This window comes from Enterobacter cloacae complex sp. SHL009 (assembly GCF_049237205.1).
GTDB classification, from domain to species: domain Bacteria; phylum Pseudomonadota; class Gammaproteobacteria; order Enterobacterales; family Enterobacteriaceae; genus Enterobacter; species Enterobacter cloacae_M.
In genome coordinates this window covers 1-56807 of sequence record NZ_JBMKIW010000012.1, presented here as the reverse complement: position 1 = coordinate 56807, position 56807 = coordinate 1, and the positions used below count along the sequence as shown (strand labels likewise).

At 49.3% G+C, this 56807-nt stretch carries 53 protein-coding genes and 6 pseudogenes (1 of these 59 running past the window's edge); 27 read left to right on the top strand and 32 right to left on the bottom strand.

The genetic code is table 11. From position 1 onward, the window contains the following. The 5 genes and pseudogenes from relB to ACOTZC_RS21040 form a co-directional block, all read right to left on the bottom strand. Positions 1 to 211, bottom strand: the 5' portion of a protein-coding gene (relB, locus tag ACOTZC_RS21060; RefSeq protein ID WP_182947005.1) for a type II toxin-antitoxin system antitoxin RelB. Its footprint begins 29 nt before the window's first position; 211 of the gene's 240 nt are visible here — the first part of the coding sequence; its start codon is at positions 209 to 211; its stop codon lies off the left edge, out of view. 163 nt (positions 212 to 374) lie between these two features. Next, positions 375 to 509: pseudogene (locus ACOTZC_RS21055) on the bottom strand (arsenical resistance protein ArsH); the annotation flags it as partial. A gap of 79 nt (positions 510 to 588) precedes the next feature. Then, positions 589 to 993 carry an H-NS family nucleoid-associated regulatory protein gene (locus ACOTZC_RS21050; RefSeq protein WP_182947058.1) on the bottom strand — a complete coding sequence of 135 codons (405 nt, stop codon included), beginning with the start codon at positions 991 to 993 and terminating at the stop codon, positions 589 to 591. Between the two features lie 572 nt (positions 994 to 1565). Further along, complete coding sequence (locus ACOTZC_RS21045; RefSeq protein WP_182947006.1) at positions 1566 to 1793, bottom strand: hypothetical protein; 228 nt, start codon at positions 1791 to 1793, stop codon at positions 1566 to 1568. 300 nt (positions 1794 to 2093) lie between these two features. Further along, positions 2094 to 2312 carry a cold shock domain-containing protein gene (locus tag ACOTZC_RS21040; protein WP_012543040.1) on the bottom strand — a complete coding sequence of 73 codons (219 nt, stop codon included), beginning with the start codon at positions 2310 to 2312 and terminating at the stop codon, positions 2094 to 2096. A gap of 278 nt (positions 2313 to 2590) precedes the next feature. On the opposite strand from ACOTZC_RS21040, the gene cspF reads away from it, so the two are divergent. The 3 genes from cspF (at position 2591) to ACOTZC_RS21025 (ending at position 11787) form a co-directional block, all read left to right on the top strand. Then, complete coding sequence (gene cspF / locus ACOTZC_RS21035; RefSeq protein WP_001446195.1) at positions 2591 to 2803, top strand: cold shock-like protein CspF; 213 nt, start codon at positions 2591 to 2593, stop codon at positions 2801 to 2803. Positions 2804 to 2878: 75 nt separating this feature from the next. Then, positions 2879 to 3049, top strand: a complete 171-nt coding sequence (locus tag ACOTZC_RS21030; RefSeq protein ID WP_305955329.1) for a YnfU family zinc-binding protein — start codon at positions 2879 to 2881, stop codon at positions 3047 to 3049. A 155-nt stretch (positions 3050 to 3204) separates the two neighbouring features. Beyond that, on the top strand, positions 3205 to 11787 hold the full coding sequence (locus ACOTZC_RS21025) for a GH36-type glycosyl hydrolase domain-containing protein (RefSeq protein WP_421635995.1): 8583 nt from the start codon (positions 3205 to 3207) through the stop codon (positions 11785 to 11787). Between the two features lie 19 nt (positions 11788 to 11806). On the opposite strand, the gene ACOTZC_RS21020 is transcribed toward ACOTZC_RS21025, so the two are convergent. Then, the gene (locus ACOTZC_RS21020; RefSeq protein WP_004132711.1) at positions 11807 to 12040 is read right to left on the bottom strand and encodes a hypothetical protein; all 234 of its coding nucleotides are present in this window, start codon (positions 12038 to 12040) and stop codon (positions 11807 to 11809) included. Positions 12041 to 12133: 93 nt separating this feature from the next. On the opposite strand from ACOTZC_RS21020, the gene ACOTZC_RS21015 reads away from it, so the two are divergent. The 4 genes from ACOTZC_RS21015 (at position 12134) to ACOTZC_RS21000 (ending at position 14717) form a co-directional block, all read left to right on the top strand. After that, positions 12134 to 12370: a YnfU family zinc-binding protein gene (locus tag ACOTZC_RS21015; RefSeq protein ID WP_218189857.1), complete on the top strand. Its 237-nt coding sequence runs from the start codon at positions 12134 to 12136 to the stop codon at positions 12368 to 12370. 79 nt (positions 12371 to 12449) lie between these two features. Continuing rightward, on the top strand, positions 12450 to 12722 hold the full coding sequence (locus ACOTZC_RS21010; RefSeq protein ID WP_182947008.1) for a hypothetical protein: 273 nt from the start codon (positions 12450 to 12452) through the stop codon (positions 12720 to 12722). A gap of 201 nt (positions 12723 to 12923) precedes the next feature. After that, entirely contained in the window at positions 12924 to 13832 is a 909-nt protein-coding gene (gene lpxP / locus ACOTZC_RS21005; RefSeq protein WP_038886207.1) for a kdo(2)-lipid IV(A) palmitoleoyltransferase, read from the top strand. Positions 13833 to 14240: 408 nt separating this feature from the next. After that, on the top strand, positions 14241 to 14717 hold the full coding sequence (locus tag ACOTZC_RS21000; protein ID WP_248163004.1) for a GNAT family N-acetyltransferase: 477 nt from the start codon (positions 14241 to 14243) through the stop codon (positions 14715 to 14717). Positions 14718 to 15010: 293 nt separating this feature from the next. Here ACOTZC_RS21000 and ACOTZC_RS20995 read toward each other — a convergent pair whose 3' ends face one another. From ACOTZC_RS20995 to ACOTZC_RS20985, 3 genes and pseudogenes are all read right to left on the bottom strand, one after another. Continuing rightward, positions 15011 to 15229 carry a hypothetical protein gene (locus tag ACOTZC_RS20995; protein WP_042718081.1) on the bottom strand — a complete coding sequence of 73 codons (219 nt, stop codon included), beginning with the start codon at positions 15227 to 15229 and terminating at the stop codon, positions 15011 to 15013. Between the two features lie 143 nt (positions 15230 to 15372). Continuing rightward, positions 15373 to 15892: pseudogene (locus tag ACOTZC_RS20990) on the bottom strand (helix-turn-helix domain-containing protein); the annotation flags it as partial. A 79-nt stretch (positions 15893 to 15971) separates the two neighbouring features. Further along, complete coding sequence (locus ACOTZC_RS20985; protein ID WP_248163003.1) at positions 15972 to 16307, bottom strand: hypothetical protein; 336 nt, start codon at positions 16305 to 16307, stop codon at positions 15972 to 15974. Positions 16308 to 16674: 367 nt separating this feature from the next. On the opposite strand from ACOTZC_RS20985, the gene ACOTZC_RS20980 reads away from it, so the two are divergent. Continuing rightward, positions 16675 to 17388: a biotin--[acetyl-CoA-carboxylase] ligase gene (locus ACOTZC_RS20980; protein ID WP_182947012.1), complete on the top strand. Its 714-nt coding sequence runs from the start codon at positions 16675 to 16677 to the stop codon at positions 17386 to 17388. A gap of 61 nt (positions 17389 to 17449) precedes the next feature. Here ACOTZC_RS20980 and ACOTZC_RS20975 read toward each other — a convergent pair whose 3' ends face one another. Further along, the gene (locus ACOTZC_RS20975; RefSeq protein ID WP_421635994.1) at positions 17450 to 17833 is read right to left on the bottom strand and encodes a VOC family protein; all 384 of its coding nucleotides are present in this window, start codon (positions 17831 to 17833) and stop codon (positions 17450 to 17452) included. Between the two features lie 1328 nt (positions 17834 to 19161). Here ACOTZC_RS20975 and ecpR point away from each other — a divergent pair. The 6 genes from ecpR to ACOTZC_RS20945 all read left to right on the top strand — a co-directional run bounded on the left by ecpR (position 19162) and on the right by ACOTZC_RS20945 (position 25957). Further along, a complete protein-coding gene (ecpR, locus tag ACOTZC_RS20970; RefSeq protein ID WP_064786151.1) occupies positions 19162 to 19701 on the top strand; it encodes an ECP biosynthesis operon DNA-binding transcriptional regulator EcpR in 540 nt (179 codons plus the stop codon). A gap of 70 nt (positions 19702 to 19771) precedes the next feature. Then, positions 19772 to 20359: a common pilus major fimbrillin subunit EcpA gene (gene ecpA / locus ACOTZC_RS20965; RefSeq protein WP_049001997.1), complete on the top strand. Its 588-nt coding sequence runs from the start codon at positions 19772 to 19774 to the stop codon at positions 20357 to 20359. A 66-nt stretch (positions 20360 to 20425) separates the two neighbouring features. After that, a complete protein-coding gene (locus ACOTZC_RS20960; RefSeq protein ID WP_049001996.1) occupies positions 20426 to 21094 on the top strand; it encodes a hypothetical protein in 669 nt (222 codons plus the stop codon). A gap of 25 nt (positions 21095 to 21119) precedes the next feature. Further along, a complete protein-coding gene (locus ACOTZC_RS20955; RefSeq protein WP_421635993.1) occupies positions 21120 to 23645 on the top strand; it encodes a CS1-pili formation C-terminal domain-containing protein in 2526 nt (841 codons plus the stop codon). A 19-nt stretch (positions 23646 to 23664) separates the two neighbouring features. Continuing rightward, complete coding sequence (ecpD, locus tag ACOTZC_RS20950) at positions 23665 to 25278, top strand: fimbrial adhesin EcpD (protein ID WP_258525081.1); 1614 nt, start codon at positions 23665 to 23667, stop codon at positions 25276 to 25278. Next, entirely contained in the window at positions 25247 to 25957 is a 711-nt protein-coding gene (locus ACOTZC_RS20945) for a fimbria/pilus periplasmic chaperone (protein WP_248163001.1), read from the top strand. Before ecpD ends, ACOTZC_RS20945 begins: the two co-directional genes overlap by 32 nt. Positions 25958 to 26417: 460 nt before the next feature. Here ACOTZC_RS20945 and ACOTZC_RS20940 read toward each other — a convergent pair whose 3' ends face one another. After that, positions 26418 to 26825: a DUF4354 family protein gene (locus ACOTZC_RS20940; RefSeq protein ID WP_248163000.1), complete on the bottom strand. Its 408-nt coding sequence runs from the start codon at positions 26823 to 26825 to the stop codon at positions 26418 to 26420. A 968-nt stretch (positions 26826 to 27793) separates the two neighbouring features. Continuing rightward, the gene (locus ACOTZC_RS20935; RefSeq protein WP_421635992.1) at positions 27794 to 28249 is read right to left on the bottom strand and encodes an SgcJ/EcaC family oxidoreductase; all 456 of its coding nucleotides are present in this window, start codon (positions 28247 to 28249) and stop codon (positions 27794 to 27796) included. Positions 28250 to 28678: 429 nt separating this feature from the next. Here ACOTZC_RS20935 and ACOTZC_RS20930 point away from each other — a divergent pair, with 429 nt between their 5' ends. Next, positions 28679 to 28921 (top strand): hypothetical protein, encoded by a 243-nt coding sequence (locus ACOTZC_RS20930; protein ID WP_064786160.1) that lies wholly within the window; start codon positions 28679 to 28681, stop codon positions 28919 to 28921. Between the two features lie 173 nt (positions 28922 to 29094). Here the strand turns inward: ACOTZC_RS20930 and ACOTZC_RS20925 are convergent, their stop codons facing one another. The 5 genes and pseudogenes from ACOTZC_RS20925 to vapB all read right to left on the bottom strand — a co-directional run bounded on the left by ACOTZC_RS20925 (position 29095) and on the right by vapB (position 31775). Next, positions 29095 to 29289, bottom strand: a complete 195-nt coding sequence (locus tag ACOTZC_RS20925; protein ID WP_274621506.1) for a hypothetical protein — start codon at positions 29287 to 29289, stop codon at positions 29095 to 29097. Between the two features lie 129 nt (positions 29290 to 29418). Further along, a pseudogene (locus ACOTZC_RS20920) lies at positions 29419 to 29786 on the bottom strand (fimbria/pilus periplasmic chaperone); the annotation flags it as partial. Positions 29787 to 30295: 509 nt separating this feature from the next. After that, a complete protein-coding gene (locus tag ACOTZC_RS20915) occupies positions 30296 to 30547 on the bottom strand; it encodes a hypothetical protein (RefSeq protein ID WP_421635991.1) in 252 nt (83 codons plus the stop codon). Between the two features lie 825 nt (positions 30548 to 31372). Then, positions 31373 to 31548, bottom strand: a pseudogene (locus ACOTZC_RS20910) (VapC toxin family PIN domain ribonuclease); the annotation flags it as partial. Further along, positions 31545 to 31775 carry a type II toxin-antitoxin system VapB family antitoxin gene (vapB, locus tag ACOTZC_RS20905; RefSeq protein WP_248162998.1) on the bottom strand — a complete coding sequence of 77 codons (231 nt, stop codon included), beginning with the start codon at positions 31773 to 31775 and terminating at the stop codon, positions 31545 to 31547. The pseudogene ACOTZC_RS20910 and the gene vapB, both read right to left, overlap by 4 nt. A 576-nt stretch (positions 31776 to 32351) precedes the next feature. Between vapB and ACOTZC_RS20900 the strand changes: the two genes are divergently transcribed. Both ACOTZC_RS20900 and ACOTZC_RS20895 read left to right on the top strand, forming a co-directional pair. Further along, positions 32352 to 32612 carry a type II toxin-antitoxin system ParD family antitoxin gene (locus ACOTZC_RS20900; protein ID WP_421635990.1) on the top strand — a complete coding sequence of 87 codons (261 nt, stop codon included), beginning with the start codon at positions 32352 to 32354 and terminating at the stop codon, positions 32610 to 32612. Then, a pseudogene (locus ACOTZC_RS20895) lies at positions 32599 to 32896 on the top strand (type II toxin-antitoxin system RelE/ParE family toxin). The gene ACOTZC_RS20900 and the pseudogene ACOTZC_RS20895 overlap by 14 nt, the downstream one beginning before the upstream one ends. An 812-nt stretch (positions 32897 to 33708) precedes the next feature. Here the strand turns inward: ACOTZC_RS20895 and ACOTZC_RS20890 are convergent. Both ACOTZC_RS20890 and ACOTZC_RS20885 read right to left on the bottom strand, forming a co-directional pair. Continuing rightward, positions 33709 to 34953 carry a hypothetical protein gene (locus ACOTZC_RS20890; RefSeq protein ID WP_248162996.1) on the bottom strand — a complete coding sequence of 415 codons (1245 nt, stop codon included), beginning with the start codon at positions 34951 to 34953 and terminating at the stop codon, positions 33709 to 33711. Continuing rightward, positions 34946 to 35848: a hypothetical protein gene (locus ACOTZC_RS20885; protein WP_248162995.1), complete on the bottom strand. Its 903-nt coding sequence runs from the start codon at positions 35846 to 35848 to the stop codon at positions 34946 to 34948. The genes ACOTZC_RS20890 and ACOTZC_RS20885 overlap by 8 nt, the downstream gene beginning before the upstream one ends. A 522-nt stretch (positions 35849 to 36370) precedes the next feature. On the opposite strand from ACOTZC_RS20885, the gene ACOTZC_RS20880 reads away from it, so the two are divergent. The 7 genes from ACOTZC_RS20880 to ACOTZC_RS20850 all read left to right on the top strand — a co-directional run bounded on the left by ACOTZC_RS20880 (position 36371) and on the right by ACOTZC_RS20850 (position 41286). Beyond that, the gene (locus tag ACOTZC_RS20880) at positions 36371 to 36556 is read left to right on the top strand and encodes a hypothetical protein (RefSeq protein ID WP_248169829.1); all 186 of its coding nucleotides are present in this window, start codon (positions 36371 to 36373) and stop codon (positions 36554 to 36556) included. 442 nt (positions 36557 to 36998) lie between these two features. Beyond that, entirely contained in the window at positions 36999 to 37202 is a 204-nt protein-coding gene (locus ACOTZC_RS20875) for a host cell division inhibitor Icd-like protein (protein WP_072034156.1), read from the top strand. Next, positions 37199 to 37432, top strand: a complete 234-nt coding sequence (locus ACOTZC_RS20870; protein ID WP_248169828.1) for a hypothetical protein — start codon at positions 37199 to 37201, stop codon at positions 37430 to 37432. Before ACOTZC_RS20875 ends, ACOTZC_RS20870 begins: the two co-directional genes overlap by 4 nt. 5 nt (positions 37433 to 37437) lie before the next feature. After that, complete coding sequence (locus ACOTZC_RS20865; RefSeq protein WP_348568882.1) at positions 37438 to 38289, top strand: Replication protein repL; 852 nt, start codon at positions 37438 to 37440, stop codon at positions 38287 to 38289. Positions 38290 to 38947: 658 nt separating this feature from the next. After that, entirely contained in the window at positions 38948 to 39865 is a 918-nt protein-coding gene (locus ACOTZC_RS20860; RefSeq protein ID WP_050511221.1) for a RepB family plasmid replication initiator protein, read from the top strand. A 616-nt stretch (positions 39866 to 40481) separates the two neighbouring features. Continuing rightward, positions 40482 to 40751: a DUF1778 domain-containing protein gene (locus ACOTZC_RS20855; protein ID WP_064790902.1), complete on the top strand. Its 270-nt coding sequence runs from the start codon at positions 40482 to 40484 to the stop codon at positions 40749 to 40751. Positions 40752 to 40755: 4 nt separating this feature from the next. Then, positions 40756 to 41286, top strand: coding sequence for a GNAT family N-acetyltransferase (locus ACOTZC_RS20850; protein ID WP_325814515.1), 531 nt, complete (start codon positions 40756 to 40758; stop codon positions 41284 to 41286). Between the two features lie 253 nt (positions 41287 to 41539). On the opposite strand, the gene ACOTZC_RS20845 is transcribed toward ACOTZC_RS20850, so the two are convergent. The 6 genes from ACOTZC_RS20845 to ACOTZC_RS20820 form a co-directional block, all read right to left on the bottom strand. After that, entirely contained in the window at positions 41540 to 41743 is a 204-nt protein-coding gene (locus ACOTZC_RS20845; protein WP_049002001.1) for a plasmid partition protein ParG, read from the bottom strand. Between the two features lie 11 nt (positions 41744 to 41754). Beyond that, on the bottom strand, positions 41755 to 42378 hold the full coding sequence (gene parA, locus ACOTZC_RS20840; protein ID WP_032639997.1) for a ParA family partition ATPase: 624 nt from the start codon (positions 42376 to 42378) through the stop codon (positions 41755 to 41757). Between the two features lie 206 nt (positions 42379 to 42584). Next, positions 42585 to 42971, bottom strand: coding sequence for a plasmid partitioning/stability family protein (locus ACOTZC_RS20835; RefSeq protein WP_049001901.1), 387 nt, complete (start codon positions 42969 to 42971; stop codon positions 42585 to 42587). Between the two features lie 42 nt (positions 42972 to 43013). Continuing rightward, positions 43014 to 43973 carry a plasmid segregation protein ParM domain-containing protein gene (gene parM, locus ACOTZC_RS20830; RefSeq protein WP_047626439.1) on the bottom strand — a complete coding sequence of 320 codons (960 nt, stop codon included), beginning with the start codon at positions 43971 to 43973 and terminating at the stop codon, positions 43014 to 43016. A 1655-nt stretch (positions 43974 to 45628) separates the two neighbouring features. After that, positions 45629 to 45931, bottom strand: a complete 303-nt coding sequence (locus ACOTZC_RS20825; protein WP_047626395.1) for a HigA family addiction module antitoxin — start codon at positions 45929 to 45931, stop codon at positions 45629 to 45631. Beyond that, a complete protein-coding gene (locus ACOTZC_RS20820) occupies positions 45931 to 46212 on the bottom strand; it encodes a type II toxin-antitoxin system RelE/ParE family toxin (RefSeq protein WP_047626394.1) in 282 nt (93 codons plus the stop codon). Before ACOTZC_RS20820 ends, ACOTZC_RS20825 begins: the two co-directional genes overlap by 1 nt. A gap of 473 nt (positions 46213 to 46685) precedes the next feature. Between ACOTZC_RS20820 and ACOTZC_RS20815 the strand changes: the two genes are divergently transcribed. The 3 genes and pseudogenes from ACOTZC_RS20815 (at position 46686) to ACOTZC_RS20805 (ending at position 48834) form a co-directional block, all read left to right on the top strand. Next, a complete protein-coding gene (locus tag ACOTZC_RS20815; protein ID WP_348559417.1) occupies positions 46686 to 46826 on the top strand; it encodes a hypothetical protein in 141 nt (46 codons plus the stop codon). Between the two features lie 131 nt (positions 46827 to 46957). Continuing rightward, positions 46958 to 47923 (top strand): annotated as a pseudogene (locus tag ACOTZC_RS20810) (ArdC family protein). A gap of 479 nt (positions 47924 to 48402) precedes the next feature. Beyond that, complete coding sequence (locus ACOTZC_RS20805; protein WP_421635989.1) at positions 48403 to 48834, top strand: hypothetical protein; 432 nt, start codon at positions 48403 to 48405, stop codon at positions 48832 to 48834. A gap of 32 nt (positions 48835 to 48866) precedes the next feature. On the opposite strand, the gene ACOTZC_RS20800 is transcribed toward ACOTZC_RS20805, so the two are convergent. From ACOTZC_RS20800 to ACOTZC_RS20770, 7 genes are all read right to left on the bottom strand, one after another. After that, positions 48867 to 49394 carry a phospholipase D family protein gene (locus tag ACOTZC_RS20800; RefSeq protein ID WP_421635988.1) on the bottom strand — a complete coding sequence of 176 codons (528 nt, stop codon included), beginning with the start codon at positions 49392 to 49394 and terminating at the stop codon, positions 48867 to 48869. Then, positions 49387 to 50133: a MobC family replication-relaxation protein gene (mobC, locus tag ACOTZC_RS20795; RefSeq protein WP_421635987.1), complete on the bottom strand. Its 747-nt coding sequence runs from the start codon at positions 50131 to 50133 to the stop codon at positions 49387 to 49389. Before mobC ends, ACOTZC_RS20800 begins: the two co-directional genes overlap by 8 nt. Before the next feature lie 15 nt (positions 50134 to 50148). After that, positions 50149 to 52047: a type IV secretory system conjugative DNA transfer family protein gene (locus ACOTZC_RS20790; RefSeq protein WP_421635986.1), complete on the bottom strand. Its 1899-nt coding sequence runs from the start codon at positions 52045 to 52047 to the stop codon at positions 50149 to 50151. A 781-nt stretch (positions 52048 to 52828) separates the two neighbouring features. Continuing rightward, on the bottom strand, positions 52829 to 53227 hold the full coding sequence (locus ACOTZC_RS20785) for an H-NS family nucleoid-associated regulatory protein (protein ID WP_032640107.1): 399 nt from the start codon (positions 53225 to 53227) through the stop codon (positions 52829 to 52831). After that, positions 53224 to 55425, bottom strand: coding sequence for a DNA topoisomerase (locus ACOTZC_RS20780; protein WP_421635985.1), 2202 nt, complete (start codon positions 55423 to 55425; stop codon positions 53224 to 53226). The genes ACOTZC_RS20785 and ACOTZC_RS20780 overlap by 4 nt, the downstream gene beginning before the upstream one ends. After that, on the bottom strand, positions 55425 to 55727 hold the full coding sequence (locus ACOTZC_RS20775; protein WP_421635984.1) for a hypothetical protein: 303 nt from the start codon (positions 55725 to 55727) through the stop codon (positions 55425 to 55427). Before ACOTZC_RS20775 ends, ACOTZC_RS20780 begins: the two co-directional genes overlap by 1 nt. Next, on the bottom strand, positions 55728 to 56807 hold a 1080-nt coding region (locus ACOTZC_RS20770), incomplete at its 5' end, for a YadA-like family protein (protein ID WP_421635983.1).

Here is a 56807-nt window from a genome sequence, read left to right as displayed (position 1 = left end):
GCTTAGGATTGCGAAGACGCTCTTTCACTATCTCCACGAGCTCAGCATCCTCATCGCTCAGGAGTATCTGTTTGAACGGCAAACGTTCATTGTCAGCGATATATTCAAGCATGAGACGAAGCGCCTCAGAGGGAGTTACACCCATTTTTTCAAGCGCAGCGTAAGAACGCGCTTTAAGTTCATCGTCAATACGCAGATTTATGCTACCCATGTCCCTCACCTCTTGTAAATACAAATGTCATTACAAGTATCGCACTACTAAATGCTTAGGACAAGTCACGAAGGAAGTCAGAAAACGAGATATCAGAAAGGTGATCACAGCCAATAACGGACGTTGTTAAGCTCATGCAGTATGGATTCACGAAGAACATACATTATATATTGTCATGATTGAGTGGGGATAAAAGCTCCTGATGGCTCTCTTTTTGCTCGCTGTAACGATCTGCAAGATAACCGGTTTGTCTCTTAAGCAGCACTGTGATTTTAAACAGCTCCTCGGCTACATCGACAGAACTAAATGTTTCTCGACTATTATCTAAGGCAACTTGAGTCCTACACAAAAAAGAGCCGGGTTATACCCGGCTCTTTTTAGCTGATTTCGAAATCTTTTAATTCCCCACCTTCAGCAATAAGATTTGAGATCCGCTTCGGCATTCGCCCCTGACCTGACCATGTTTTTGACTCTCCAGTTTCGTCAGTATATCGATACTTCGCGGGGCGGGGGGAGCGCGTCCTTTTAGCCTTACCCGGAGAGCCAATAGCAGCTAAAAGTTCGGAGGGGTCGATACCCTCATCAAGCATCATCTGACGAAGTGTTTCCACTTTATCGCGGCGCTGACTTTCATTTGCAAGACGTAATGTCTCTTCTTCTCGTCGTTCTATAAGAATAATTTTAAACTTTTCCAGAACATCTTCCAGTACATCTAATGACATTTCACGAGTCTGAGAACGTAAGGTACGGATATTGTTTAACAGTGTAAGAGCATCTGACATAAAGAGACCTTTTAAAGTTTTTTCGTTGTTCAGCAAATACCAATGTCTACGGTTGCTCATCAACCCGATTTTTCTTACTGAGCATTTTAATCCGAATGGTACATATTGTTATTAACGAGGTTTAGACTACTGATATAAATCTCTTATCGCAAGACAAAACTAAGAAGAATGTGCAAGAACTAAATTCTAACTCCTACGAAATGTCCCTGCATTTTTGAAGGTACTTAAAACTATGATGCCAGGAGCCATCCGGAGAGCCTTTTTATACCCTCATAACTTATTGCTTCAGTCATACCTGATGAGCTTTAAATCAGCAGAGACATTTAGTGAATTAGCGCCGCCACTTAGCAAGGTTTTTCACAAATGGCAAGATGGTACGCAGGGGATAGACACCTGCATTTTTTCAGAGGATAGCGAATTACTCTATCTTTATAGAGGTGTTTCTAAAAAGTGTAATGTAAAAAAAGCCTGCTGTTAGCAGGCCATAAATGTTTTTAACTCATTTTTTGTTCGATTCTGATAAATAACGTAAGCATGCAATTAAACGTGAAGCAGAGAGCATAGCAAAAATGCTATAAATATTTCCTGGCCGCATAAAGTATCTCCTGTGACGTTAACTCCCTGTCAGTAGCCACATAAACAATGCGATGATCGCCAGTTAAGGAAGGAAAATCTGCAGACATAATCCGAAGATGCGTTTCTTCACCGTTTGGATATTCCTGCCTGATAGAGGATATACCTTCCAGAACGGTCATGACTTTACAGGATTCAGCATTAAAGAAAACAAGGACTTTAATCATATTCTATTACCCTGTTCTCTCGTGGGTGTTAACTGGCAGATGTCTTTAAGGTCAAAGCTATTACGTGGTGCTTTCGGAGATAGCCTCGCTAATTACGCACTTCTTATTTAACAAGCAGTTAGTTTGTGCTTTTAAAATTTTTATGCAGTAGTCCTGCACTCCATTACATCGGTCAGCGCACTCATAATTGTGAAAAATATGCTGATCAGATATTAAGAATAAACGACTTTCATCTGATTTAAGTTATGGATCTGTCTACTCAGGAATAATCCCTCATCGTTATCGCAGACCCACAATGATTTATTTATCGCAAAGTGTTACATTTGCAGCAGCAGGCCCTTTGTCTCCGCGGTGAATGGCGAATTCAACTTTCTGACCTTCAAATAAAGTTTTAAAGTTGTCGCCATTAAGTGCAGACAAATGGACAAAGATATCTTTGCTGCCATCAAGAGGAGAGATGAAGCCAAAACCTTTGTCTTCGTTAAACCATTTAACCAGGCCCATAATTCTAGAGGTCATACTGACTCCGTTATACATGATTGTATTGATAGTAAACGTATAAGATTAAACGTATGGACTCAAGAGAGGGGATATCAACGATAGCGCCTGGTAATGAGAACTGCCCGGAAAATTTCTAACTTTTATTAGTACATCGAACTGATGGGATTCATTAAGGCACAGGGAATCGATATAAGCAAATTATCTTTTAGCCGTCCAGAGGTCCAGTAAGGAAAATAAAAGTGGCTGAATGCCATTTTCAATGTATAGTATTTAAGTGTTTTCAATAAGGAATTGACTTGTCCCATAAAATGACAGGAATTGTCAAAAGCTTTGATATTCTTAGTGGTAAAGGCCTCATCATCCCATCTGATGGACGAAAAGACGTTCTGCTTCACATTTCAGCCGTTAACTCTCGCGAATCAGAATTACTCATCCCTGGAAGCCGCATAGAGTTTTGCCGGATAAACGGTCTCAGGGGGCCTGTGGCTGCGAACATTTATCTTTCCTGATTTTCAGTGTGTCAAAATAGATAGATTAAAACTTAACCACATGTGGTACGGTGAAGCTCATTCATTGAAAGGTTAATGGTTATGTCTGTTATCAATTACGCAATGAAATTCTTCAGCAGTGCGTCTACTGCCACTGCTGCCTGTCCTGTTTGTGGCTTAAAATCAGTACAACCGTTGTCAAAAATCCGGCTCAACCAGACCATGCTTTGCCCCGGATGTAAGGCTCTGTTTATCTCCCGACGCTAGCTCGACCAAAACCGCAGAACAGAGCTCATGTCCTATACTTATGTTAGATTCCGGCAGCTGTTAAATCCCTGATGCCTGACGCCCATCCTGAGAGAACGTTTCTGAACTGATTTCGCAACTGCTCCTGCGCGCTAACGTCGCATCAGAGCAATGCTATGAAAATGAACCCAAGAGCGTGGTTTAACCGCTCCCGTATTCTGATGAATGCTGCCGAAAACATAACGTTTTCGGCGAACGATCCTGCCGGTGAAAGCTCGCCGCGGTCAGAACTCTTTTCGACCGTCCAGATGGAACGCTACGGCCAGAAGCTGGCGCGGACTCATAAAGTATCACCGGATAAGCATCCTTATTATCTTCTGAAACGGCTTGGCGACAATGAGGCCGTCATTACACAAAACTGCTATGAGCTTAACGCGGGTAAAAAGACCAGTATCATGCCCGCCGGTGAATGGCTGCTGGACAATTATTATCTGATTGAGGAACAAATCCGCACTGTCCGCCAGCATCTGCCGAAAAGCTTTGGCAAAGGTCTTCCGTCGCTGGTATCGCCGCTGAATTGCCCACGAATTTATCATATTGCATCAGAGGCCATTGCTCACGGCGATGGCCGCTGGGATGCCGCCAGCCTGACCAGCTATCTCACTGCCTATCAACAGGTGACGCCGCTGACGCTGGGTGAAGTCTGGGCGTTACCGGGAATGCTGCGCCTGGCGCTGATTGAAAATCTTCGTCGTATCAGTATGGAAGTGATAAAAGCGCAGCAGGACAGAAACCTTGCTGATACGTGGATAACAAGGATTGTCGAATGCGCAGAGAGTGCGCCTGGTGATTTAATCATGGTGGTTGCCGATATGGCGCGCTCCCGACCTCCGTTAAACAGTGCGTTTGTCGCAGAGCTGGTGCGCCGCCTGCAGGGGCATGGCAACGCGCTGTCGTTACCTCTGACCTGGGTTGATCAGTGCCTTCGGGAACAGGGGATCACCACTGACGTTCTCATACATAGTTTCAATCAGCAGCTTGCCGCCAGCCAGCTGTCCGTCAGTAACAGCATCGCGGGCCTGCGTTTATTGAGTGAAACGGACTGGGCTGATTTCGCCGAAACGATAAGCGTTGTCGAACAGGCATTACGCAATGATCCTGCCGGCATCTATCCCCGGATGCACTTCAATACCCGGGATCATTACCGGCACGTAGTTGAGGTTCTGGCCAGAGACAGCGGTCTCAGCGAGCCTGAGGTTGCTGAGAAGGCGCTGGCGTTTTCAGAGGAAAAAGCGCCTGATACACCGGAACATCATGTTGGTTATTATCTTGCGGGCGAAGGTCGACAGGCGCTGGATATTCATCTCCTGGCAGACGCCTCAAGGCTCATACGCTTGCGGCACAGTTTCAACAGAATAACCCTGCTGTCATGGCTTGGAAGCCTGGCGTTGCTGACAACCGCAGCGACCGCAGCAATAATGCACGAAACCGCCATGCAGGGCGCAGACTGGCTATTGATCGCGGTGATATTACCTCTGATTATCGCATTAACTCAGTTAATGAGCGATTTGCTCAGTGATGCAACCACCCGTTTTCGCGTTCCTCGACCCTTGCCGGGGATGGATTTTTCAGCCGGTATTCCCGCTGACAGTGCCACCATGTTAGTCATTCCCTGCATGTTGACCAGCCACGAAAGTTTCAGCCAGCTCCTCACCAGTCTTGAAGTCTGCTGGTTGGGGAATGAAAACGAAAATCTCAGGTTCGCGCTGCTCACTGATTTTGCTGATTCTGAAAATGAACCCTCGCCGGAAAGTCACGCGCTGCTCAGACAGGCTATCGCCGATACGCAGGCGCTTAATCGCCGCTACCCCTCCGGCCGACCACGTTTTTATCTGTTACATCGCCAGCCTGAATGGAACCCCTCGGAAGGAGCGTGGATGGGCTATGAACGCAAGCGGGGAAAACTGGCGTTACTGAACAGCTGGTTGCGCCATCCCGGAACGCAATTCGTCAGCGTTGCAGAGATGCCTGCCCACCTTTTACCGGGTCACATAAAATACGTCATTACCCTGGACAGCGATACGGTGCTTCCGCGCGATACGGCACACAAACTCGTCGCGACGATGGCGCATCCGCTGAATACGCCTGAGTATGATCCGGTACGCCAGAGGGTTGTCAAAGGATTCGGTATTTTACAGCCCGGTCTTGCGGAGGAGATACCACGCAACGGTCAGGGGCGTTACGCAGCCCTGCGCAGCAGCGTACCGGGCAATAACCCTTATTCGATGATGTCTTCGGATATTTATCAGGATCTCTTTGGGGAAGGCTCGTTTGTGGGCAAAGGGATTTACGATGTTGATATTTTTATGCAGGCCACTACCAACATCTGCCCAGAAAATCTGGTACTCAGCCACGATCTGCTTGAAGGATGCTATGCACGTTCGGGTCTGCTGAGCGAGGTGTTACTGTACGAACAGTACCCTAATAATTATCTGTCGGATGTTGCACGACGTTCACGCTGGATCCGGGGTGACTGGCAACTGCTTAACTGGCTAAAACCACGCGTCAGAAAAGCCGATGGAACCCGGGTCAGGAATCCGCTGACCGCGCTTTCTTACTGGAAATTACTCGATAATCTACGTCGCAGTCTGGTCGCCCCCTCCTTACTGATATTGCTGTTCTTCGCTCTGCTTTGGGTACCCAATCCAGTTTACTGGCTGGGCATACTGTTGCTGATATGGCTGTTGCCAGCCATCCTCTGCATTAGCCACGACCTTCTGCATAAACCTCTGCGTCGCCGCGTGAAGCCGCATCTGTTACTGGTGGGGGCGGGCGCGCTAAAGCGCCTGTTAGGTATCAGCCTTAATTTTGCGATACTGCCGCACGAAGCCGGATATTCGCTGAAAGCGATCGCCGTGACGCTATGGCGACTGAGGATAAGCAGGCGTCACCTCAGCCAGTGGGTCAGCCACAGCCAGGACAGCAGTCAGGCCAGACCCACTGTTGCACGTTTTTATCAGGCGATGTGGCTGAACGTTGCCGGTGGCGTGGCGCTGACAATACTGACCCGACAATTTGCCCCACAGCTGCTGGGGATTGCGTTACCGATCGGTTTGGTATGGTGTGTGGCACCGCTGCTGATGAGCTGGCTGAGTCGCCAGCCCGTGCGTAAGGTTTTTTCGCCTAATCAGGAACAAAAACAGCTGTTACGCCAGACAAGCCGTGAAATCTGGGCTTTTTTTGAAACATTTGCCACAGCAAAAGAGAACTGGCTTCCGCCTGATAATTATCAGGAAATACCACAACCGACGGTGGCACACCGAACTTCGCCTACCAATATTGGTCTTTCACTTATGGCTAACCTGACGGCATGGGACTTTGGCTACCTGCCTGGCGGAGAGGTGCTCCGGCGCGTGTCGCTCACGCTCGACACGATGGATAAAATGGAGCACTACCGGGGCCATCTCTACAACTGGTATGACACCCGTACGCTGGTCCCCCTAAGCCCACGCTATATCTCCAGCGTCGACAGCGGCAACATGGCCGGGCATTTATTGACCCTGCGTGCAGGCCTGTCCGCCATGCGTCATCAGCCTGTTTTAAGCAACCAACAGATACTGGCAGGACTGAACGATACGCTGGATATTCTGGAAAAACAGTGGGGTAAGAACCCACCTGACAGCCTGAGACTGCTGCGCAAGCATTGCCTGAACGCGGTGTCGCTCTCTCCGCAGGCGCTTTTCAGCGAACTGAAAAGCATGCGCACCCAGTGCAACCATCTGACCAGCGCATGTCATCAGGGTTCTCCTCTTCAGATACGCTGGGCTGGACATCTGGAGCATCAACTGGTTCAGCTTTGCCATGAGTGGTCTCTGTTGCTTGGCTGGTTGCCTGCATCCTGGAATGAACAGACGCTGCCGACGCTGAGCGAGCTTGCCCGTCCGACATTAACCGGTACAGGAACGCCTCCGGCGTCAGTGGCGGAGCAGGCACGAATGCGACTCAATATTATCACCGAGCTGGAACAGCGGCTGGATGAGCATGCCCGGATGGATTTCGACTTTCTGTACAGTGAAGCAACCAGTCTGCTCAGCGTCGGTTATAACTGTGACACCAATATGCCTGACAAGAGCCACTACGATCTCCTGCCGTCTGAAATCCGCCTGACCAGTTTTCTTGCCATTGCGACTAATCAGCTGCCTCTTAAAAGCTGGTACGCGCTGGGTCGATTGTTTACCACGATTGATAATGAAACTGCCCTGATGTCATGGAGCGGATCCATGTTTGAATATCTGATGCCGAATCTGGTGATGCCCACCTGGCCCGGCAGCCTGCTCGATGAAATGAGTCAGTCGGCGGTTATGCGCCAGATTCACTGGGGGAAAGAACGCGGGGTACCATGGGGTGTTTCAGAGTCTGGCTATCATGCTTTTGATGTTCAGCATAATTATCAGTATCAGGCATTTGGCGTACCGGGGCTCGGTCTACGCAGGGGACTTGCCGATGACATGGTTGTTGCTCCTTACGCCACGCTGCTGGCGCTGATGGTTTCCCCACAGAGAGCCTGTGAGAACCTGTTCAGGCTGCAAAAAAATGGTGCACGCGGAGAATACGGTTTTTATGAAGCGCTGGACTATACCCCCTCACGTCTTGCAACCGGCCAGCTCTATGCGGTGGTACAGTCCTGGATGGCGCATCACCAGGGTATGGCATTTCAGGCGCTGGCTCATGTGTTGCTTGACGCCCCCATGACTGAACGCTTTATGTCCAGCACGGTATTCCGGTCAGCGAGTCTGCTGTTACAGGAGCGCGTGCCGGATGCGGTCGATCTGTACAGTCCGCGCCGTCATTTTGAATCTCATGAGGGCATGGTCAAACCCGTTCGCTATGAACCCCGTATTTTCTATAGCGTGGATACCCCCTCCCCGGATATCCAACTCCTGTCCAACGGCCATTATCATCTGATGTTGACCGCGGGTGGCGGTGGTTACAGTCGCTGGAATGATATTGCACTAACGCGCTGGCGCAGTGATACCACCCGTGATAACTGGGGAGCATTCTGCTACATCCGCGATACCCAGACGGGAGATGTGTGGAGCAATACCTGGCAACCAACAGGCTACACCAGCGGACAAGACGAGGAAGTGTTGTTCACCGATGCGGGGGCAGAATTCAGACGCAGCTTAGGGGGACTCAGCGTCAAAACTCAGGTGGTGATCTCTCCGGAGGATGATGTTGAATTGCGACGGCTCACACTGATTCATCGTGGTCGCAAGCCTCGCTCTCTGGAGCTGACAACCTATGCTGAAGTGGTACTGGCACCTGATGCCAGCGATCTGGCACACCCGGCATTCAGCAATTTGTTTATTCAGACTGAGCTGGCTCCTGAGCGTGACGCTATTCTTTGCCACCGGCGCCCGCGCTCACCGGATGAACCGGGCCCTTGCCTGTTTCACATGATGGTGGTGCACGGCGATAACCGACATAACGTATCGTTTGAAACGGACAGGGCAAGGTTTATTGGACGTGGCAGAAACCCTGCGAATGCACAGGCAATAGAGACGGGAGGGATGCTGGGCAACACGTCGGGCTCGGTGCTGGATCCAATACTGGCAATTCGCAACGCCATCATTCTGCAGCCGGGGCAGCCGGTTACGATTGATATCATTTATGGCATCAGCGAGACCCGTCAGCAGAGCCTGGCGTTGCTGGAGAAATATCGCGATTACCCTATCGCCGATCGCGTCTTTGAACTGGCCTGGTCTCACAGTCTGGTGGTATTGCGCCAGATGAACGCCAGTGAAGATGATGCCACGTTGTTCAATAGTCTCGCCAGCGCTGTGCTTTACCCTGTCCAGGAGCTGCGCGCCGAAGGCCAGGCGATCGGCCGCAACCGGCGTGGCCAGTCCGGGCTGTGGGGCTGGGCAATTTCAGGGGATCTGCCGATAGTGCTGCTGAGTATAACCAGCGAGGAAAGTATCACCTCAGTGACCACACTGATTCAGGCACACCGTTACTGGAGACAGAAAGGGCTGGATGTTGATTTGGTTATCCTGAATAACAGCCCCGGCGGCTACCAGCAGGGATTACAAAATCAGATTATGGAGTTAATTTATGCAGGGTCTGAAGCCAGTCTGCTGGATAAAAAGGGCGGGCTTTTTGTCCGGAACGGTGAGCATCTCTCCGCTGAGGATAAGTTGCTTTTGATGAGCGTGGCCTGTCTTTATCTTGATGACCGCGCAGGGGGTATTAATGAGCAGCTTAACCAGCGTATTCATACCCTGAAATCGCCGGCAAGGGCATTCATTCCGCGTGCTGTGCGCGAGCGTAATCAACATACGGACTGGAGCCCTGATACCAGTCAGTTATGCCATTTCAATGGGTACGGTGGATTTTCTCAGGATGGGCGGGAGTATCAGATCGTCCTTCGGGAAAATGCGCTTACACCGGCTCCCTGGTCGAACATACTGGCAAATTCTCGTTTTGGCAGTGTGATCTCAGAGGCAGGGCAGGCCTATACCTGGTATGAGAATGCCCATGAATACCGGTTGACGCCGTGGGAGAACGATCCGGTGAGCGATCGCAGCGGCGAGGCATTTTACCTGCGCGATGAAGAGAGCGGGGAGTGCTGGTCGCCGACGGTTTTACCTGTTCGCGGACACGGTGATTACCTGACCCGCCATGGTTTTGGCTACAGCGTTTTTGCCCATCGTGAGAGTGGTATAGACAGCGAGTTGACGGTCCTGGTTGCTGAAGAAGATCCGGTTAAACTGGTGCTCCTGACGCTCAGCAACTCTTCGGGACGGACACGTCAACTTTCCGTCACAGGCTATGTAGAGTGGACGCTCGGAGAAACACGAACGCGCTCAGCCCCTCACATTGTGACACATGTGGCCAGAACGCCCGGCGGCTGCGGGGTGCTTGCGAATAACTTTTATGGTGATAATGGTGGCGGCCGAACTGCATTTTTTGCCGTCAGCGGTAATGACTGTTCTCTTACAGGGGATCGCCGGGAGTTTATTGGGCGTAATGGTTCCCTTCACGCCCCTTCGGCCATGAAACTGCAAAAGCTTTCTGGTAAGACGGGGGCCGGTCTGGATCCCTGCGGAGCGGTGCAATCGGCGGTTACATTAATTGACGGGGACCAGAGGACGTTTATTTTTATCCTCGGCGCAGAGGAGAATGATGTTTGTGCTCAGGAGACGCTGGCCCGCTACATGAACGAGGATACGGTCCGCCAGGAGCTGAACCGGATTCATAATCACTGGCACAATGTTCTCGATAAAATCGTAGTTAACACCCCTGACACGTCCGTAAATTTACTGATTAATGGCTGGCTGTTGTATCAGACGGTCGCCTGCCGTCTTATGGCCCGGAGTGGCTACTATCAGTCTGGCGGTGCATTTGGTTTTCGCGATCAGCTGCAGGATACGCTGGCTCTGAGCCACGCTGCTCCGGACCGGATGCGTGAACAGATAATACTCTGTGCATCACGGCAGTTTATCGAGGGGGATGTGCAGCACTGGTGGCACCCGCCACACGGCAACGGTGTGCGTACCCGCTGTTCCGATGACTATCTTTGGCTGCCGCTTGCTGTTTGCCACTATGTTGAAACGACGGGGGATATGGATGCACTGGAAATACGCATTCCTTATCTGGAGGGACGCTCGCTTCAGCCTGGTGAAGAGTCTGTCTATGACACGCCGGTCATCAGCGGCACCGAAGAGACACTCTGGTTACACTGCGTCAAAGCTATTCACTATGGACTTCACTTCGGGGAGCATGGCCTGCCGCTGATGGGGGCTGGTGACTGGAATGACGGGATGAACCGGGTGGGTATCGAAGGCAAAGGTGAAAGCGTCTGGCTGGGCTTCTTCCTGTACGACATTTTGCAGCGGTTTGCAGCGCTGGCGGAGCACAGGCTGGATGAAAGCGTCGCCGCGATGTGCCGTTCACAGGCTCTGCGCCTGCAAAGTAATCTCGAAGCCCACGCCTGGGATGGGGAATGGTACCGGCGCGGGTATTTTGATGATGGTACTCCCCTGGGATCGAGTACCTCACAGGACTGCCGGATTGATGCGATTGCGCAGAGCTGGTCTGTATTGTCCGGCGCCGCGAGCCCGGGACGGTGCGCAAAGGCCATGCAGGCGCTGGATAAGCAGCTTGTGGATAACGAAGGAGGGCTGATCAAACTGTTAACGCCTCCTTTCGACGGACACGGTCCAAATCCGGGCTACATACAGGGGTACCTGCCCGGCGTGCGGGAAAACGGAGGGCAGTATACGCATGGCGCCATCTGGGCAGTGATGGCCTTTGCCCGAATGGGGAATGCCGGACGAGCCTGGCAACTCTGGTCCATGATCAGCCCTATAAATCATACCCTGAATGCGGACTCTGTCGGGATTTATAAAGCTGAGCCTTATGTCATGAGTGCTGATGTCTACAGCGTCGCTCCCCATACCGGACGTGCAGGGTGGAGCTGGTATACCGGTTCCGCAGCCTGGGCCTGGCGTTTACTTACCGAGGAATTACTGGGGATAAAACGTTCCGGCACTGACTTTAGTGTTCATGCCAGGTTACCGGATGAGTGGTCGTCTTTTTCTATGGCATATCAATATGGTGAAAGCCATTATCAGATTAGCGTTTCACGCGGCGATGCAGAATATTGCGTGACGCTGGATGGTGTTCTCCTCCCTGATGACAGAATTCCGCTGAAGGATGATGGACAAAACCATACGGTTGAGATCATTCAGAACTGACACTGATCCCGGAGGTGCATTAACGTCTGCCGTTAATGCGCTGATTATCCCTGAGAACATCAATCGCAGTCTGCATGGCGATTTTGTCATCCCGCCTTTTTTGTTTGTCCTGCATGACCTGAAGGTATTCCAGCAAGGTGCGGGTATTAATCGGTCGGCCCTGTTTACCCACAGCCAGCACGGCTTCGCCAAGAATAATTTTCACAGGCGGTAATTGTGCCGGATACCAGTCAAGGGTGTCTTCTGATTTCATCTTAAATTTCTCACGGAAGGGTAGTGTATCATAAATAAGACGTTCAATTTTCAATATCTGATATCCTGATTCAGACACAACTTAACATAACTTATGCCAGTTATTTTCATACTAAAGCGTATAATAATTACTCTATTCCTCAGAGAATTATTTATGTCTTATACAAATGGGCTCAGGTATTTTAAAGAAAGACCGGTTCATGTTGCCTGCCCGGTATGTGCACACAGAGCCGATCAGAAAGCAGGTAAACTAAGAAAAGATGCGGTTCTTGAGTGCCCTGCCTGCGGACTGTTGTTCAGACCTTCAGAATGCTGGTGTATCGGCGGCTAAACGGCTTCTGCCACGTAACGTCAGTGATGTCGGAAAATGACAACGTTCCTCCTGTACTGCAGTTGTCGAGGGTATGATAATGAAATCTAAAAAAACTGTTTTTATTGAAGGACATATCCTGTCGAACAGCTGTCACGGGCAGGCCGGTCAACCTTTCTGTATTCACCGGGTCAGGTTTAGTAATGGTAAATATGCGATTATTCGGGTGGCATCCGGGATATGTTTCAAACCAGGCGAAATTATTCAACGAAACGATTGTGAGTGGTTTTATAAACTTACCAAAATTCGGCTTCTTTCTTTTGAGTACCTTGATGATGATGAATCAAGAAGACAATTCCTTGAGTATCAATGATAAAACCATGGATTTATAACAAAATAAATTTTCTGGCTTAAAATCACCCCTGGCTCTTTAAATTATCCACCAGTCATTGGAAAATATTTTTTTCCTGGACTTAGATGGATTTAAATTATTGAAACAAAATGTATCGCTAAAGACGAATTGCCTCATTGTTTTCCTTTTGCGTTATAACCTTCATTAGCATTAAGGAAATTTATGGCACAGACTTTTACTCATAATTTACTTCATCCTCGTCACTGGCTTACCTGGTCTGGTTTGGGTCTGCTGTGGCTTCTCGTTCAACTTCCTTACCCGGTTTTACATATTCTGGGCTCTGGCCTTGGAAAAATATCCAGACCCTTTCTGAAACGCCGGGAACGGATTGCGATTAGAAATATCGAACTGTGCTTTCCCGAGATGACACCGTTTGCCCGGAGCCAGATGGTCAATAAAAACTTTGTTTCTCTCGGGCTGGGACTAATGGAAACAGGAATGGCCTGGTTCTGGAGCGATGCGAGAGTCAAAAAATGGTTTGATGTCGAAGGGCTTGAAAACCTGACCGGTGCGACAAGAGGAGTAATGGTTGTCGGGATTCATTTTATGTCTCTTGAGTTGTGTGGAAGAGTAATGGGTTTATGCCATCCTATGATGGCAACGTATCGCCCACACAATGATCCATTAATGGAATGGGTACAGACAAAAGGGCGTATGCGTTCAAATAAGGCTATGATTAATCGACGTAATTTATCAGGTTTTGTTCATGCGCTAAAAGCAGGTGAAGCCGTTTGGTTTGCACCAGACCAAGATTATGGGTCTAAAGGAAGCGTTTTTGCACCTTTTTTCTCGGTAAAAAAAGCAGCCACGACGAACGGAACGTATGCTCTGTCAAAACTAGCTGGTGCACACTTGATCACACTTAGCATGATTCGACGTAGCGATAAAAAAGGTTATCACATGTATATCAGCAATCCGTTGTCAGGCTATCCAGGGGAAGACAAGATCGCCGCAGCGGCTTATATGAACAAGATCATCGAGCGTGAAATTCTCCGTGCTCCTGAGCAATACCTGTGGATGCATCGCAGGTTCAAAACGCGTCCTGAAGGCGAAGTCTCTTTATACAAATGAACAATTCAACTTGTCATGAGCCAGAATCTATCTTTCTTGCCACTGCGTATTTGTAAAAATGCGATAAGGAATTTTCGATCGGATTCATGTTAACGATGGCTTGACTGACAGACAAGGTTAATCAATTGAACCGATTCGGATTTGAAGATCCGTTTTTCGCTCTCAGCGGACCTTTAGCTCAGTTAGATCGTCCGCTCTGTGCCTGGAGCAGACATTGCAAGCATCAGTGGGAGAAAGTCACGTCGAACGAGAAAAAGGGGCCTTTCACCCTCACAATGAACTACGCACTGTACGAAACGTGGACTTAACCCTTTTATATCCATCACCTTATTCAGAAATGAACGCTATTGACGATGGAGGACTTCATCGTTACTAATATTTCCAACACTATAAATTGAGAGGCACAATGTGATTTCTTTCCGACCGATGACAAGAGATGAGTATCCTGCTTATGTCGAATACTTTGTGAATGATTATGCATCTGAAATCGAATCAAATTACGGGTTATCCCTTCATGATTCTCTCGCCAGAGCGAAGCAGGAGATCTCGGAACTGCTTCCCGCGGGAGTTAACACGCTCGGGCAAGTGTTAATGTGTATTGTTGTTCAGTCGGAAAAGGCGAACAATCATGTAGGTTATCTCTGGTACAAACCAGACTCGACTAAGCGCACTGTCTTTATCTACGATTTTCATATTTTCAACTCCAGCCAGGGGTTAGGACTTGGCAAACAATCTCTTTGTGCTTTTGAAGGGTATCTGCAGGAAAAGGGGATTAAAGAGATCAGATTGCGTGTTGCAGGTGATAATGCTCGTGCCCGGCATGTTTATGAAACCAGCGGATTCGGGGTTACAGGTGTCAATATGAGTAAATCGATTAAAGACTGAGACACTGACGCGTGTTAAAACCCATACCAATAGTTGATACCCGATCTGCTATTCGCACATAGCGGACAGTTTCATCCCAAGGCGCTCCCATCAGCCTTAATTCGCTCATATTTGGCTTTCGAAAGCTCCGCTGATGTTTGCCTATCAGCAATACTTGCGCAGCAAACACGCTGCGCATATACAATTTGGGCTTACCTTTTATCAAACACTTAGACTACATTTCGCCGGCCAAATTTTTTGGATAAAAGCCATCATTGCCAAAGCAACATCGAGACATGCTTAATTAAAAGTGTTCACGCCTGCATCCCCTTACCCCGTGCCAAGTTAATCCTGTCAACGCATTCCCTAAACGCTTTGACTTGCTCTGGAGAGAGCTCAGATTCATCAATGTTGGCCAGAAGAGCATTAAGGGAGCGCTCAATATCATTTTTTGCTAACCGTAAACAGATAACCTTAACCCAACGTGGCGAGAACTTGCTGAGGCCGATTGCTCTTGTGATTCGTAATTTCATGCCATACCTCTCAACCACCAGCGTGGAGGTTTTCATACTCGCTTATAACACGCATTGGATAGACCTTCTGTTATTATTTCACCTGCAAGCTGACAATAGGCATTGCGCCTGGGACCAACCAGCTTTCAGCGAACATCAAATTTGGTAGCATCATCGATAAAAACTATCAGTGCGCATTTGGCCCCCCCCTTCCCTTAAACCAGTCATGAGGCCAGCCTTCAATCTGGATCAGTTCACCGTAGGATGGACGTCGCATGCGGCGCTGATTTATTCGGGCATGTTTACGACGGCGTTCACGCCATATTCCCTCCCCTACCATCCACTTTCTGAGAATTTCTACGAATAAACACAAGCCGTGTATCTCGCGCAATTTCTCACAGGCAAGAGTTGGTCAAGAACCAGCGTAGCGGTCTTTGAGGAGTGATATTACCGTCGTTCTAAATGCGGGCGTAAAAGCGTTATTTGGACGCTTTCCACGTCTGCGAGATATAAGACCACAGGACCTTCATTTCTGTATCGATGCACCAGGAGTTTAACCTGACGGATTGAGACCCCAATACGTACCGCAGCTTGTTCCTAGTTGATGTGACGGCTAACTGGCTCCTGAATAATCTGAAGCCAGTCGAGTTCCTTATGGCTCATAGTAACTGTCTCTTTGATCATGAAATTTCCCCCAGAAATCTCCTGGGGACATTTTAGAATGGTTCAAAGGGAATATTACAGCTTGGCGTTAACACGGTACTTACAATCGTTGTCTCTCGCTCATGATAGCGAGACACTTCTGAGAATCCTCCCTTAAAGCATTTTTTTCCTGGATACTAAGCTTCTTCCAGGTATTGAACATTTTTTCACCGAGCTCAGGAATATAGTGATACTGACGGAGCGCATATTCTGAATTTCCTCCTTCCACAAGTTTCTCCATGTCACGCAAGAACATTTCCTGATCGTTATGATCAATGGTACAGAAGACCGAGCGGTAGTAGCTTTCCTCTTCTGTCGAGTAGTGAGGTTGAAGCCAAAATACGACAGCACCGGCCATAGCAACGATAGGTAGAGCGAAATATAGTTTCTTTAACATTCAGGTATTGTGTTAGTAAAAACAGAGGACAAGTATAACCAGTATGCAATGCTAATGTAACGACAACGACAACGACAACGACAACGACAACGACAACGACAACCATAAATCATAACTGATTAGATTTTTTAACCCCCTCCCCCGCAGCAACAGAAATCTTCGTAGGTTGTTAAATACTGGCTTACCCCTTTTGATGAAGCAAAGTTGCGCGCAAAGTATTCATTTTCTGGCAGCAAACATTCTTAACCCATTATCCCCAATCACCGGAGGTACTGATGACCTTTGTTACCAGTCATGTCACCTATGTTTCACTGTTCAGGTGAGTTTGTTAGGATTGGCGACCTGGTAATTATCGGAACAGATGAGAATGACAGAGCTGATAACAATTGACTCGGTGGACAGTACTAATAATGAAGCGAGACGGATTGTCCAGCATACCGGGAACATGAATTTCGCGCTTTCCGCACGCGAGCAGACTGCCGGTAAAGGGCGATACAACCGCAAATGGATTTCGGCACCAGGGAATATTGCGGTCACCATTGTTGTTCCTCTTCCGGATGACAGGACATCACTACCTACGCTTTCTCTCGTCGCAGGGATAGCCATACATGATGCGCTGTCTCTTATTATTCGTGATGCTGACGTGCAGATAAAATGGCCGAACGATATCCTGATAAATGGAGCAAAAGTTAGTGGAACACTGATTGAAGCCGATCCAAGAGCCATTTATGTAGGAATTGGCATTAACATGACTGCCGATAATATGGGTCTGGAAAACATCGCTGCGGGACTGGCTGGCTTCACGGATAAAGATGCTACGGATGTCCTCCAAAGCCTGTTGCATCGCTGGGATGACTATTTTTCCCTCTGGAAAACATATGGATTCAGCGTGCTGCGGAGTTCCTATGAAGGGAGAATGAAAGGGCTTAATCAAATGACTGAGATTTCACTGGATGCAGGAAAAACGCAGATAGTTTCCGGTATCTGTAGGGGCACTGATACGGAAGGCCGGATACTGCTTGAAACCCCAGATGGTGTGGTGAAGGCGTGGAATTACGGAGACGTATTGTTCCATAACTGATGCTGTTGGGTAGGCCTGACAATGACTGACCAGTTCCAGAAAACAGGACTGCAACGCTCGCTTAGCCGTTAAGGTAAACAGACAGTTCAATGAGGTTGAGATCCGGATCGCGAAGATAAACGGACTCAATCTCCCCGCTGGCACCAGTTCTTTTTACAGGCCCTTCTTCAATCTTAACGTCGTGAGCATTGAGGTGGGCAAGCAGTTCTTCAATTGTTCCATGAACAATAAAGCATAAATCCAGCGAACCGGGCACTGGCAGATGCGCCTTTGGCTCTATTTCCCGGCCGTATTCATGGATATTGATTTTCTGTTGACCAAATCTCAGTGCTGTCCTGCCCGCTCCGAATCGAACAACTACCATCCCGAGTACGTCTGAGTAGAAATCGACACAACCCTTCATATCGCGGGTTGTGAGAACAAAATGGTCTAAATGAGAAATCATACTGATAAGCCTTTCGTTTGTTCAAAAACCGACGGTACCTTCCAATAAGATACGGCCATTCATCACTGATGGCACGTCTGATTTGAATCTGTCACGGGAAATCCCGATGTTTCTTTTAGCACCTTAACCCACCGCGCTTTCGCGGAATATAGGTTGTGGTCACATCAGTGGGTGAAATGACAAGTGAAATTTGGCAGGAAAAATGATGCTCCTGCATCACCTTCTTAAACAGTTTTTGCAGTCTCTTTCTGAGATACCCCGCACCGTCATTTACGGATTCAGATTTTGACATGACCTGGTCTTCATGTCCGGCAAAGACCGCGCATGTATGAACAGAAGAGGATGAAAGAGATGTATAACCTCTTGAGCGCAAGAATGCCACCAGAGAACCATCCAGGTCACACTCCCCCTCAGCAAATTCTAGATAAATCAACACACTGTAATTTACTACTTTCATATGAACGTGATGACCTCATGGTGGACTGACCCCACAACAGGTTTGATTTCAGGAGAATATCATAAAGGCCTACGCAGTAACGTTCACTTTTTGAGTTGTGCGTTTATTGTATTGCAACCTAATAACCACATAATTATTGTTGGTATAAATAATATCTTGTAGGCTGCTGGTCAAGTCCAGAAAAGCAGCTAAACTTTTCTAGTAAAAGACACCAATACGTACCTGTGACGACAAGAAGACTCAGCAATGGTCAGTTAATCTTGCTGACTGGTTCTGTTTCGGCGAATAGATATTTTATAGACCTTTGCTATGTATTCAGAATCTACTAATCATTAACATATACATAACGATTTTGTGCGGAATATAATACTGGATATTACCTTTAAAAACAAGTAAAAGCCTGATTTTAATTTCATTTCTGGTTGAACCACCTGACCCACGAACAAATCACAGATGATTTCATATATTCATCGCCACTCTCATTGAGAATATTCCTAACACATTAGGGCTAACATCCTGGGTAATATAAAACATTGGTAAGAATTAAATGTTATTATGCAAATAACCCAATGAAAACAAATGCCTTTTTCCTCACCTCAAAAAATTGATATTATCATTTTTTGTAAATATTGACCCAGGCATAGAATCTCTTTTCTTCTCTCGCGTTGACACTCATTAGGAAAAAACTTAAATTTCATTCCAAGCAGATAATTATCAAAAATTGATCTTGTCGTTCCAATAGCGATGGGTAATGTGACGTTTATTTGATGGAGACTGATTAGAGAAACCATACGCGCCTGAAATTTTAGAGGCATGGTATACAGTGACATTTTAAAATAATTACTTCAAGGACAATGAGGTGCAAAACCATATGGAATATAAATACTGCTCCAATAAGTACATTTGGTCTGCCCATGACTCCTTCTTCTACAAAGGATTATCCGAACTAATTTTGGATATCGAGAAATTAATTTATCTGTCGCCGAAAAAAATAAAAAAAGATTTTGTTTTTATCAATATCAACACGGCTTCTTTAACTGACTTTATCAGGCGAGATAGCGAATGGTTGTCTGCCGTAAAGGGTAAACAGGTCGTATTGATTGCGGCCAGAAAATCAGAGGCTCTGGCAAATTACTGGTATTACAATAGTGATGTCAGGGGCATTGTATACGTCGGCCTGTGTCGTGACATTCGTAAAGAGCTGGCCTATGTCATCAACGGTCGATTTCTCCGCAAAGATATTAAAAAAGACAAAATCACTGATCGGGAAATGAAAATAATTCGCATGACAGCTCAAGGCATGCAACCTAAATCGATTGCCAGAATAGAAAATTGTAGTGTGAAGACAGTATATACCCATCGGCGTAACGCTGAGGCAAAGCTGTACTCCAAATTATATAAATTAGTTTAACAGCTCGAAAAAATTTCAAGATGATTCACCGGGACATCATGTCCTTAATTTAACTCAGGATGAAAAAGCGATGAAAAAAAAGGTCTTGGCATTAGCTCTGGTAACGGCGTTTACCGGTATGGGTGTGGCACAGGCGGCTGACGTAACAGCTCAAGCTGTAGCGACCTGGTCTGCGACTGCCAAAAAGGACACGACCAGCAAACTTGTGGTGACCCCCCTCGGTAGCCTGGCGTTCCAGTATGCAGAAGGTGTCAAAGGTTTCAACTCGCAAAAGGGTCTGTTTGACGTGGCGATTGAGGGCGACTCAACGGCTACCGACTTTAAGCTGACCTCGCGTCTTATCACTAATACCTTAACGCAGTTAGATACCTCCGGCTCAACACTTAACGTCGGCGTTGAGTACAACGGCGCGGCAGTCGAAAAAGCTGCTGATACCGTAATGATCGATACCGCAAACGGAGTACTCGGCGGCAACCTCAGTGCGCTCGCTAATGGTTACAACGCCAGTGGCCGTACAACCGTGCAGGATGGATTCACCTTCTCCATCGTCAGTGGCACAACCGACGGGACTACCGCAGTCACCGATTTCAGCACCCTGCCAGAAGGGATCTGGAGCGGCGACGTCAGCGTACAGTTCGACGCCACCTGGACCAGCTAAGCCGGCTGACCCACCTGATGCACCAGCAGGGGCCCTCCCCTGCTTTTTTTCACGGACGGCATTGTAATGAAAAAATTCCTTATGGCCCTCGGGCTGCTGCTCATCGGGGGCGCGCCAGCGCAGGCGCTGGACGTCGGCGATATCTCCTCCTTTATGAACAGCAGCAGTAGCTCACTAAGCAAGACTATCAAAAACAGTACCGACAGCGGACGCCTGATCAATATTCATCTCGAACGACTTTCCTCACCGCTGGATGACGGAAAGGTTATCCCTATGGACAAACCCGATGAGGTACTGCTCACCCCTGCCAGCCTGCTGCTGCCCGCCCAGGCGAGCGATGTGATCCGTTTCTTCTACAAAGGTCCATCAGATGACAAAGAACGCTATTACCGCATTGTCTGGTTTGATCAGGCCCTCAGTGACCTGCAGCGTAATAAAGCCGACCGCAGCGCGGTAGCAACCGCCTCTGCGCGTATTGGAACAATTCTGGTCGTGGCACCCCGTCAGGTAAATTACCGCTTTCAGTACGCCAACGGTGAGTTAACTAACTCAGGAAACGCAACGCTGCGGATCCTGGCTTATGGTCCCTGCCTAAGGGCTGCTGACGGCAAGGAGTGTAAAGAAAATTACTATCTGATGCCGGGTAAATCACGTCGTTTTACGCGTGTGAATATTGCAGATAAAAAAGGACGTGTTGCGCTTTGGCAGGGTGAGCAGTTTGTTCCTGTGAAATAGACAGCTGTGCAGATGGATAATGACGATGTCTCTACGACGGATTTCCCAAGAACTGAAGACACGGTTTGCCTTCAGCATGATCTTTTTGTTCGTTCAGCCTGATGCCAGCGCTGCTGACTCCAGCTTACAGCAGATTGGCGGCGTGATGATTCCGCAGGCCTTCAGTCAGGCGTTGCAGGACGGCATGAGCGTCCCGCTCTATATTCATCTCGCTGGTAGCCAGGGTACGCAGGACGATCAGCGGATCGGCAGTGCCTTTATCTGGCTGGATGGTAGCCAGCTGCGTATAAGACAGATACAGCTGGAGGAGAGAGAAGATAACGCCAGCGTAAGCGAGAAAACCCGGCAGCAACTGACTCGTCTCGCCAACGTCCCCTTCAGCGAAGCGCTCACCATTACCCTGACAGACAATGCGCAATTGGATCTCAGTCTGCGCCAGTTGCTGCTACAGCTGGTGGTCAAACGCGAGGCGCTGGGTACTGTGCTGCGCTCGCGCAGCGAAGATATTGGCCAGTCCAGCGTGAACGCCGTTAGCAGCAACCTGACCTATAACCTTGGCGTCTATAACAACCAGATGCGCAATGGTGAAAGCAATACCTCTAGTTACCTGTCATTGAACAACGTCACCGCTCTGCGGGAGCACCATGTAGTGCTGGATGGTTCGCTGTACGGTATCGGCAGCGGTCAACAAGACAGCGAATTATATAAGGCAATGTATGAGCGCGATTTTGCAGGCCACCGTTTTGCGGGCGGAATGCTCGATACATGGAACCTGCAGTCGCTGGGACCGATGACCGCCATTTCGGCCGGGAAGATTTACGGTCTTTCCTGGGGAAATCAGGCCAGTTCCACCGTTTTCGACAACAGCCAGTCGACCACGCCGGTGGTTGCTTTTTTACCGGCGGCGGGAGAGGTCCATCTTTTGCGTGACGGGCGACTGCTTAGCGTTCAGAACTTCGCTATGGGTAGCTATGAAGTGGATACCCGCGGACTACCGTACGGTATTTACGATGTGGAAGTGGAAGTGATTGTTAACGGCCGCGTAGTCAGTAAACGCACCCAGCGAGTCAATAAGCTGTTCAGTCGGGGACGCGGCGTCGGATCGCCACTGGCGTGGCAGGTATGGGGCGGCAGCTTTCACATGGATCGCTGGTCGGAGAGCGGGAAAAAGACTCGGCCAGCAAAAGAGAGCTGGCTGGCCGGCGTCTCGGCGTCCGGCTCGCTCGACACGTTGAGTTGGGCTGCAACCGGATATGGTTATGACAATCAGGCAGTGGGCGAAACCCGAGTGACACTGCCGCTCACTGAATCAGTTAACGTTAACCTGCAAAATATGCTGGCCAGCGATAGCTCATGGAGCAGCATTGGCAGCATCAGCGCCACGTTGCCCGGGGGCTTCAGTTCGCTTTGGGTTAACCAGGAGAAAACGCGTATTGGCGATCAATTACGGCGCAGCAATGCTGATAACCGGGCTATTGGAGGAACCCTCAACCTCAACGCACTATGGTCGAATTTGGGCACCTTTACTATCAGCTACAACGATGACCGACGTTATAACAGCCATTACTACACCGCGGATTATTATCAGACAGTTTACAGTGGCACCTTTGGATCTCTTGGCCTGCGGGCGGGGATCCAGCGTTTTAACAATGGCAGCAGCAACACTAATACCGGGAAATATGTTGCTCTTGACCTCTCGCTGCCTCTGGGTAACTGGTTCAGTGCGGGGATGACCCATCAGAACGGTTACACCATGGCTAACCTGTCGGCGCGCAAGCAGTTTGATGGCGGAACAATTCGTACCATCGGCGCCAATGTGTCGCGGGCTATTTCCGGGGATACCGGGGATGACAAGACCCTCAGCGGTGGCGCCTATGCCCAGTTTGATGCCCGCTACGCCAGTGGAACCTTAAACGTCAACAGTGCAGCGGATGGCTACGTGAATACCAACCTGACGGCCAGCGGCAGTGCTGGCTGGCAGGGCAAAAACCTGGCCGCCAGCGGGCGCACCGACGGTAATGCCGGTGTGATACTCAACACCGGGCTGGATGACGATGGTGAGATAAGCGCCAAAGTCAACGGGCGAATTTACGCACTCAGCGGCAAGCGTAACTATCTGCCACTCTCTCCCTATGGAAGGTATGAGGTGGAGCTACAGAACAGTAAAAACTCGCTCGACAGCTACGACATCGTCAGCGGCCGCAAGAGCCATCTGACGCTCTATCCCGGCAACGTCGCAGTGATTGAGCCAGAGGTAAAACAAATGGTCACTGTCTCCGGTCGTATCCGCGCGGAAGACGGCACGCTAATGGCTAACGCGCGGATTAATAATCATATAGGCCGGACCCGAACCGATGAAAACGGCGAATTTGTTATGGATGTTGATAAGAAATACCCCACCATCGATTTCAACTATGGGGGCAATAAGACCTGCGAAGTGGCGCTGGAGCTCAGCAACGCGCGTGGTGCCGTCTGGGTTGGGGATGTGGTCTGTACCGGTCTCTCCACTTATGCCCGCACGCAGCAGACAGGAGAAGGAAATGAAAGCTAAATGGCTGGCATATTTAGTCATGTTCACAGCGGCGCTTTGTATCACGCGGGTGAACGCCGCGGTCACCCAAACCATCAGGCCAGATGCACCGGACAGGCAGTTTGTCTTCGTGGAAAACAACTCGGATGATAACTATTTTGTCACGCCCGGCGGCCCGCTGGATCCACGTATGACCGGGTCAAACCGATGGACGGGGCTGAAGTATAACGGCTCTGGAAGCATATATCAGGTGAGCTTGGGCTATATCGATAATGGCTACAACACCCCCCTGACAGCTGGATGGAAGTTTGATATGTGGGTGGAAAACTCACCAGTGTCGCACCCTTTGACCGGCCTTCGCTGCATCAATTGGTATACCGGTTGTGATATCGCCACCAGCCTTATTCTGCCACAAACCACCGACGCCAGCGGATTTTATGGCGCGACAGTGACCAGCGGAAACGCAAAGTGGATGCATGGCATGATGTCTGACGCGTTCTATCAGTATCTGCAACAAATGCCGGTCGGCGGTAGCTTTACGATGACCATAAATGCCTGTCAGACTTCTGTAAATTATGACGCCAGCAGCGGTGCGCGCTGTAAGGATCAGGCCTCCGGCAACTGGTTTGTGCGCAACGTCACTCATACTAAAGCCGCAAATCTGATGTTGATCAACACCAATTCCCTTGCGGAGGTCTTTATCAACAGTGACGGCGTACCGACCCTCGGTGAGGGCAATGCCGACTGTCGGCCCCAAACGATTGGCAGCCGATCGGGATTAAGCTGCAAAATGGTGAGCTACACCCTGCAGACTAATGGGTTAAGTAACACCTCGATTCGTATTTTCCCGGCAATTGCTAACTCGTCGCTTGCCTCTGCCGTAGGCATATACGATATGCAATTCAGTTTGAATGGCAATTCCTGGAAGCCAGTGAGCAACACCACCTATTTTTATAACTTTAATGAGATGAAAGGCGCCGATTCGGTCTATGTTTTCTTTTCAAGCAACTTCTTTAAGCAGATGGTGAACCTCGGAATCAGCGATATCAACACCAAGGATCTGTTCAATTTTCGCTTCCAGAACACCACCTCGCCGGAGTCGGGATGGTATGAGTTTTCCACCTCCAATACACTGATTATCAAACCACGTGATTTTAGCGTCAGCATTGTCTCCGACGAATATACAACCTCTCCGTCACGAGAGGGATTTGTCGGGAGCGAGGAACCAGCACTTGATTTCGGCTACATCGTCACCACCAGCGGTAAAACAGCCGCCGACGAAGTGCTCATTAAGGTGACCGGACCGGCACAGGTTATTGGTGGGCGTTCCTACTGTCTCTTCAGTTCCGATGACGGCACGGCAAAAGTGCCGTTTCCGGCGACGCTTTCATTCATTACCCGCAACGGAACGGAGCAGTCCTACGATGCCGGATGCGATGACAGTTGGCGGGATATGTCCGAAGCACTTTGGCTCACTACGCCATGGACCGATATCTCCGGGGACGTCGGGCAACTGGATAAGACGACGGTAAAATTTTCTATTCCGATGAATAACCCCATTTCACTGCGCACGGTGGACGATAACGGCTGGTTTGGCGAAGTCAGCGCTTCAGGAGAAATTCATGTTCAGGCGACGTGGCGTAACATTAACTAAGGCCCTGCTGAGCCTAGTCTGCCTTCTGGCAGCCACTCAGACGCAGGCTATCTCGGTCGGCAACCTCACCTTCTCCCTGCCGGCCGAGATAGATTTCGCCAGTAAACGAGTAGTGAACAATAACAAAAGTGCGCGGCTGTATCGCATCACCATCAGCGCCATCGATCGCCCGGGTGGGAGCGAAGTGCGCTCCCGGCCTGCGGATGGTGAACTGTTGTTTGCCCCACGACAGCTCACGTTACAGGCTGGTGAAAGTGAATATTTCAAATTTTATTATCACGGCCCGCGAGATAACCGCGAACGCTACTATCGGGTTTCATTTCGCGAGATCCCCACGCGCAACCTGACGATGCGAAGTCCGGCTGGCGGTGAGGTCAGCATGGAGCCGGTGGTGGTAATGGATACCATTCTGGTAGTACGACCGCGTCAGGTTCAGTTTCAATGGACATTCGATAAGGTAGCAGGAACAGTGAGTAATACCGGTAATACCTGGTTTAAATTACTGATCAAACCCGGTTGTGATTCGACCGAAGATGAGGGTGACGCGTGGTATCTGCGTCCCGGTGATGTGGTTCGTCAGCCAGCGCTGCGTCTGCCGGGAAATCACTATCTTGTCTATAACGACAAATTTATAAAGATCAGTGATACCTGCCAGGCCAAGCCCGGGCCTGTGGACTGAACCCTATCATGCCGGTGCGAGTCCCAACCAAAAGGCACGACCGGCAACATCCAACAAATCTCGTCGTGAAAGGCTTGCAGTATGGCTGAAGCATTTTCTTTATCACCGATTAATTTAAGTGACGTAAGCCAACTGGGAAATCAAATATCGGAGAGATAACCAGCATGACACTAACATGCTGATTACAGCCCATGCGCAGGTCAGGAATGGAAAGAGAAGAAATATATATAGAAATGGCATCATTCTACGAGTGTAGTGGTGAATATTTTAATGCCTGCCGATACTGGCTTAGAGCCTCTCGTTACACGCAAAATCTTGAGAAATATATCTGGATTCGTAAACGACTTAGACGATGCAAAACGGTGATGTCCATCCTTGCGCTGAGAGACCCACACCGATGAGCCAGCGCCATCTTCTTTAGAATCAATCATCGTGAGGAAAGTGTGGGGTCAGATCATATTTATTGTGGACGTTCTGCCAGATTTGGGCACCGGGAAGACCATTTTACAAATTTGGCATTGTAGACAGATGCATCGTTGCTGACGAAAGATATTTCACCTTCTTTAGCTCCTGCCTTCAGAGTTCCGAGCAGATCTGCCTGCACCATTCTCGCATCGAACTCCTTACCTTTTTCATCAAAAGCTTTGTAACAGCCTACAAAACCAGTTAATTCAATCGGTTCTTTAGCTTTACTGTACACAACAACGTTGAACGTTTTTTCGTACATTGGCTTCCCTTCAACCACAACGGTTCCCTCTGAAGACGGAATAGCCTGTATAGTCAATTTATTGTGTAAATCTTCGGCCGCCAATGAAGAAAACGAGAACAGAACAAACGAGGAGAGAAGAACTTTAGTTAGTTTTTTCATTTATTAGATCCTTATATAAGAAAATGAATATTAATTGCACCACCAGATTACATGTAACAACGTATACAGGGACTAAATAATCGTTATCTTCTGCTACGTAGTGTACATCAATTGGTTTTCATTCTATGTAACGGTAAGCCATTCCGCCGTTCACTTAGATGCAATAGTACCGCATCGCCAGCAATCCTCAGCACACACTGTAACGAGCAAAAGAAGAGCTTGGGCGATCGCGGATAGCGAATTTTGGGATGCCAGAAGAGAGCTAAACGCTTCTTTTGCTCACGTCAGTGCTCAGATAAGAATGGACGTTACGGTTTCTGTTTTGACAAGCACGCTCCGTAAATGTGCACACGCCAGAAAAACAGCCCGACACATTCAAAACCAAGCTTCACACGTTTATAATTGAACTCCAGTTTTGATAGATTATGCTCAAAACGATTGAGATCAAGTATAAAGAAATAAACATAGCAATCAATACCTTAATCTTGTTACGCCTTCTTAAACAACAGGCGCCAAAAACAAACGTGGTTAGTGCTACTATTGTATGTAATAACAAAATAATCATAGGGATTATTATTTCATACTCAGCAAAATCTTTATGCAAAAAGATCCAGCCCGTGACTAACCAAATCGCGAAATTCAGTATTGATATAACCAACAAAATTGAGCTACCTTTATCATTCTTTTTAATTACAACGCCACTCAAAGCCTTCCCCTCCTGGAAACATTAAAAAACAGGAAATGATGATATTGACCTGTCTTCAAAACAGTGATAGCAGGTATAGCTATGCCCCACCTCGCTACATCATCGAAGACATGAATAGTTTAATCATATTAGGAGTCAAATATCACCTAAAAAGTTCAACAATATATAAACTTTGGCTGGATGGTGACGGGATTATGCAGGGTTGAACATGAGGTGGGTGCATTCTTATGGTGGTAGCCTCTCGGCCACCACACGTTCAACATTAGGACTCAGGCATAGCGGAAGAATGATGCGATGAAATTTTCCACTCGTCACCGGTCCAGGCGTAAGTGAAAGTATAGCGGGCTGAAACTTTTGAATTATCGGCAAAAGTAAATATATAAGTTCCGGTATCAATGGATTTATTGCAACCAATACGAATAGTACGACTGTCAATATGTCCTACGGGTTTCTTTTCCAGGAAATGTTTGAAGTAATCCTCACGTTCTGCGTCTGTCAGGCGTACCTGGTTTGAGACTGTTGGTAATAATACGGCATCGGAAAGGTAGTTTTCAGCCACTTTCTGCGGATCACCGGTCTTTAGCGAAGCATTCCAGCGATCAAATAGCGCCTCTATTTCGGCATTGTCTGTCTTTACACAAGTTGCTGTAGGGGTAACTGCACCTGCAGTTCCAGAAATTAACATTAACGAACCAATAATACCGATCATCTTTTTCATATGTTTCCTTTATTAAAATATAGGTCCTGAAATGAAAAAGTAGCAAGCATATAAATTGAAAACAATAACACACAGTTATCGTTACTTTATTTTACACTTAATGATAACAGTTGAATTAAACGCAAAAATGTGCACCCCAAACTGCTGTTCGTTGTTTTCTTAAAATGATTTATAGCACAGATATCCAACCCCACTCAGCGAACAAAAATTTCTCAACCAAGGCAATACCCCCTAAAATAATAGGTTATATGTTTTAGTTCCCACATTACTCTCAAAAAAAATCACTATAAATATTAATAATTATTAAACGAACCAGCATTATGACATTGACTGTACATTAACAAAGTGAATAATGCTCTCAGGAATACACTGTAGGATTCCACACCGTGTATTCCCCCATAGACAACCTCGTTTATTTTAAGGAAGGAAATGAAAGGTTTATCACTTTTTTCGGTTGGATTTATTTTTTTACTGGCAGGATGTTCAATGATGACAACAGAAGAAGAACGATTAAAAAACTGTGAGGCAAAAGGTATAAGTAAAGATACCTGCTACCTGGTTGAGAAAGCCGACAGACGGCAGGAAAAAGACCAGAGTGATACCCGTTTTCACGAGCAAAACTTGCGAGTCATTAAGCAAATGGGATTAAAGGGCCTTGGTCTTCCGGATTAAAAAATAATACCCAGTTGAGACTCATTTACGCTGATCTTTGTTTATCATAGCTGCGCGCTTTGCGCGCAGTATTAATTATCAAATATATCGTGACTACATGAGAACGGGAGAATATATGCAATAATTAGCTATCTTCAGCACAGTGGACTCTATCATTAAGTGTGAATTATTTGCTATCTCACACTGTACACCCAGCGGGTGCCCAGGTCGTTAATAAGTTCGTACTTGAACGGTCGCGTTCCCTTTCCTGGTTCAACAGGAATGCTAACACTCGACGCCGGTGCCACCATTATACCTCCGAGGCCAGACCTCATAAAACTCATATTTGTCAAAGTCATATGCCACGGCGTGGGATTTGTGACTAACATTCGTTCTCCATTTTTGGTTGACTGTAAAATAAAGCGAAGTTTATTACCATCTTGCTCTACCGGATCATCTACCCCTTCCGGACGAATAAAGACTTTCATCCTCAGACGCAGTGGCAACACTACTTGCCTGACCCCAGATACAGCAGCGGTATTAGGTGGGATTTGGTAAATATTCAGCCAGAGTAGTGACTCTTTATCTTTCGATAAAGTTCCTGTAGACGTCCGCATAAGTTGCACCACACGAACTTCACCTGGTTTCATACTAAATACCGGAGGAACAGCAATAAGCGGCGTGGTCGTTTTTTCAGGCGGCGTGAGGGGATCGCAATTATCACTCCAGATTGGACCATCGTGGGCTGTTTCTCTGAATTAGAGAGCGTGAGCGATGCCGAACGTTCGCCCTGATGAATAATTACTCGGGTTCCCTCAACGTTAACCACCGCCCGAGCAACGGGCAGAAACGCAAAAATAATCAAAAAGGCGGGTAAAAACTTCATTTCTATCCCTCTACTGAAAGCTGACAATAATCTGCACTTGCACTTTGTGGCCTCTATCACTCAACTAACCCCGTAACTGTATATTAAAGCGCTCAAAGGGATTTAAAATCATATTCTACATCCGCTCATACCTTTTCATTCCAAACCAGGAGCTAAATCATTAAGGACTTAAAAAACGGGTAGGGTAAATCGGGAATGTGAATTTTAAGAACTATTGAAAATGAGATTATGCATACCGCGCTGCGGGAAATTTGTTAAAAAGCTGCGCTTCGCTTGTTAAACGATGGGTCTTTTCTACAATTTAAGGTGCTTTGCTATGTCAGTTAAAGCCGTCGTTCAGAAATACCCGTGTGCTCAAGGACGAGCCATCCCTCGTACTTTCTATCCAGCTACATCTGGCGTATGCCAGCCAGGTTGTTGTTGCACTTCTCAATCACAGCTAGCAGTGGCTTAATCCAGAGAAGACTATGTGATAAGGAGGCGAAGGAACTATCATCCGCTGCGTCATGTCAATCGGCATAGGTGTGCATTGTGCTGGAACATAAACGGTCAGCGTATTCAAACAGCACATCAGCAATGTCAACGTGGACAGGAAAATAACAGTTATTTTCACGGCGGAGAATCTCCCGGTATTCAATTACGGTATCTTCGGTGCTGGTATCGTCCATGAAGTTAAGCCTGTTGGCATGCTCTGCAATCTGACTGAATCGATTGGAGTTGAATGCCTGGCGGCGATCACCAGCCCCTGCAAAAGTATCCATTAGCAGATCGTCGTTATCGCTCTTAGCGCCAGCACAGTTGCGCTGAGTTTTACCTTTGGATATTTTTCACCTTGCGCAACTCTTCGACGGCATGATGCCAGGGGTTGTTTTTTCCGTTCGATACATGCTCTAACCCCACTCTATGCGGGTACTTTATCAAGAAAAAAAGCCCGCTTTTGACGGCAGGCTAATGAGTTGACTATTTGTAAGGTAGGTGTGAGTAAGACCATGCACAGGAATTAAGCTGTATCGGCTGATTCACTATCGGTTATGGATAACCGTCAGGCATTCAGTTACTTCCCACAACCCAAAGCGTAGCAGCAGTTTGCAAAAACATAAAAAAAGGCCTGCGTTTTACGGCAGGCTCTCAAGGAATTTCAAACTGGTTGTAATTATTGTCATGGTGCCGGGTGCCTCCCGGTGACTTTACCCATGGTCAGTAAAGCCGCGCGCATACCTGCAGACAGCAGTTGACTGGAACGCCCCACCGCATAGGGGGATTCACCATTGCCATAATTTACCAGGTAATCAACTGAGGGATCAAACCGAAATACGGCAAGTGCTATAATAGATTGAATTGCAGCCAGTTAACTAAAATTTTACATTTTACCGTTGCGTTTTATACAGCAAAATCCTAAATTCTCCTTCCCGTTCTCTACTAACTAAAATCAGTTGAGAATTTTTTGTCGAGGGATGTGATGTCGCCTGTAGAGTCCCTCGTCTTTTTTCCCTTTACAATTGCCCTTCCGTTTACATATCAAAATCGTTGCATACTCTTCCAGCCAGAAAGTACAGCCTGTCTATTAGAACGCGTCAACCAGCTGCACGTGGCGAGGCCTTTGGGCAAGTAGCACCGAAACACATCTTGGAGTAGGTGATGGCCGAGACCACGATACGGTGGCCGCGCAGCACCGCTGCTTCAGGCGCTTCAGTACCGCTTCAGACTGCTCGCGCATGATCAACGAGCAGATATTGGTGTCGAGCACATAGATCTTGTTCACAGGTTAAATCGTCCTTCGTCGGTGACAACGTCCTCACGCTCCGCAATAAATTCCGGGTCTTTTTTTTCCATTTGCACGAACGAGCCCCAGGTAGGCTGGACGGGAGGCTGGATGATGCTGTCCCCTTCCCTGACGATCTCCAGCTCACTCGCCCCCTCAAAATCCAGATCGTGGGGGAGACAGATGGCGCGATTGTTGCCATTTTTAAAAATTGATACGGCTCTCATTTATTTCTCTCCCGAGTTGAAGGATATGCGAAGCATATTCGGAATGATGGTCGCGCACCGGGTGTGTGCATATCCTTAGTATTGGCAGATGCACTGCATATGTATAGGGGTTGCATATGCAGATTAGTGGGATCGTCATGATGTCCTCAATGACGCCGGTGGGCGTGGTGGCCGGCGCGGTGATTGTCGTAAATGGCTTTAACACGATTTCACGGTAAGCCGCGCACAACCTCCTCGGTGATAAGCAGACGGAGGGAATATTCGCTGACGGCTCGATGGAGAGCGCTGAATTTCAGGGCTTCAACCGGCAGCAGGGCTGGGGACGTATAAGGCTGTCACACTCTTCAGCGAAGTATCCGGCGCGTATAGCCTGAGGCTGAAACCCGAAGCAAAACGGCTGTGGTACTGGACTAGGCCAGATTTCTTCAGGAAAGTATCCGGCACGCCACGTCCCGCAATGGCGCTTAAAATTGCGGGACGGCGGGTTAAAGCCAAATTTTGGCTAACATGCCGGAGATGGAAGTAAGCTGATATAATGATGTAAGAACAAATCTTACATTAAGAAACAGAGGGGTTATGGCCCGTACGATGACGGTGGACCTGCGCGAAGAGCTGCGCGAATTTATCGATTCCCTAGTTAAGGCCGGTGATTACCGTACCCAGAGCGAGGTCATGCGTGACGCGCTGCGGCTGCTGCGCGAGAAGCAGGCTGAATCCCGTCTTCAGGAACTGCGCGATCTGCTCGCTGAAGGGCTCGGCAGCGGGGAGGCGAAACCATGGAACAAGGATGCATTCCTGAATAATGTCAGGACCAGGGTGGAAAATGAAAGAGATTGAGCTGACACCGAAAGCAGAAGAAGATCTGGAAGCAATCTGGGACTACAGCTTCCGTAAGTTCGGGGTTGTTCAGGCGGATGCGTATATCGGGCGTATAGCAGCGGTGTTTGATGTTCTGGCCATGCATGACATCGGCACGCATCGCGCGGAGCTTGGCAGATAATATCTGCTCGCTGCCCGTGGAACAGCACATGATCTATTTTGTGTCATCACATTCGGTGATTACGGTCATACGTATTCTCAGCCAGTCTCAGGATACGGCGCGGCATGACCCCTGGAGATAACCAAGAAAAAATAAAATACATAAAAATAAAATATTTGATTGGCTAAATCTATCTTATGTTAAATAAATTCCATAAATATATACTCCATGGTTCACTCATGCTGCCACAGAAACAAGCATGATTTGCAGTTTTATATACCTCCCTTTTTTCGCGTGCACTCCTTCACCTGCCTCATGACTGTCATAGCCTGTTGCACCTTCTGGACAAGTTCCGAGCCGAGTATCCCGGGATCACCATCAATCTCACCTGCTACTTGTAATGCCGAGTGACCGCTGTAGTTTATGAGGCGATCATAAGATGCCTCTGTAGCCCTCCCCTCAAGCTTCATGGATCTGTACATATATCCTTCTTCTCGCAGCGAAGATCCGATTTCTCCCGAAGTCGGATCTTGAGCCACGGGCAGGCAGACTTACGCCCTGTCTTGTCACCGTAGAAAAGGCATAAAAAAACCGCCGGGAAGGCGGTCTGTATGCAGCTGACAGGGTGGATCACGAGATAGCGCTGGCCAGCTTGGCCGCAAATCCGATGAAAAAGAGACCGACCAGGGCATTTCCGGTTTCAGACAGTCTGCTGTGGCGCATCACGCCGCCAATTGAATAACACATCCCCGTCAATACGACTCCCGATGTACGCTTACGAGCAGGGGAAGAGCTTTTACAAACAAAAACCGTCCATGGTATTACACACCGATAACACCAATGCCAGCCGATAAGAATCAGCGCTCTTCTGCCGCAGGATAAACCCGTCATTCCTGTGCAGGGCTCTGCACAGCGTACAGGCCCGGTACTATCGGTACAGGATTCTTCTCAGCCCTAATCCACTGGCTCAGCTGACTTTTCCATATCGCAGCGTTCAGCATTTTTTTTCAAGTACAGATGAACATTAAGGGCAAGCAGAAGAAAAAGCAGGGCGGTATCAGCAGACAAAACCCAGGCAATCTCACCGGACTGCAACGCTGTACCTATAGTGGTCATCCCGAAGAATGTCACCACTGAACGCGGAACACGGAATGCAGCCATGGTCTGGCCATATTCACCTTCATGACTGGCAGCCCTGACCTGACCGGCAATAAAAATTGACCACCATACACCCGTGAGTTCAAGGCACAGGGCAAGAGAGGGAAGAAACCACGGCTTTCTGTCATAGTCCCAGAAAGTAAGTAAGGCCGCTCCCGAAAAAATAAACAAAAAGGTGCACAGAAAAAAATGCCACCGGAAGCTAACCGTAGTTTGCCCCACCGAGCGGGGATAAAACCACGATGCCAGGCTGTCGAGGACGCCGCTGATTGCTCCCAGAATAAAAACAGCAGCAAACGGTGTGGTACCTAATGAAAACGCAATAACGTCAAAATTGGTATTAAACGACGTCTCCGTAAACGCCATCACGCACATAGCCAGCGCAAGAAACCAGTTGCGTTTAAGACACCGGAAGGTCTGACGATAAATACCGGCGAAGTCTCTTTTTTCCGTTTCAGGGACAGACTCATCCGGACCGGCGCAGGTCTTACCGCGGATCAGGGGAAGAAGTGTAAGGGCCGAAAGGATGAAACAGCCGGCGGCCACCCTGAAAAACAGGGAGGGTGAATAGCGGTCATAAAAGGCGGCTAGTACCAATCCGGTGACGAAAACGGCGATCCCACTGATATATGACGCCACGGCTACACTCGTTTCATAATCCCTGTGAAGTTCAGGCAGCAGATACTGATTAACGATAATCGTCGCAAAATTTACGGTGAGGGAAAGGGATATAACCAGTACTGGTGTGACGACGGGCCAGAAATGCGACTGATTTCCGAAAGCGAAAACCAGAAAGCCACAACACGCCTGCGCAGTCATCAGCCAGAAGAACCGGTGACGGCTCCGATCGATGAGCCGCCCGGCCAGAGGCCCCCACACCAGGCTTGACAGCGCAGTTGAACCTATCAGCACTGAAATAACAAGCGGGTCGGTTTTTATTTTAACCAGATAGAAGGAAAAAAAACCCAGATAAAGGCAGAAGCCGAATGTGGACAACAGTATGAAAAGGCACAGCGTAAGCTGCCGGTAGCTCTTAATCATGCACATCTTCCCTATACAGAAAAGCATACTCCATCACCCGCTTTCTCCCGGCATGCTCAGCGGCGCGTATTGAAGGAAGGTTACTGCTTTCGATGGTTCCCCATAGCGATGCCGGTGTGCGGGGCGTGCTGAGAAAAGAAAGTAAGGCCTGTTGAGCGGAACCCGCAACATGCTTCCCGCGAAAGCGCGGAATAACGATCTCCTCGGTGATCCACAGTCCGGATATAAAAGCCCGGCGCGCGTTATCACAGATGATAAAACCGGCACGCGACCCCTCATAAACTATGATGAACAGGTTTCCGTCCTTAATGGCATCGCGAATGTCTTCTTCATCTGCAGGAAACACCTTATCCTTCAGGAAAGGATAGCGGGAATACGTCCCGGCATAGGCAAGTTCCAGAGCCTGAAGGCACCACTCAACAGACTGCTGGCAGGCTCGCTCAATGCTGACAGTATGGCCGCTGATAACAGCTTCTTTTTTTTCATCCATGCTGCCGCCGACATAGAAAAACTGATCGGCACGACCGCGCGTATCCTCAGACACAGGTCGGAGTACGCGGACTGAACGTGCGCCCATGGGATGCCATACGTCCAGTATTGAGGCCATTGCCCGCCGGGTCAGATGAGCAGAGCTGGCGACCAGATCAATGAACGGCTTCTTCAAATCACCGCCTCTGTATCTTGGCCCGGTGAGGTAGTCATTACCGTCGCAGGAAATGATTTTCTGAAGAAAAAAATCCTGAGGCAGACCGGTTTCCTGGAAAGGGAAATTTGATGAAAAATTGCTGTCCTCACACCAGAGCAGCTGTTCATCAATATAGTCTTTCATGCCGTTCCTGAGTAACCAGGAGTCAACAGGCAGCCTGCTGAACTGCTCAAGCATATAATCAAGCATTAACTTGTTCCTTTTATTTCAACGGGGGCCGCCCCAATTTCCACGGGGATACCTGTTTTATAGAGTTCCGGATCTTACCGAACCACCCCGGTGTGCTGTATCCACAAAACACAATATGTGCCACTCGGTCAGCTGAGATTAATTCTATATGTTGTGTTCCTCCCCACCCCTACTTCCCACCTCTAAACACCACAAAGCGACCCTTTGCTTATTCCGTTTGCGTGCTACACTTCCGGAAACTATGAGATAGCAGAAAAGTCGGATCACCAAGAACCGCGCTTCCGGTAATTTAATGATGTGGCAATATCCTGGCTTGCTATCACACAAGTAATGATTGCTACTGGGTAATTTAACGACGATCATCATCATGGATGTCACAAAAAAAACCAAGAGTGACTGTTGCACATGAACACATCTTTCCATGAAAGCGAGCGCGTCCCGGTTTCACTTGAAACTGTCTGGCGTGCGTTGACCGCACTGGGCCATCAACGGCTTTGGCTCCGCCCTCCGGATGAGCGGAGCGTGAACACCTGGCTAATTGTTACCTGGGACGGCCTGACGGTGGCCGAACGTATCCGGGCCACCGGCTCCTGGTGGCTGACCGGGGATGCAAATGCCATATACACCAATCCGGAACGGATCGTCCCTGACGGGCTGGAAGAGCTCATCTGGCTCTCTGTGCAGCGGCGAATGAAGGACGGATTCTGAGAACGTCATGAGATAAGTGGTGGCGGGATTAATTAATAATAAAAAACATGGCTGGCCGGTTTATCTCGATGAAGTGAAGAGCTGAATTATGGATTAAACCTGTATGAAGCTCGGAGAAGGAAGAAAAAAACTACTTGAATCCAACTGATTGTAGCGTTTATGATTTTTATGTCGTAGTAAATCCTACGGACGGGCGTGGAAACCCGGATAAATTGCCTGAGGCGACACAGACGCCATAGCGTCTTTTTTTGTGTCATCCACTACGCACAGCCATATCGATATCTGTATTGAATCTATGGTGACGCTGGTGGGGCCGACTTTGGTCGGGCCGGTCAAAACCTCCTTGGGCAGCCGGTATTTCCACCCCCATCAGCGTCACCGCCATACTGAGCGTGGAAACTCAGGCGGTGACCCTTAAATTTGCCTAAGGGGGACTGTCATTATGGCTACCATCACTACCCAAACTCACCCAGAATTCATCTGGCGCTTCTACTCTTGCCAGAAACGTCGTTATCACCTGGTCATTGCTCAGACCGAATCTGAAGCCCGTTCACAGCTTCCTGACTCACCGTGCATCTTCTCTTCCCGCTTTTCGCCTGAGCGCCCACCAGTGAACTACTGGTTCACGCAGGGGGCTACCGCATGATTGATCTCAACAGTATTCATATTGTCTCTTCAGGACATACTCTCTTCAGAGCTTTTTTCATCGTGGTTCATAACCGCTTTGTTCTGCCAGAAAACCCTTTTGTCTGGTGTGGAGTGGGCGCATACGGCTATGTTGAACGGTTTCTTGTCAGCAAAATAGTCATCTGCGTCTTCAAATCTGATCCGGACTACTACTGCAGCAGCGATTGTAGCGTTATCTCCGCGCAGTAACAGACATGTCCCTGCCCTATGGCAGGGGCTTGAGTACTTTTGATTTGAAGATTGGGTTTTACATGAGCAGAGCTACTAATTCAGCAGCCTTTAACGGCTACGAGCTGGCGTTTGTCGTCGGGCATTCTCGTTTGTCGCGAAGCACTGGGCACATCCTGGCACAATGCGCTAATCTTGCTGCCTGCACCAGCGACTATTTCATTCACAAATCGCACCGTACGATCGCAGAGGAAACTGGCTACAGCGTTTCAACGGTCCTCCGAGCTTTCCGTGAGGCGGTTAGTCGCGGTCTTTTGAGTAGTACCGTCGTTGTTGATGAACGTACAAACGCGAGGAAGGCTAATCTGTACCGATTTACACCAGGCTTTCTGGCGTTCGTGTCGCGCGTGAAGGAAAAACTGATAAGCGCAGGGCTAAAAATTTCGTCACCGATGCGTAAGCTGAAGCAGCTGGTAGATCAGGTTTTTGCTTTGTGCCCCCCCTGTCAAAATGAGCACCCCTCCCCTTGTCAAAATGACAGAGCTAAGAATAAGAGAACATCTTCAAGAACAACAAAAAGAGATATTCAGGGTAAGTCGAAAATGCTGTCGCCGGTTGTCACCAACAAGCAACTGTCGCATGCCATAGCTGCGTCAAAAGCTGCCGCAGCTAACAAACGCACTCACCTGGTCAACCAGTACCGCAACCAGCAGCGTGAAGTAATTGAGCGCTTGGCTCGAAAATATGCATACCTGCAACACAAGAGGGATAAAGACTTACCGGGGATTAGTGACTTTAGCAACGAACCTCGCACCGGAAGGTTGAAAGATGCCATAGATACCCTTGCTAGGGTACGGAGATTTCGTTCGGGAGGATAATAAAGAACTGTTAGAAACCTTGCCGTTCTACCGAACAGGTTTCCTGTTGCAGGACCCAGTTGATAAGTAACATGACTACTGCAACTAAACTAAAGATTGCAGTAATAAGTCCGAAGACAGCACACATATCTACCTATCTTTAGGTGGGAAACTCGTTGAAATGCTCTGATATCGAGACGGGGTTTTGCTGATAGCGTCGAGGATAAGAGTGATGGTATTGCATGTAATTTTCTAAGTGAAACCACCTTCATTTAGTTTCGTTTAATGAAGAGATCACTGTTAGTCAGTTGGCGTGATGAGGGAGATCGGTTAGGTATGCAGAACATTCTTAGATGTTTCCTATGGTTACGTTGTAGTTATTCACATTATCCACAATGTAGATCCAATAATCAGATCCCTTAAAGATCCTTAATTGATCCTAATAGTACCAAATAGATCCCGGTACGCTGAGAGCTGCGCCAGCTCTGGTCTGAGAGCTATTTTACGTGTTTGTAATCCGGATAAACGTGTTTATAAAGCGGATAAATATGTTTGTAAACCGGATTAATGTGTTTACAAAGCGGGTGAACGTGTTTATAAATCGGTTTTACTGTGTTTACAAACCGGATCCGTGGCTGAAACAAGATCGTAGCCGCTCGCACCTGTGGATATACGCTCTATGTCTAAGAAAGAACAGGAACTTTCTCTCGAAACTGTGTTAGAGGTCATTGGGGAAAATAAGAAACTCATCCCCACTAAAAACGCTACCGTCCAACCAGTTGCTTTGATGCGCCTCGGGCTGTTCTTACCCTCTTTGAAACGCAAGGGTAAGGATACGGGTAATATCAACATTGATGCCAGCAAAGAACTTCAAAGCCTGGAGCTGGCCCGGGCTGAAGGTTATACCGACATTCGGATCAGTGGCCCACGTCTGTCTATGGAGACTGATTTTAAGGTTTGGGTTGGGATCATCCTCGCGTTCTCTAAATATGGCCTCAATGGAAACACTGTAGAGCTCCCATTTAGCGAGTTCGCGACCTTTTGCGGTTATCTCCCCAAGGACAAGGATAAAAGCCTTAGAACGCGTCTGGCGGACTCTCTGGCCCGCTTGCGTGGGACGACGATCCGCTTATCGTCCGAGAGTGATAAACAAGGTGTCGTGTCCGGTTTGTTAAGCCGTGGTAAGTGGGATGAAGTAAAAGACACGATGGTACTCATTGCGGATGAGTCGCTTTGGGAGCTCTACCAGTTTGATCGGCAGGTTCTTATTCAGATGTTTATACTCCGGCAGTTGGCCAACAAAGGTACTGCACAGGCTCTTTATACGTTCCTGGAAAGTTTGCCCGAGAAGCCGATTCCTCTTTCGTTTGCTCGTATAAAGCGGCGTCTGATGCTTACTTCACCTAATAACCAGCAGAACCGGGTTATTAACAAGGCGATAGATGAGTTGAAAGCTGTTGGCTACCTTGATGGTGATGTTGTGAAGCGTGACGGTGAATGGCACTTACTCATAGCTAGCCGGACGCCACGCCCGGATATCAAGACAGTGCCAGGTGGTTATAAAGCGGATAAGAAAAACCAGGACGAAGACGAGTAACCCAAACATGTGTTTATAAGGCGGATGAAGTCACGTTTTGGCGTAGTACGGAGGATTTTTAAGCCCTTCAAATAGCCCTGTCATCCGCTTTATAAACACGAATGCAGTGATATCCATCCCTTTAGCTCTCCCCTGCTGTCTGAAAATCCGGTTTATAAGCACGCTCAACGTTTGTGTTTATCGATCCGCTTTATAAACACGATCCGATTTATAAACACACTTCTGCTCCATGCCTCTCTGTGATCCGGATTACAAACACAACCGCTTTACAAACACACTTCAACTCCGAAAAAACTTGCGAGCACCTTCGTAAATCACACATCCCATTAAATCTCCAGTTCATTTAGGTTCTAATGAGGTTTTTTGGGGATTTACTTCAACGGGGAGCTGGTCACAGCAACTACAACATTTCGTACGATAGCTGCCTTTGAATACAACTTGTAGTTGATAGTTTCATTTACCGCCCTTATTATCTATGTACGGTAAAATGCCGTACATATCTTGATTTCTGGCAATTTACAGGTGATAAGCCTAGACAAATTTAAGAGCAATCGGCTCGCACGTAAAAAGGAGTTGACCGCCCTTTTTACATCACGGGTGTTCGAGGAGAATGACCATGTCAGCACTGAAGAAACAGCGCATCGATCTTAGATTAAATGAAGACGATAAGAGCATGATCGAAGAAGCCGCGGCAATGACTAACCAGTCAATTTCACAGTTCATGGTTAGCACTGCCTCTGAACGTGCAGCGGTAATTATTAACCAGCACCGCCGCCTGACCCTCAACGAGGAGTCATGGAACGCGGTTATGGAAGCGATCAGTAACCCGCCAGCACCGAACGACCGACTGAAAAAAGCTGCTAAGCGTCTCCAGAATTTAGAGTGATAACATGCGAGGTTTAAAGGTAGAAATTTTTTCTGAGGAAGTTGAGTATGATGTAAGCAACTTCGATTGCGGTGAAGAGTATCTTAATACTTTTCTCACAGACCATCTGAAACGCCAACACATTGGTAAGTTTTTGCGTGGTTATGTGCTCGTCACGAGAGAGGAAAAACCTCGGGTTTTGGGGTACTACACATTGTCTGGGAGCTGCTTCGAAAAAGAGTATTTCCCGAGCAAGACTCAGCAAAAACGTGTGCCCTATAAAAACGTTCCCAGTGTAACGCTGGCGCGTTTGGCAATTGACAGTAGCATTCAACGTCAAGGGTATGGAGAAACACTTGTAACACATGCCATGAAGGTTGTGTATCACGCATCCCAGGCAGTAGGAATACATGGAATGTTTGTTGAAGCTCTCAGCGACGACGCCAAAAAATTCTACCTTGGCCTTGGCTTCATCCTGCTCAAGCGCGAAAATAGTAACGCCCTCTTCTATCCAACCAAATCGATAGAAGAATTATTCGAAGCCCAAGACGAATAAACAGAAGCCCCGCTAGTCGGGGCTTTTGTTTTATCTTAACAGCATAAGATTCAGGAATTCTATAATCTAATAATCATATGATTATGTGTTTATGAGATTATGTGTTTATGAGATGATGTTTTATGCCCTGCCTTTCAGCCAGTTCCTTACCAACTTAGTTACGACGTCCGTTATTTAAACGTCATAACATCTTAGAATTCTATTATTAAATACTCATGTGCTCATGTGCTCATGTGCTCACATGAGCATTTGTTTATGCCCTACCCTTCAGCCAGTCCCTTACCAGTTGAGTGACAACGTCCGTCATTTCAACGTCATCATCGACGCAAGCCTTCTTGAACTCCTTATGGAGATCTTCAGGGATGTTCATCTGCAGTCGTTTAGTGATGACTGACGGCTTCATTACGGCGTCAACGGCGGCTGGCGTGGCACGGTTCTGGCCAAGTTTCATTTTCATAGCGGGCTTGCTCATGCAGTAATCTCCAGAATTTCGTTCGTCAGTACATCAATCTCACCTTTTGCTGCGCCGTCATCCGTATCGAATACGGTACTGCCATCGAGCATAACTTTTACGTAAGCCTGACGCTGAGAGATAGACGTTCTGAAGGCCGGTACGCCAGTGTCTTCGATCGAGTCTTTCAGGACAGCAAGCATTTTGCTGTGCGGAATTTTCTTGGTGATGAGGAAGCGAGCTTCCACCGGTTGTAAGTCCTGACGAGCCTCAATAACTGCCAGAATTGCACCGCATGCAGCAAAGTCCAGTGGCGATGGGGTCACAGGGATAACGACCAAATCGGAAACCATTACCGCTGCAGAAGAAATGGCGGAGATAGCGGCTGCACCGTCAATGATTACATAATCATATGATTTTAAGGATTTGCGTACCTGGTAGACCTCTTTCTCACTGGCCGCTTCGGTCAGGTCAAATGCACACTTCTCTTCATCGAACCAGTTACTGATGCTCCCCTGGGGATCAGTATCTACGACGGCAACAGAGAACCCTTTGCGCTGGATAGCCGTAGCGATGTTGATAGTCGACGTCGTTTTACCTACACCGCCCTTCCCATTCAGAATCGCGATAATCTTAGCCATACACCCTCACATGATTGTTTGACTATATGATTATGTAATCATTTGAGTGTTTGCATACATAATCACACTGTATGTGTGAATATTAATCGGCGAGCATGAGTAAAGCAACATGGAATCATGTGTGCATGGAATAAAAAGATTATATGATTTTGTAATCATATAATCTTTTACTCATAGGGGGCATCCCTTGGACGAGCTGCTGGAGGTTAGTCTGGGAGCAAGTTGCGTAGGTTCCTGGCAGAGCCGATCGTTTTGGAAGACTCTTCGGATTTTACTACTTGTGGCTGTAGCGATAGGTCCATGCTGAGGAAAGCTCTAAGAACCGCTTCAATCTCTGTACCAGTTACTCCCGGCTTGAGCATTGAAGCCAAAACTGCTGGCAGTCGGCTATCGACTTCAGCGAGCGCCAGACCTGCAAGAGAAAACTGTCGCATGTGATCTTGGGTTTCACCCGGCAACTCGCTGAGTTTGTCAGCGGCGTATTGCTCATTAACAGCTTTTGTCGGGCGAAGGTAGAAACGAATGTCTTTACGTACTTCTGCTGCAGACGTGTTTTTACGTCCAGGAGCCTTACGCTCAGTTTTATCCGTCAAGTTGACCTCCTCTAAAAAAGGGGGCTTTTAGCCCCTCATTTCTTATCCTATAGCCTTCAGCCCGGTGACCAAGTCAAACTGCGGGTCGTTCGAAACAAAGAAGCGATCCTGCCGGATAGAAGTGTTATCGCGAATTGCGTCCGCAATTAGCGGTGCTCCGCCGCCAATGACCATAATATGTGTATAGCCATCAAAGTCTGCTACAACGTCAAGGACGCGGCGCTGCAGGCGAGAGATGGCTTGAGTCATGGCCTTTTTGACATCATCGAGAGCTTCAATCTCGTTGATATTATCGGATAGATAAGCATCATCATGACGATTAATGATCAGATTATCGACGTTAAAGCTGGATGTTTTTGTCTCTGCGCTAGCCAAAGCCTGTTTAACGGCTGATGTTACCAGTGACACACCCAGTTCCGAGTTACCATAGACACGAGAGATTCCCGTCATTTTGCCCACAACCAATGACACATCCAGGGTCGTGCCGCCAAGGTCGATGATAAGCATAGAATGAGATGTGCTTAGTTCGTCGGCCAGACCAACACCTGCTGGGATAGACTCAGGGCGAACCGTTACTTTTTCTATTATAAAACCTGCTTGCTTATTAAGCTCAACCGCGCGCATCAGGCTTTCTTTTTTGCGGTTGATGTTATCCATATTCGGTTGCGCATCTGTATCGAAAAATTCTGCTAGTGGCAGAGTCACTACGATTTCAACTGGCTGAGGAGCAATGCCACTGGTATGAAGCGCATGATGCACAGCAATAACGTTTAAAGGACTGTACTGCCAGGAGACATTGTTCGTTTCAAGAGCTGAAGGGCTAACCAAGTCATAAGAGTATTTCTCACCATCAAGAACGTAGTTATAAACCTTCCCTGAACCGAAACTTGCAGACCAGCCTCGTTTGAAACTATTAGGGCTAATGTGTCGGCGTTCGGTACCGTCAGAATCAGTCCAAAGCATTTTGATGTTGGTAGAGCCATCATCCATAAAAATCTTCATCGTTTCACTCCCGAAAATTTTACATACGCACACTTGCGTCATATGTGCGGAAATTTTGAGTATGATTTGTAATTTAGCAAACATTACCAGTGCTGTACATCTGTTCTTGCGTCATATTTGCGGATTGATTCTTTCTTGAACCCACTTCACGCGGCATATCTGCGGCGTAAAAGTGATTATGTTGTAAATCACTTACTCTATGAGATGGCGGGAATATGTAGGAAGCCGTTCGGATGCGATAGCATCAAAAGATTTGATTTGCTCTGGTCACGGTAGCTTTCTGCCGCTACAGGTTGCGTAGGTTATCCCGTGGTTAAAAGCCAATCTTAGTGTTTGGGAATAAATTACCTGAGCACAACTACGGCAACTTTGCATAACGTTGAGTTGCTATGCCACAAGGGCATGGTTCTAAATAAGTGGTCAAGGGGGAGTCTGAGTTGGTGATACCATGCTCTGTGGTTTAGTTAAAGCTATGGGCGGCTATCCTCAATACATCCGGCCTGGTTATGACTAATTCTGTGACTTACAGCATTACATCTGTCAGTGCATCAGAAGGTATTGCTGATATGCTCACATAATCATATGATTATGTGAGCTCGTCACTATTCTTTAAGGCAATACATTTCAGAGATTGCTCGCATCACAGAAACGATGCTTTTTATTACCGAATCGAGACCCTACTGACGTTATGCCTTGCGCGGTCGACTAAAACACTCATGTGAATACCCAACATACTTGTTTATTATGGTCGATCAGTGTAATTGGCAAACAAGCTTGTGTCCGTTACGAAGTGTAGGCTGCAGCAAATGATTCTGTGATTAAATGAGTGTGAGATTATATGATTATGGAATCATGAAATCACGTAAGCAAAGGAGCCTGTGAGTACGAGATGATTTGAGTTTATAAGCAACATCTAGTTTCTCGATATCTGATTCAATAATGAGCTATCGCACACCTTCATTCATTTTCCCGTTGCAATGTCCTGTTGATCGGGTACGCACATTTCTCCGTAATGAGGAATGTTGCCGTTACCGCAATTGGCACTTTCTTGAGGGGCCTCTGCTTAGTCATCTGAGCATTTTAAGAATCGCGGAGAAGGGGAGGGACGTATCGGCATCGAGAATTTTTTGGCGCCTAACTTTAGTGATCCACAGAATTTGGCCACTTTAACAAAGGTAATATGCTCATCTCTGGACATGACAGTAGCCTCAATGAAAAGAAGAAGTTTCAATGCATCATTTAAACGCGAATCCGTTTAAGTAGCCCTGGCCATAACTACACCGTTGCAGAGACTGCCAGCGCTATGGATATCGACTTTCTCAAACGGGTGAAATGCATTTATCTGGGAAAAACCACAGGTTCTCGCAACGTACAATATGTTAGATAGAGCGTTTTTTTACAAAAAAACTGCTGCTGCGGCTTCGAATATTTGACGCAATCTTACATACCTGGTGGGAGCTGACCCTGCGGTGCGAACTGAGGAACGCTCACATTTAAGTGAAGCAAAATTCCAAGATCATCGCCGGTTTCTAAAGCATTCGACCAGCCAAAATCCAAAGCCTCAGCAATGAACCAATCTTTTGCGTAAATAAAAAAGCCCCGCTTTAGCGGAGCTTCCTCTATGAGCAGTGATGAAGCTCTAATAAGGGCTTATATTAGTGTACGGCTACGTCACTTTTGACTGTAACCGGCACCACATGGGAGAGGTCGATCTCCTTACGGGCGCGGCTAAGGTCATAGGTCGCTTGCATTGCCAGCCAGAGTCGAGCTGCAATGCCTAAACCGGCCTCAAGTTTCAGTGCCATTTCAGGACTGATCGCCGCTTTACCAGCCGAGACTTTACTCAGCGCAGAAGGGGAAACGTCGAGGTTACGGGCAAGGGCGCGTAAGCTGATTTCGTTATCCTCCAGGTATTCGGTAATCAATCCCCCTGGGTGTGGGGGGTTGAACATCGTCATTAGTGGTAGTCCTCCAGATTCAGTATGTAGGCATCACCATCGATAAACTCAAAGGTGATTCGCCAGTTCGCCCGAACGGTGATCGCATAAAGATTCTTCTTATCGCCTTTCAGTGGGTGAAATTTGAACCCTGGATAGGCGCGGAAATCTTCTGTTGTCGTCGCTTCGTCTAACATCAGGAGCCGGATTTTTATTCTCTCAACATCCTTTGCCTGTACTCCGCTCGGATCGTCGTTCTCAAAGAGCTTTTGTAGCCCTTTGTGCTTGAAACTTTTTATCATTATTGATTCCCTGTTTCTCGACAGGAAACATTATAGCACGCGTTTCTCTTTGCGAAACACTTTTCTGAAAATAACTTGTGATACTGAGGAAGGTGCAAAGCCAAAAGAAAAAATGTACTTAAAAGATATGTAGACCGACACATACGTTTCTATCCACTGGTTCGCCCGGCGGGGCGTCCAGTGCCAGTTGAACTTGTGCAGGTCTTGGACAAAGGCAGCGGTTGTGACGGTCTGACGGCCATCCTGTCCGCGGTTGATGGCCGCACGCTAGGCAGCGTCAATTTCATAGCGTCGTGGCATCAGATTCACCTCCTTATGCTGTGTATATATACGGCATAAAGGACGGTGAAACTACTGCAAGTGATGGGGGAGTGCCGGTCAGAACGTCCCCGAAAACAAACCGCCCCCGGTTTCAGGAAGGGCGTACTGACCGGCAGCGGTAGTGTAACACCACGCGTACAAAGGCAGCACTGATGTCGTCAGTGCTTTTTTACCCGTACTCCCTGACGCTGAAGGGCAGTTTCACCCGTGCAGCTAAAGGGGCGGTAAGTCCGGGTGTGCACATCGTCATTCTCTCCTGTGAAGCCTTTCTCCTGCGCATCAGCTTCCGGTAATCGTCCCCCGTCACAACCTGGTCAGCAAGGGTGAATGGCACGCTGCGCGCCCCTGCTGACCAGAACGACTCCGGGCAGGCCGAACCGTCAGGCGATACGAAGACGAAATTCACACTGACGGAGAAACAGCCATGACGATGAACCTGCACAACCAGACAACCGCCCCTAAAGCTGCACAGGCGACCAGCGTATCCCCGCTGGAGCAGTCAGGCTCCTCAAAAACGAAATTTTCCAGGGGCAAAAGCAAAGCCCATTCGGGCGCGATCAAAACAGACCTGTACCAGACCGTGACGGACAGCATCATTGAAGCTCTTGAAAGCGGTGTTAAGCCGTGGGTGTGTCCGTGGGTTCGCAACGGCGCAGCGGCGGAATTACCGGCTAACTTCAGCACCGGCACGGCCTACAGCGGAATTAATATCATGCTGCTGTGGTGCAGTGCGGCAAAACAGGGTTTTCAGGACGCGCGCTGGCTGACCTACAAGCAGGCGCAGGATCTGGGCGGCCAGGTGCGCAAGGGTGAGCAGGGCACGACGGCCATTTTTTACAAGACGCTGGAGAAAGAGGACGAGGACGGGGAAATCGAAAAAATCCCGATGCTGAAAGCCTTTACCGTGTTTAACGTGGAGCAAATCGACGGGCTGGCCATCGAGAGCGTGCCGCGGCCGGTGTCGGAATTTGACCCGCTGCCGCAGGCGGAAGCCCTGATGACTCGGAGTGGGGCAAAAATCACCGAGCAGGGCGTAAAGGCGTTTTATCGTCCGGCCACTGATGAAGTCGTCCTGCCGGAGCGGTTTCGCTTTGCAGACGTGGCGAACTTCTAAGCGACCGGCCTGCATGAGCTGGTTCACTGGACGGGGGCAGCGTCCCGCCTCAATCGAGAAAAAGGCAATAAGTTTGGCTCTGAGGCGTATGCGTTTGAGGAGCTGATCGCCGAGCTGGGCAGCGCGTTTCTGATGGCAGATTTGGGGATTACGGGTGAGGTGCAGCATGAGAGCTATATAGCGTCCTGGCTGAAAGCTCTGAAGGGAGACAAGCGCTACATCTTTAAAGCGGCGGCAGCGGCGTCTAAGGCGCACCGCTGGCTAATGGACTGCTGACAGCTGAAGCCCTGCACGGCAGGGCTTCAGTATTTTTGAAGGAAAGAAAAGCAGGGAAGGGATTATATAAGTCGCTGTTTTTAACGAGTCGCAAACGCCGCCGGCCTCAGCTGCAGAACGTCCTGCAGCTGAGGCCGGCACGGGAAATTAAACCGGACAGATTCAAAAAAAAATGAACCCTTTTCAGGCAGCAGCCGTTACGTGTCCGGGATACGTAACGGCGCGATGTCTTTCGTAAAAAATGACGTAACGGCTTTCGCCGCCACAGCTAAAGTGGCGGTAAGTCCGGGTGTGCACATCGTCATTTTCTCCTGTGATGCCTTTCTCCTGCGTATCAGCTTCCGGTAATCGTCCCCCGTCACAACCTGGTCAGCAAGGGTAAATGGCACGCTGCGCGCCCCTGCTGAGCAGAACGACTCCGGGGAGGCCGAACCGTCAGGCGACACGAAGACGAAATTCACACTGACGGAGAAACAGCCATGACGATGAACCTGCACAACCAGACAACCGCCCCTAAAGCTGCACAGGCGACCAGCGTATCCCCACTGGAGCAGTCAGGCTCCCCAAAAACGAAATGTCCTGAAATCAAAACCGTCAAAACGGCGGTGGCTAAACTTATCCGCGACATCGAGGGCAACCTCTGCCAGCGTCTGGCGTACCGCGAAGCCGTTGAAGGACTGTGCCAGGAGGCGGCCAACCGTATCACGCAGTGCATGCATTCACGTAGTACAGGGCAGACGTTACGGGAGCTGCGCGAGCTGCTGTCGGTAACGCTGGACACCATTATCGTGGTGGATTTTGAAGGGGAGCAGACCCGACTTAACTATGGCGGGCGCTCGGCTGAAGACGTGATCGCCATGCTGAAAGCGCTGCATCTTGAAGGGCGTAAAGCCTGGCTGGAAGTGGAGTAAAAAAAAAAGCCCCGTCCGCAGACGGGGCTGATTCAGTACCGGGCATTCAGCGGGGTGCCCTCATTCCACAGGCGGTTAAATTCTCGCTGGTACGCCTCCGCCAGCTGCGGCGCGTCCTCGATCAGCAGCACGTTTTCCGCATTGCGCGAAACGGCGCTGGCCGTGTAGTTAAACGACCCGGTCTGGACACTTTTGCCGTCGATCACCATAAACTTGTTGTGCATGATGGCGTAACGGCCGTTAAGGTGTACCGGCACACCCTGGTTTATCAGATACGTGACGGCGGTGTAGCGGTCGCTGTTGGCCTTTTCGTCGGCCACCACGCGCACGGCCACGCCGCGCCGGTTAGCACCGGCGAGCGCCGTCGCTACCGGCTTACTGGTGAAGCTGTAGGCCGCGACGTCAATGCGCTGCCTGGCGTTCTTTATGGCGCCGAGCACGACCTCAAGGGCAGGGCTCCCGTCAGACGGCGAAAACCCCGGCGTCAGGACGGGCGCGGCAGTGGCGAACGCGGGAACACAGAGGGCGGCGGCCAGCACCAGAAGGGCGGTTTTACGCATAGTTGTCCAGCTCCAGTGTTTTCAGTTCGTCGAGGGTATAAAAGCGAAAGACATCGCGGTGTTTCGCCTCCAGAGGCACATGCTGGTTTTTCACGATCACGCTGGGAATGCTGTCGAAAATAATCTTCAGGGCACGCTTTTTCGCCTCGTCCGGGGTGACGTAAAACGCGTACCGCCATTTTTTATCGCTGATAGCCAGCAGGTGGCTCGCCATGATTGACTGATAGCGCGCCTTTGTCTTGATACGGCGTTCGGTTTCAACGGCGATCGGCCTGCCGTCAGGCAGGCTGATAAGACCGTCAGGGCGGTGTTTAACGCTGTACTGACTGAGGAACGTTGAACGATCGCCGTTAATCCATTCGGTTGCGCCGTTTTTCTCCAGCGTCAGGCGCACGAGCTGGTTATCAAGGTGATGGTCGAGTGACCAGCTCGTCAGGCGATAGGGTTCAAAGCGGGCAGGCATCACCTTATCGTCGTTCGTCAGGATCACGGCCAGACCGTCGGCGGTAATGCCCCACAGGGATATTCTGGAGGCGCGGGACTCATGCACGTATTTCTGAATCAGCCCCATTTTTTCTACTTTTCCAAGCAATCTTACTAATGATGTATGGCTTTTAAAGCCAAATACCATCATCAGTGTTTTGAAGTCACTGTATGTTTCTTCTTTCAAAAAATTCAGGAGAATGCGGATTTTTTCATGATTACGTTCCCGTCGTTCGGTATTGTTCATTAAGAGCATAAAGCCTCCTGAAATTTATAAATCCAGCAACGAATGTATTTCGTCATTTTGGGCGGGCTGTGATGCCATCAGCCACTCCTCGTCAGGCTGCACCTGAGGTGAGGGAATTGGCGGTACTGGTGTTTTCTTGATGGCCGTGGTGCTGTCGGGAAAAATGTCAGGTGCCGGAGCTGATGTATCAAAATCCAGATCCAGCACCGGTTTAACTTCAGCCACGGTAGCAGCTGCGACCGGCGGCAGGGAAAACAGCTCCAGCGGGGCTTTTTTAACCTTCAGCGGCGAGATTAACGACGGGAACGCGAGCGCGTTCTGGCTGAAGATATAGCTGACAAACTTCGGCAGATTCTGGAGCATATTGCTGTCGATGTAATAGCTTTCCGCCTGGCGCAGCATACGCTCGTTATCAACCTTTTCCGTCAGCACCGCCGTGGTGGTGACTTTCCGGCTTTCGTCATCGACTAAAATCGTGCCGGACATGCGCGCAATCCATTCGGCGGTATCAGGATCCTGAAGTTTATAAACCAGCTTAAACTTGCAGTTTTCCACCACCGCCCCGACCACCGCGTCGCCGTTTAAATCCGCCGGGCAGTCGCGCAGGTCGGCAATCGACTGGTGCGCCATTAAGATATGCACGCCCTTGTCGCGCGCCGCGCCTAACCCTTCGAGCGCCGGTTTTGACAGGTGATATTTCACCTCGTCCATAAAGATGGCTATCGGGCGGATATTGCCCGCCACGCGGTCGCGCAGCTCCGCGAGCTGGAACAGGCGAACTAAAGTCATGCGCTGGGCGGTAATGATTTTAGAGTTGCGCATCGAGCCGATGATGTAGCAGCAGCCGCCCTCGTCGAAAATCTTTTTCAGGGAAAAACCGCCGGGCGCATTAATGCTGTTGAGCATTGCCAGCTCCTCGGTTTTACCGTGAAAGGCCTTAATGGTTTCGCCGATGCCCTGCACGTAGTCGCCGTTATAAATATCCCGGATGGTCGCGCCCGTATTTTCGTTGACGAACTGCGCCGCCGTTCTGGCCGCCCTGCGGTCATCGATGCGGTAAAAATCCGCCGCCTCGCCTTTTTCCGCCAGGCTGAACCCGGCCACGAATAACTCTTCCAGATGGTCGGCGCTGATGCCGTCGATAAGGTTCATCTGGTATTCGCGCTTGTTCAGGTCGATAAGCACGAAGGGTTTTCCGGCGTCCGCGCAAGCCTTTTTATACAGGTGCGGTGCCCACTCGTCGTTTTTGGGGTCGAGCACAAAAACGCCCTCGTCGGCGAGGATGCTCTGATAAAGCAGAATACCGGTCACGACGCCTTTACCGGCACCGGTGGTGCCGATAATGTCGGCGTGCTGGGTCTGCCATTCTTTTAACGGAATATACTGCGGCTCGCCCTCGCGGCTCAGCCCGATAAAAACACCCTTATTCAGATCGATGTAATCCATCGGATCGTATTCGGTGGAGACGGGTAAAATCTCTTTTACCCGGCGAACGTCGGTTCTGCGGTCGCGCTCCATGCTGGTTTTTTTCACCATGCCGCGTTTGACCTTGTCAAATTCAGGCGAGATCAGACGCCGTAAAATCACGTGCAGAATAAACCCAGCGACGGTAAACAGCAGCGCCATTGTCCAGGCCAGCAGCGGCGGGCTGGCGATATCTTCCCGGCCATAAATGCGCTGTAAAAACCAGACGGCCACCGGCGCTATCGTGCCGAAAACAAAACAGATCATGGAAAGCAGGATTAAGATCCTTTGCAGAAACGTCGGCTTTTCCTGCCCGCCGTGTCTCGCAGAAAATATAAAAGGCAGCATGACGCCGGACAGCAGCGCTAACGCCAGCTGATGCGCCTGCAAAAAAGCAATAAAAGCCAGGACGGCATTTGCTATCGGCGACAGCAAATGATTCAGTTTGTCGAATATCACGATATTCTCCTGCCGTGTTTCTCGGCACATAGCCTCGGCACACACTCCCGTCACATCGTATGTGCCGGGAGTGTGTGCCGAGATAGAAGGGAAGGGGCAATGACCGCGATGCGGTCATTATCGCAGGAGGTATACTCCCGCGATCTAACGGCGTGCGGCATTCCGCGCGGGCTGGACGCCCTTACTGCATGTCACATGGGGGTAATGTCCTGGCTGAACGCCCGGCCAAAACCCCCAAAGTCAAAAGAGGCCACACCGTCGCGCGCTACGCGCGACCACCCCCTAAAAGACGCCTGTTTTGACCTTTTTCTTCGCCTTGTTTGTTCCTCACAAAGCGAATTAAAAGGAAACTAGGCTTTTTAGGGGGTGGTCGCGCCACGCTACCGGCTTTTGGCCGGAGACTTAGGCTCGACGGTGTGGGGGGCAAGCCCCCCAAATAAACCGACGCGTGGGCGCGTCTTTTTGCTCGCTGGGGCGGCAAAATTTATTCGGCCCCCCCCGGCTTTTTTCGGCTCACTTGGGGTGAGCGCTCAAAAGTGGGTTCGGCGACGCAAATTAGCAATTTCTTCGAAATTGAATTTACTCGCCTCTCACCACTGCGCTGATTTCACGTTCTGGGGATTAGCAATTTTTTCAAAATTGAATCCCCGGCCTCGCAAATCTTCGCAGCCTGAAAAGCGTCACACCCTGTGCGCCTGAGCAGGTTGCTGCTCACCTTAAAAAGCAAAAATATAAAACCGTTGTGGCTGCCAGAGATGCGATGATGATAATTCTTGCGAAACTATTCATTTGAGTTACCTATTAAAAAGCTTTCGAGGGTTTTTCCGGCGTCCAGTTCCTGCTGAATAAAGACCGGTACACGCCCCACGCCTGACCATGTTTTACGCACGCCGTGCTCAACATACTGGTATTTCGGTTTCCTTTTTGCCGACGATGGCGCGGCTGAATTGCCCGCCAGTTCAGCCGCCGAAAAACCTTCCGATTCAATGAGCGCCAGCAGTTCATTGCGCTTTTCCTCGCGCAGGCGGCGCTGATTTTCCTGCTTGATATGCTCTGCGCGCTTTTCATCAAGCGCCGCTGAAATACGCGCGCTCAGCTTCTCCAGAAAGGTGAAATCACTTTCACGTAAAAACTTTTTCAGCGCGCGCTCTGAGGTTAATTCGTCCTGGATACGGTTCATAATTTCAGCTCCTTCGGTACAGATACGTTCAATCCTTTCAGCGGATCGCGGGGTGGATATTCAAAACCGAGTTCCCCGGTTTGCGGATTTTTAAGGGTGACGATCATCGAATAGGTATCGTCGTTTTTCTTCGATTTAAAACCTTTAATAACGCCGGTTTTGCCTTTGCCGATTAACGTTTCGGCCTGTTTTGCTGTCAGCTTTTTGCCGCGCACTTCCAGCCAGATTTTGAACTGACAGCCGGTGCAGGCGCAGGTTTTCGGCGTCATAACCAGCTCAGCTCCGCACGACGGGCATTTTACCGCGAGGCGGTTAAGCGCCGTTTTAGCGGGCTGTTTTTCCGCCGCGCTGATGGCAATATCGGCGCTCTTAACCAGGCGGGATACTTCCGCGTAAAGACCATCAATAAACCGCTCAATGGTCATTTCGCCGGTTTCAACTGCGGCCTGTTTTTCAGCCCACACGGCGGTCATATCCGGCTGCGTCACCGAATCGGGCAGGGCATCAATTAACGCCAGCCCGGCGGCGGTCGGGATGAATTTGCCCTTTTCCACGGTGATGTAATCGCGGGTTTTCAGCGTCTCGATAATGGCCGCGCGGGTCGCCGGAGTGCCGATGCCGCCGTGTTCGTCTTTCTTGTCCTTATCCTTCTCCTTGAGCAGTTTTTTAATGCGCGGATCGGCGACAAAATCGGCCACGCGAACGAGAGCAGCGAGCAGGGTTGCCTCGGTAAACAGCGGCAGCGGTTTGGTTTTTTTCTCGGAAATCACCACCTCGCGGCAGGTTAATGTCGCCCCGGTTTGCAGACGACTGATGGCCTCAAACGCGCTGCTGTTTTCGTCCTCCTCGTCGTCTTCCTCCGCATCGCTAAGGAACGCCGTAAAACCCGTGTCCGTGGTTTTACGCGCCGAGACTTTAAACATTTCGTCACCGCATTTGATCTCCGCGATCGCCTCGTCATAGCGCTTTTTCGCCACGAACTGCGCGAGATAAAACTGCGCGATGGCGAGATAAACCGCCTTTTCCCTGTCGGTAAGGCGGCTTAAATCCGGCATGTTCGTCGTCGGAATAATGGCGGTGTGGGCGGTCACTTTTTTACTGTCAAACGCCGCGCTTTTCTGCGCCGTATCGGTGGCAAGGCCGTTAAAAACGTCGAGCGTTTTTAAGGCCGCCACCACCTGCGGCGCGTCGTTAAACTGTTCGTCGGACAGATACGAACAGTCGGAGCGGTTATAGGTAATGTATTTACCGTCCTTGAGCTTTTGCGTGATATCGAGCGTCTGCTGCGCGGTCAGTTTATGCCTGCGGTTCATATGCACCTGGAGGCGCAGCAGGTTAAACGGCAGCGGGGCGGCCGTGGTTTTTCCCCGGTCAGTGGCCGCCGCGAGCACGCTGGCCGGTTTTCCGGCCAGTGCTCTGGCGAGCCCTTCCGCCCAGGCCTTGTCCGTCAGGCGCTTTTTATCGTCAACCGGTGCGTATTCGGACGTCTGCCAGCGGGCGCTGACGACGTCCGTGCCGCTGACAAACTGCCCGGCGAGCTGGTAGTAAAACGCCTCGCTGTGTGCCTGATTGTCGCGCCACCGGCGCACAATCATACCCAGCACCGGCGTCTGGACGCGGCCAACCGAAATCGTGCCCTTATAGCCTTTATCACGGGCTTTCAGGGTATAGCAGCGGCTCATGCTGAAGCCAAAAATGGCGTCACCGGCGCTGCGCATCAGGGCTTTCAGATACATCCCACGAAAATCGCTGTTATCGCGCAGGGAATTGATGGCTTTTTTCACCGCTGGCGCGGTGTTGTCGTTAATCAGCGCCCGCTTCACCGGGCGCGTGTTACCGGCGAACTCCAGCACCTCGTCAACGAGGAGCTGGCCTTCGTCGTCCGGGTCACCGCAGTGGACAATTATTTTGATATCCGGGCGCTGGATCAGCTTCACCAGGGTGTTGGCCTGTTTTGCCACGCTCACTTTGGGCTGAAGCTTAACGGGGTACAGCTTCAGCGGCAGGGTGTCGAGCGACCAGGTGGCATAGGCCGGGTTAATCGTCTCCGGGGGCACCATTTCCAGCACGTGGCCGATGCAGTAGCTCACAATGTCGGTGGAGGATTCAAAATAACCGTCGTGGCGGGTAAAGTTGCCGCCGAGGGCTTTCACAATATCGGTCGCAACGGCGGGTTTTTCGGCGATAAATAGTCTCATTATTCCTGTTCCTTTCTTATTTCGGATAGCGTTACGCAGTACGCCTGATGCGCGTCATTGATGGCGCTGGCATCCAGACGAGAACCCTGTGATGCGGCAATCTCTAGAAAGATTGCCGCATCATCGCCGCTTAGCTTCGTTAGTACGTTTTGCAGCTCGTCCAGGACGCGGTAGTGGTAGATCTCGTAATGCAGCCCGCAGCCGCAGGCCGCATTTTTCTCCGTGCGGTTAATAAGGCTCAGGGCGCTTACGGAATCACCGCGCGTATGCGCCCAGGGGGGAGAAATAAATCCGGGCTTCATTTACCAGCCCCCGGCAAATCCAATGCCGACCGCACTGTTCCTGGATGAATCCCATGAAACATTGAGTCTTACGTTGGTGTTCGGGGATGTTTTGTAATTGACGCCGCCAGCAATCGCGTTGCCGTTCTGGTAATTACCCAGGCCGATACCGTAAGAAAATGAGTTTTCCGCGACATACGGAATCGACGCGATCGCGGTAACACCGGCAACACCGGCATTGAGACGCTTTTCTGCACGGTCAATTTTTGAATTGAGCTGTTTGAATCGCTGATTAGTCGAGTGGCTTAACGCATTGACGCGATTATCGGTATAGCTGGCAGCATTGCTTTCAGCCTGATTCGCTGCGTTTTGCGCGTAGTTAATGCTCTGGTCGTACTTTTCATTGGTATAGCTGTTGGATTGCTCAACTGCCGTTGAGGTGAGGTTATCAACGCGGTGATCCGTGTAATCCTTCGATTTATCGACCGCTGCGGCGGTAGCTGTGTCGGTGTAGTCCTTCGACTTATCGACCGCTGCGGCAGTGGCCGTGTCGGTGTAGTCCTTCGACTTATCGACCGCTGCGGCGGTGGCCGTGTCGGTATAGTCTTTCGACTTATCGACCGCAGCAGCGGTGGCCGTGTCGGTGTAGCTGTTAGCCTGGTTCAGCGTGCTGGCACTTGATGCGTCGGTGTAGCTGTTGGCCTGGTTCAGCGTGCTGACACTGGATGCGTCGGTGTAGGTGTTAGCCTGGTTCAGCGTGCTGGCACTTGATGCGTCGGTGTAGCTGTTGGCCTGGTTCAGCGTGCTGGCACTGGATGCATCGGTGTAGCTGTTAGCCTGGTTCAGCGTGCTGGCACTTGATGCGTCGGTGTAGCTGTTGGCCTGGTTCAGCGTGCTGGCACTGGATGCATCGGTGTAGCTGTTAGCCTGGTTCAGCGTGCTGACACTGGATGCGTCGGTGTAGGTGTTAGCCTGGTTCAGCGTGCTGGCACTTGATGCGTCGGTGTAGGTGTTAGCCTGGTTCAGCGTGCTGGCACTTGATGCGTCGGTGTAGCTGTTGGCCTGGTTCAGCGTGCTGGCACTGGATGCATCGGTGTAGCT

What these genes read in the sequence shown, in the direction of transcription:
- ACOTZC_RS20915 (WP_421635991.1), bottom strand. Translation starts at nt 30,547, where the DNA reads ATGGATACTTTTGCAGGGGCTGGTGATCGCCGCCAGGCATTCAACTCC.
- ACOTZC_RS21045 (WP_182947006.1), bottom strand. Translation starts at nt 1,793, where the DNA reads ATGATTAAAGTCCTTGTTTTCTTTAATGCTGAATCCTGTAAAGTCATG.
- ACOTZC_RS21025 (WP_421635995.1), top strand. Translation starts at nt 3,205, where the DNA reads ATGAAAATGAACCCAAGAGCGTGGTTTAACCGCTCCCGTATTCTGATG.
- lpxP (WP_038886207.1), top strand. Translation starts at nt 12,924, where the DNA reads ATGGCACAGACTTTTACTCATAATTTACTTCATCCTCGTCACTGGCTT.
- ACOTZC_RS20975 (WP_421635994.1), bottom strand. Translation starts at nt 17,833, where the DNA reads ATGATTTCTCATTTAGACCATTTTGTTCTCACAACCCGCGATATGAAG.
- ACOTZC_RS20885 (WP_248162995.1), bottom strand. Translation starts at nt 35,848, where the DNA reads ATGCTTGATTATATGCTTGAGCAGTTCAGCAGGCTGCCTGTTGACTCC.
- mobC (WP_421635987.1), bottom strand. Translation starts at nt 50,133, where the DNA reads ATGCTCTTAATGAACAATACCGAACGACGGGAACGTAATCATGAAAAA.
- ACOTZC_RS20985 (WP_248163003.1), bottom strand. Translation starts at nt 16,307, where the DNA reads ATGTTAAAGAAACTATATTTCGCTCTACCTATCGTTGCTATGGCCGGT.
- ACOTZC_RS21040 (WP_012543040.1), bottom strand. Translation starts at nt 2,312, where the DNA reads ATGACCTCTAGAATTATGGGCCTGGTTAAATGGTTTAACGAAGACAAA.
- vapB (WP_248162998.1), bottom strand. Translation starts at nt 31,775, where the DNA reads ATGAGAGCCGTATCAATTTTTAAAAATGGCAACAATCGCGCCATCTGT.
- ACOTZC_RS20925 (WP_274621506.1), bottom strand. Translation starts at nt 29,289, where the DNA reads ATGTTAGTCACAAATCCCACGCCGTGGCATATGACTTTGACAAATATG.
- ACOTZC_RS20980 (WP_182947012.1), top strand. Translation starts at nt 16,675, where the DNA reads ATGACAGAGCTGATAACAATTGACTCGGTGGACAGTACTAATAATGAA.
- ACOTZC_RS20995 (WP_042718081.1), bottom strand. Translation starts at nt 15,229, where the DNA reads ATGAAATTACGAATCACAAGAGCAATCGGCCTCAGCAAGTTCTCGCCA.
- ACOTZC_RS20860 (WP_050511221.1), top strand. Translation starts at nt 38,948, where the DNA reads ATGTCTAAGAAAGAACAGGAACTTTCTCTCGAAACTGTGTTAGAGGTC.
- ACOTZC_RS20845 (WP_049002001.1), bottom strand. Translation starts at nt 41,743, where the DNA reads ATGAAAATGAAACTTGGCCAGAACCGTGCCACGCCAGCCGCCGTTGAC.
- parA (WP_032639997.1), bottom strand. Translation starts at nt 42,378, where the DNA reads ATGGCTAAGATTATCGCGATTCTGAATGGGAAGGGCGGTGTAGGTAAA.
- ACOTZC_RS21010 (WP_182947008.1), top strand. Translation starts at nt 12,450, where the DNA reads ATGAAATCTAAAAAAACTGTTTTTATTGAAGGACATATCCTGTCGAAC.
- ACOTZC_RS20850 (WP_325814515.1), top strand. Translation starts at nt 40,756, where the DNA reads ATGCGAGGTTTAAAGGTAGAAATTTTTTCTGAGGAAGTTGAGTATGAT.
- parM (WP_047626439.1), bottom strand. Translation starts at nt 43,973, where the DNA reads ATGAAGATTTTTATGGATGATGGCTCTACCAACATCAAAATGCTTTGG.
- ACOTZC_RS20960 (WP_049001996.1), top strand. Translation starts at nt 20,426, where the DNA reads ATGAAAAAATTCCTTATGGCCCTCGGGCTGCTGCTCATCGGGGGCGCG.
- ACOTZC_RS20935 (WP_421635992.1), bottom strand. Translation starts at nt 28,249, where the DNA reads ATGAAAAAGATGATCGGTATTATTGGTTCGTTAATGTTAATTTCTGGA.
- ACOTZC_RS20875 (WP_072034156.1), top strand. Translation starts at nt 36,999, where the DNA reads ATGGCTACCATCACTACCCAAACTCACCCAGAATTCATCTGGCGCTTC.
- ecpD (WP_258525081.1), top strand. Translation starts at nt 23,665, where the DNA reads ATGTTCACAGCGGCGCTTTGTATCACGCGGGTGAACGCCGCGGTCACC.
- ACOTZC_RS20930 (WP_064786160.1), top strand. Translation starts at nt 28,679, where the DNA reads ATGAAAGGTTTATCACTTTTTTCGGTTGGATTTATTTTTTTACTGGCA.
- ACOTZC_RS21020 (WP_004132711.1), bottom strand. Translation starts at nt 12,040, where the DNA reads ATGAAATCAGAAGACACCCTTGACTGGTATCCGGCACAATTACCGCCT.
- ACOTZC_RS21015 (WP_218189857.1), top strand. Translation starts at nt 12,134, where the DNA reads ATGCCAGTTATTTTCATACTAAAGCGTATAATAATTACTCTATTCCTC.
- ACOTZC_RS21030 (WP_305955329.1), top strand. Translation starts at nt 2,879, where the DNA reads ATGGTTATGTCTGTTATCAATTACGCAATGAAATTCTTCAGCAGTGCG.
- ACOTZC_RS20870 (WP_248169828.1), top strand. Translation starts at nt 37,199, where the DNA reads ATGATTGATCTCAACAGTATTCATATTGTCTCTTCAGGACATACTCTC.
- ACOTZC_RS20940 (WP_248163000.1), bottom strand. Translation starts at nt 26,825, where the DNA reads ATGAAAAAACTAACTAAAGTTCTTCTCTCCTCGTTTGTTCTGTTCTCG.
- ACOTZC_RS20855 (WP_064790902.1), top strand. Translation starts at nt 40,482, where the DNA reads ATGTCAGCACTGAAGAAACAGCGCATCGATCTTAGATTAAATGAAGAC.
- ACOTZC_RS20825 (WP_047626395.1), bottom strand. Translation starts at nt 45,931, where the DNA reads ATGACGATGTTCAACCCCCCACACCCAGGGGGATTGATTACCGAATAC.
- ACOTZC_RS20865 (WP_348568882.1), top strand. Translation starts at nt 37,438, where the DNA reads ATGTCCCTGCCCTATGGCAGGGGCTTGAGTACTTTTGATTTGAAGATT.
- ACOTZC_RS20890 (WP_248162996.1), bottom strand. Translation starts at nt 34,953, where the DNA reads ATGATTAAGAGCTACCGGCAGCTTACGCTGTGCCTTTTCATACTGTTG.
- ACOTZC_RS20945 (WP_248163001.1), top strand. Translation starts at nt 25,247, where the DNA reads ATGTTCAGGCGACGTGGCGTAACATTAACTAAGGCCCTGCTGAGCCTA.
- ACOTZC_RS21050 (WP_182947058.1), bottom strand. Translation starts at nt 993, where the DNA reads ATGTCAGATGCTCTTACACTGTTAAACAATATCCGTACCTTACGTTCT.
- ecpA (WP_049001997.1), top strand. Translation starts at nt 19,772, where the DNA reads ATGAAAAAAAAGGTCTTGGCATTAGCTCTGGTAACGGCGTTTACCGGT.
- ACOTZC_RS20955 (WP_421635993.1), top strand. Translation starts at nt 21,120, where the DNA reads ATGTCTCTACGACGGATTTCCCAAGAACTGAAGACACGGTTTGCCTTC.
- ACOTZC_RS20775 (WP_421635984.1), bottom strand. Translation starts at nt 55,727, where the DNA reads ATGAAGCCCGGATTTATTTCTCCCCCCTGGGCGCATACGCGCGGTGAT.
- ACOTZC_RS20820 (WP_047626394.1), bottom strand. Translation starts at nt 46,212, where the DNA reads ATGATAAAAAGTTTCAAGCACAAAGGGCTACAAAAGCTCTTTGAGAAC.
- ACOTZC_RS20805 (WP_421635989.1), top strand. Translation starts at nt 48,403, where the DNA reads ATGACGATGAACCTGCACAACCAGACAACCGCCCCTAAAGCTGCACAG.
- ecpR (WP_064786151.1), top strand. Translation starts at nt 19,162, where the DNA reads ATGGAATATAAATACTGCTCCAATAAGTACATTTGGTCTGCCCATGAC.
- ACOTZC_RS20815 (WP_348559417.1), top strand. Translation starts at nt 46,686, where the DNA reads ATGTCGTCAGTGCTTTTTTACCCGTACTCCCTGACGCTGAAGGGCAGT.
- ACOTZC_RS20900 (WP_421635990.1), top strand. Translation starts at nt 32,352, where the DNA reads ATGGCCCGTACGATGACGGTGGACCTGCGCGAAGAGCTGCGCGAATTT.
- ACOTZC_RS20780 (WP_421635985.1), bottom strand. Translation starts at nt 55,425, where the DNA reads ATGAGACTATTTATCGCCGAAAAACCCGCCGTTGCGACCGATATTGTG.
- ACOTZC_RS20800 (WP_421635988.1), bottom strand. Translation starts at nt 49,394, where the DNA reads ATGCGTAAAACCGCCCTTCTGGTGCTGGCCGCCGCCCTCTGTGTTCCC.
- ACOTZC_RS20785 (WP_032640107.1), bottom strand. Translation starts at nt 53,227, where the DNA reads ATGAACCGTATCCAGGACGAATTAACCTCAGAGCGCGCGCTGAAAAAG.